63 protein-coding genes and 2 other annotated features (1 of these 65 cut by a window edge) are annotated in these 57,466 nt (G+C 37.3%); of the genes, 48 read left to right on the top strand and 15 right to left on the bottom strand.

The features are described from left to right. Window positions 1-175 precede the first annotated feature (175 nt). Window positions 176-433 (bottom strand): hypothetical protein, encoded by a 258-nt coding sequence (locus tag ACIQ7T_RS09930; RefSeq protein ID WP_370077167.1) that lies wholly within the window; start codon window positions 431-433, stop codon window positions 176-178. A 107-nt stretch (window positions 434-540) separates the two neighbouring features. Between ACIQ7T_RS09930 and ACIQ7T_RS09935 the strand changes: the two genes are divergently transcribed. Continuing rightward, a complete protein-coding gene (locus ACIQ7T_RS09935) occupies window positions 541-1,332 on the top strand; it encodes a DUF2268 domain-containing putative Zn-dependent protease (RefSeq protein ID WP_402870029.1) in 792 nt (263 codons plus the stop codon). Window positions 1,333-1,590: 258 nt separating this feature from the next. Here the strand turns inward: ACIQ7T_RS09935 and ACIQ7T_RS09940 are convergent, their stop codons facing one another. The 3 genes from ACIQ7T_RS09940 to ACIQ7T_RS09950 form a co-directional block, all read right to left on the bottom strand. Then, window positions 1,591-2,913, bottom strand: a complete 1,323-nt coding sequence (locus ACIQ7T_RS09940) for a CitMHS family transporter (protein ID WP_370077163.1) — start codon at window positions 2,911-2,913, stop codon at window positions 1,591-1,593. A 105-nt stretch (window positions 2,914-3,018) separates the two neighbouring features. After that, entirely contained in the window at window positions 3,019-3,732 is a 714-nt protein-coding gene (locus ACIQ7T_RS09945) for a response regulator (protein WP_402870032.1), read from the bottom strand. Further along, a complete protein-coding gene (locus ACIQ7T_RS09950) occupies window positions 3,701-5,287 on the bottom strand; it encodes an ATP-binding protein (protein ID WP_402870035.1) in 1,587 nt (528 codons plus the stop codon). Before ACIQ7T_RS09950 ends, ACIQ7T_RS09945 begins: the two co-directional genes overlap by 32 nt. Before the next feature lie 691 nt (window positions 5,288-5,978). On the opposite strand from ACIQ7T_RS09950, the gene ACIQ7T_RS09955 reads away from it, so the two are divergent. Both ACIQ7T_RS09955 and ACIQ7T_RS09960 read left to right on the top strand, forming a co-directional pair. Further along, a complete protein-coding gene (locus tag ACIQ7T_RS09955; protein ID WP_370077157.1) occupies window positions 5,979-6,491 on the top strand; it encodes a DNA-deoxyinosine glycosylase in 513 nt (170 codons plus the stop codon). A 281-nt stretch (window positions 6,492-6,772) separates the two neighbouring features. Continuing rightward, window positions 6,773-7,183 (top strand): hypothetical protein, encoded by a 411-nt coding sequence (locus tag ACIQ7T_RS09960; RefSeq protein WP_402870038.1) that lies wholly within the window; start codon window positions 6,773-6,775, stop codon window positions 7,181-7,183. A gap of 235 nt (window positions 7,184-7,418) precedes the next feature. Here ACIQ7T_RS09960 and ACIQ7T_RS09965 read toward each other — a convergent pair whose 3' ends face one another. Continuing rightward, complete coding sequence (locus ACIQ7T_RS09965) at window positions 7,419-7,910, bottom strand: SRPBCC family protein (protein WP_402870041.1); 492 nt, start codon at window positions 7,908-7,910, stop codon at window positions 7,419-7,421. 133 nt (window positions 7,911-8,043) lie between these two features. On the opposite strand from ACIQ7T_RS09965, the gene ACIQ7T_RS09970 reads away from it, so the two are divergent. Then, window positions 8,044-8,403 carry a YybH family protein gene (locus tag ACIQ7T_RS09970; RefSeq protein ID WP_370077153.1) on the top strand — a complete coding sequence of 120 codons (360 nt, stop codon included), beginning with the start codon at window positions 8,044-8,046 and terminating at the stop codon, window positions 8,401-8,403. Here ACIQ7T_RS09970 and ACIQ7T_RS09975 read toward each other — a convergent pair. Then, window positions 8,400-9,194 carry a sulfite exporter TauE/SafE family protein gene (locus ACIQ7T_RS09975; protein ID WP_402870045.1) on the bottom strand — a complete coding sequence of 265 codons (795 nt, stop codon included), beginning with the start codon at window positions 9,192-9,194 and terminating at the stop codon, window positions 8,400-8,402. The two genes, ACIQ7T_RS09970 and ACIQ7T_RS09975, sit on opposite strands and share 4 nt — an antisense overlap. 437 nt (window positions 9,195-9,631) lie before the next feature. Between ACIQ7T_RS09975 and ACIQ7T_RS09980 the strand changes: the two genes are divergently transcribed. The 11 genes from ACIQ7T_RS09980 to ACIQ7T_RS10030 all read left to right on the top strand — a co-directional run bounded on the left by ACIQ7T_RS09980 (window position 9,632) and on the right by ACIQ7T_RS10030 (window position 18,319). Beyond that, a complete protein-coding gene (locus tag ACIQ7T_RS09980; RefSeq protein WP_402870048.1) occupies window positions 9,632-10,126 on the top strand; it encodes a DinB family protein in 495 nt (164 codons plus the stop codon). After that, complete coding sequence (locus tag ACIQ7T_RS09985; RefSeq protein WP_370077143.1) at window positions 10,108-10,938, top strand: helix-turn-helix domain-containing protein; 831 nt, start codon at window positions 10,108-10,110, stop codon at window positions 10,936-10,938. The genes ACIQ7T_RS09980 and ACIQ7T_RS09985 overlap by 19 nt, the downstream gene beginning before the upstream one ends. Window positions 10,939-11,159: 221 nt before the next feature. Continuing rightward, entirely contained in the window at window positions 11,160-12,143 is a 984-nt protein-coding gene (locus tag ACIQ7T_RS09990; protein ID WP_370077142.1) for an ABC transporter substrate-binding protein, read from the top strand. An 89-nt stretch (window positions 12,144-12,232) separates the two neighbouring features. Further along, window positions 12,233-13,240, top strand: coding sequence for a FecCD family ABC transporter permease (locus tag ACIQ7T_RS09995; protein ID WP_370077140.1), 1,008 nt, complete (start codon window positions 12,233-12,235; stop codon window positions 13,238-13,240). Then, the gene (locus ACIQ7T_RS10000; RefSeq protein WP_370077138.1) at window positions 13,233-14,264 is read left to right on the top strand and encodes a FecCD family ABC transporter permease; all 1,032 of its coding nucleotides are present in this window, start codon (window positions 13,233-13,235) and stop codon (window positions 14,262-14,264) included. The genes ACIQ7T_RS09995 and ACIQ7T_RS10000 overlap by 8 nt, the downstream gene beginning before the upstream one ends. Before the next feature lie 29 nt (window positions 14,265-14,293). Further along, window positions 14,294-15,076 (top strand): ABC transporter ATP-binding protein, encoded by a 783-nt coding sequence (locus ACIQ7T_RS10005; RefSeq protein WP_370077353.1) that lies wholly within the window; start codon window positions 14,294-14,296, stop codon window positions 15,074-15,076. After that, on the top strand, window positions 15,073-15,852 hold the full coding sequence (locus ACIQ7T_RS10010; protein ID WP_370077136.1) for an alpha/beta hydrolase: 780 nt from the start codon (window positions 15,073-15,075) through the stop codon (window positions 15,850-15,852). Before ACIQ7T_RS10005 ends, ACIQ7T_RS10010 begins: the two co-directional genes overlap by 4 nt. Window positions 15,853-15,946: 94 nt before the next feature. Further along, window positions 15,947-16,423 (top strand): GNAT family N-acetyltransferase, encoded by a 477-nt coding sequence (locus ACIQ7T_RS10015; protein ID WP_370077134.1) that lies wholly within the window; start codon window positions 15,947-15,949, stop codon window positions 16,421-16,423. Window positions 16,424-16,435: 12 nt separating this feature from the next. After that, entirely contained in the window at window positions 16,436-17,080 is a 645-nt protein-coding gene (locus ACIQ7T_RS10020; RefSeq protein ID WP_370077132.1) for a hypothetical protein, read from the top strand. 92 nt (window positions 17,081-17,172) lie between these two features. Further along, window positions 17,173-17,655 (top strand): hypothetical protein, encoded by a 483-nt coding sequence (locus tag ACIQ7T_RS10025; protein WP_370077130.1) that lies wholly within the window; start codon window positions 17,173-17,175, stop codon window positions 17,653-17,655. A gap of 151 nt (window positions 17,656-17,806) precedes the next feature. Continuing rightward, window positions 17,807-18,319: a YfiT family bacillithiol transferase gene (locus ACIQ7T_RS10030; RefSeq protein ID WP_370077128.1), complete on the top strand. Its 513-nt coding sequence runs from the start codon at window positions 17,807-17,809 to the stop codon at window positions 18,317-18,319. A gap of 147 nt (window positions 18,320-18,466) precedes the next feature. Here the strand turns inward: ACIQ7T_RS10030 and ACIQ7T_RS10035 are convergent, their stop codons facing one another. Next, window positions 18,467-19,078, bottom strand: coding sequence for an exosporium glycoprotein BclB-related protein (locus ACIQ7T_RS10035; protein ID WP_370077126.1), 612 nt, complete (start codon window positions 19,076-19,078; stop codon window positions 18,467-18,469). A 254-nt stretch (window positions 19,079-19,332) separates the two neighbouring features. After that, window positions 19,333-20,592, bottom strand: a complete 1,260-nt coding sequence (locus ACIQ7T_RS10040; RefSeq protein ID WP_370077124.1) for a hypothetical protein — start codon at window positions 20,590-20,592, stop codon at window positions 19,333-19,335. A gap of 550 nt (window positions 20,593-21,142) precedes the next feature. Between ACIQ7T_RS10040 and ACIQ7T_RS10045 the strand changes: the two genes are divergently transcribed. The 4 genes from ACIQ7T_RS10045 to ACIQ7T_RS10060 all read left to right on the top strand — a co-directional run bounded on the left by ACIQ7T_RS10045 (window position 21,143) and on the right by ACIQ7T_RS10060 (window position 23,605). Continuing rightward, the gene (locus ACIQ7T_RS10045; RefSeq protein ID WP_370077122.1) at window positions 21,143-21,781 is read left to right on the top strand and encodes a BMQ_0737 family morphogenetic spore coat protein; all 639 of its coding nucleotides are present in this window, start codon (window positions 21,143-21,145) and stop codon (window positions 21,779-21,781) included. 141 nt (window positions 21,782-21,922) lie between these two features. Further along, window positions 21,923-22,498 (top strand): hypothetical protein, encoded by a 576-nt coding sequence (locus tag ACIQ7T_RS10050; RefSeq protein ID WP_370077120.1) that lies wholly within the window; start codon window positions 21,923-21,925, stop codon window positions 22,496-22,498. Next, entirely contained in the window at window positions 22,491-22,787 is a 297-nt protein-coding gene (locus tag ACIQ7T_RS10055; protein ID WP_370077118.1) for a hypothetical protein, read from the top strand. Before ACIQ7T_RS10050 ends, ACIQ7T_RS10055 begins: the two co-directional genes overlap by 8 nt. A gap of 14 nt (window positions 22,788-22,801) precedes the next feature. Continuing rightward, entirely contained in the window at window positions 22,802-23,605 is an 804-nt protein-coding gene (locus ACIQ7T_RS10060) for a hypothetical protein (RefSeq protein WP_402870060.1), read from the top strand. A gap of 66 nt (window positions 23,606-23,671) precedes the next feature. On the opposite strand, the gene ACIQ7T_RS10065 is transcribed toward ACIQ7T_RS10060, so the two are convergent. Continuing rightward, entirely contained in the window at window positions 23,672-24,001 is a 330-nt protein-coding gene (locus ACIQ7T_RS10065; RefSeq protein WP_370077115.1) for a hypothetical protein, read from the bottom strand. A 322-nt stretch (window positions 24,002-24,323) separates the two neighbouring features. Between ACIQ7T_RS10065 and ACIQ7T_RS10070 the strand changes: the two genes are divergently transcribed. Next, the gene (locus tag ACIQ7T_RS10070) at window positions 24,324-25,385 is read left to right on the top strand and encodes a hypothetical protein (protein WP_402870062.1); all 1,062 of its coding nucleotides are present in this window, start codon (window positions 24,324-24,326) and stop codon (window positions 25,383-25,385) included. A gap of 605 nt (window positions 25,386-25,990) precedes the next feature. Here ACIQ7T_RS10070 and ACIQ7T_RS10075 read toward each other — a convergent pair. Next, a complete protein-coding gene (locus ACIQ7T_RS10075; RefSeq protein ID WP_370077111.1) occupies window positions 25,991-26,533 on the bottom strand; it encodes an isoprenylcysteine carboxyl methyltransferase family protein in 543 nt (180 codons plus the stop codon). 1 nt (window position 26,534) lies between these two features. Continuing rightward, entirely contained in the window at window positions 26,535-27,617 is a 1,083-nt protein-coding gene (locus ACIQ7T_RS10080; RefSeq protein WP_402870065.1) for a type III polyketide synthase, read from the bottom strand. 368 nt (window positions 27,618-27,985) lie between these two features. Between ACIQ7T_RS10080 and rsgA the strand changes: the two genes are divergently transcribed. From rsgA to metG, 4 genes are all read left to right on the top strand, one after another. Continuing rightward, on the top strand, window positions 27,986-29,062 hold the full coding sequence (rsgA, locus tag ACIQ7T_RS10085; protein ID WP_402870068.1) for a ribosome small subunit-dependent GTPase A: 1,077 nt from the start codon (window positions 27,986-27,988) through the stop codon (window positions 29,060-29,062). Window positions 29,063-29,116: 54 nt separating this feature from the next. Continuing rightward, window positions 29,117-29,542, top strand: a complete 426-nt coding sequence (gene fosB / locus ACIQ7T_RS10090; protein WP_370077106.1) for a metallothiol transferase FosB — start codon at window positions 29,117-29,119, stop codon at window positions 29,540-29,542. A 39-nt stretch (window positions 29,543-29,581) separates the two neighbouring features. Beyond that, window positions 29,582-30,229, top strand: coding sequence for an NIF family HAD-type phosphatase (locus ACIQ7T_RS10095; RefSeq protein ID WP_370077104.1), 648 nt, complete (start codon window positions 29,582-29,584; stop codon window positions 30,227-30,229). A 124-nt stretch (window positions 30,230-30,353) separates the two neighbouring features. Beyond that, window positions 30,354-30,620, top strand: a binding site (T-box leader). A gap of 222 nt (window positions 30,621-30,842) precedes the next feature. Further along, window positions 30,843-32,477, top strand: coding sequence for a methionine--tRNA ligase (metG, locus tag ACIQ7T_RS10100; protein ID WP_370077102.1), 1,635 nt, complete (start codon window positions 30,843-30,845; stop codon window positions 32,475-32,477). A gap of 49 nt (window positions 32,478-32,526) precedes the next feature. Here metG and ACIQ7T_RS10105 read toward each other — a convergent pair whose 3' ends face one another. Further along, window positions 32,527-34,098 (bottom strand): 2-isopropylmalate synthase, encoded by a 1,572-nt coding sequence (locus ACIQ7T_RS10105; RefSeq protein WP_402870073.1) that lies wholly within the window; start codon window positions 34,096-34,098, stop codon window positions 32,527-32,529. Between the two features lie 122 nt (window positions 34,099-34,220). Beyond that, window positions 34,221-34,458 (bottom strand) — a binding site (T-box leader). A 266-nt stretch (window positions 34,459-34,724) separates the two neighbouring features. Here ACIQ7T_RS10105 and ACIQ7T_RS10110 point away from each other — a divergent pair. After that, window positions 34,725-35,492: an HAD-IIB family hydrolase gene (locus ACIQ7T_RS10110; protein ID WP_370077098.1), complete on the top strand. Its 768-nt coding sequence runs from the start codon at window positions 34,725-34,727 to the stop codon at window positions 35,490-35,492. A gap of 140 nt (window positions 35,493-35,632) precedes the next feature. Continuing rightward, window positions 35,633-35,872 carry a hypothetical protein gene (locus ACIQ7T_RS10115; RefSeq protein WP_370077096.1) on the top strand — a complete coding sequence of 80 codons (240 nt, stop codon included), beginning with the start codon at window positions 35,633-35,635 and terminating at the stop codon, window positions 35,870-35,872. A gap of 369 nt (window positions 35,873-36,241) precedes the next feature. On the opposite strand, the gene ACIQ7T_RS10120 is transcribed toward ACIQ7T_RS10115, so the two are convergent. Next, entirely contained in the window at window positions 36,242-37,936 is a 1,695-nt protein-coding gene (locus ACIQ7T_RS10120; protein WP_402870077.1) for a methyl-accepting chemotaxis protein, read from the bottom strand. A 309-nt stretch (window positions 37,937-38,245) separates the two neighbouring features. Here ACIQ7T_RS10120 and ACIQ7T_RS10125 point away from each other — a divergent pair, with 309 nt between their 5' ends. The 5 genes from ACIQ7T_RS10125 to ACIQ7T_RS10145 all read left to right on the top strand — a co-directional run bounded on the left by ACIQ7T_RS10125 (window position 38,246) and on the right by ACIQ7T_RS10145 (window position 41,636). Continuing rightward, on the top strand, window positions 38,246-38,740 hold the full coding sequence (locus ACIQ7T_RS10125; protein WP_370077092.1) for a DUF1648 domain-containing protein: 495 nt from the start codon (window positions 38,246-38,248) through the stop codon (window positions 38,738-38,740). Between the two features lie 124 nt (window positions 38,741-38,864). Beyond that, the gene (locus ACIQ7T_RS10130; protein WP_370077090.1) at window positions 38,865-39,521 is read left to right on the top strand and encodes a YdeI/OmpD-associated family protein; all 657 of its coding nucleotides are present in this window, start codon (window positions 38,865-38,867) and stop codon (window positions 39,519-39,521) included. A gap of 218 nt (window positions 39,522-39,739) precedes the next feature. Further along, window positions 39,740-40,177, top strand: coding sequence for a DUF1801 domain-containing protein (locus tag ACIQ7T_RS10135; RefSeq protein ID WP_370077088.1), 438 nt, complete (start codon window positions 39,740-39,742; stop codon window positions 40,175-40,177). Next, window positions 40,174-40,551 (top strand): VOC family protein, encoded by a 378-nt coding sequence (locus tag ACIQ7T_RS10140; protein WP_370077086.1) that lies wholly within the window; start codon window positions 40,174-40,176, stop codon window positions 40,549-40,551. Before ACIQ7T_RS10135 ends, ACIQ7T_RS10140 begins: the two co-directional genes overlap by 4 nt. Before the next feature lie 104 nt (window positions 40,552-40,655). After that, window positions 40,656-41,636, top strand: a complete 981-nt coding sequence (locus tag ACIQ7T_RS10145) for a GNAT family N-acetyltransferase (RefSeq protein WP_370077084.1) — start codon at window positions 40,656-40,658, stop codon at window positions 41,634-41,636. A gap of 52 nt (window positions 41,637-41,688) precedes the next feature. Here the strand turns inward: ACIQ7T_RS10145 and ACIQ7T_RS10150 are convergent, their stop codons facing one another. Further along, on the bottom strand, window positions 41,689-42,126 hold the full coding sequence (locus ACIQ7T_RS10150; RefSeq protein WP_370077083.1) for an Rrf2 family transcriptional regulator: 438 nt from the start codon (window positions 42,124-42,126) through the stop codon (window positions 41,689-41,691). Window positions 42,127-42,316: 190 nt separating this feature from the next. Here ACIQ7T_RS10150 and hmpA point away from each other — a divergent pair, with 190 nt between their 5' ends. After that, a complete protein-coding gene (gene hmpA / locus ACIQ7T_RS10155; RefSeq protein ID WP_370077082.1) occupies window positions 42,317-43,483 on the top strand; it encodes an NO-inducible flavohemoprotein in 1,167 nt (388 codons plus the stop codon). A gap of 67 nt (window positions 43,484-43,550) precedes the next feature. On the opposite strand, the gene ACIQ7T_RS10160 is transcribed toward hmpA, so the two are convergent. Next, window positions 43,551-44,384, bottom strand: a complete 834-nt coding sequence (locus tag ACIQ7T_RS10160; protein ID WP_402870083.1) for a MetQ/NlpA family ABC transporter substrate-binding protein — start codon at window positions 44,382-44,384, stop codon at window positions 43,551-43,553. Window positions 44,385-44,934: 550 nt separating this feature from the next. Between ACIQ7T_RS10160 and ACIQ7T_RS10165 the strand changes: the two genes are divergently transcribed. The 16 genes from ACIQ7T_RS10165 to ACIQ7T_RS10240 form a co-directional block, all read left to right on the top strand. Next, on the top strand, window positions 44,935-46,404 hold the full coding sequence (locus ACIQ7T_RS10165) for a 4-hydroxyphenylacetate 3-hydroxylase family protein (RefSeq protein ID WP_370077078.1): 1,470 nt from the start codon (window positions 44,935-44,937) through the stop codon (window positions 46,402-46,404). Then, window positions 46,367-47,782, top strand: coding sequence for a 4-hydroxyphenylacetate 3-hydroxylase N-terminal domain-containing protein (locus ACIQ7T_RS10170; protein ID WP_370077076.1), 1,416 nt, complete (start codon window positions 46,367-46,369; stop codon window positions 47,780-47,782). Before ACIQ7T_RS10165 ends, ACIQ7T_RS10170 begins: the two co-directional genes overlap by 38 nt. A 16-nt stretch (window positions 47,783-47,798) precedes the next feature. Continuing rightward, window positions 47,799-48,842 carry an LLM class flavin-dependent oxidoreductase gene (locus ACIQ7T_RS10175; protein ID WP_402870088.1) on the top strand — a complete coding sequence of 348 codons (1,044 nt, stop codon included), beginning with the start codon at window positions 47,799-47,801 and terminating at the stop codon, window positions 48,840-48,842. Window positions 48,843-48,858: 16 nt separating this feature from the next. Then, window positions 48,859-49,911, top strand: coding sequence for an LLM class flavin-dependent oxidoreductase (locus tag ACIQ7T_RS10180; protein WP_249074810.1), 1,053 nt, complete (start codon window positions 48,859-48,861; stop codon window positions 49,909-49,911). A gap of 396 nt (window positions 49,912-50,307) precedes the next feature. Continuing rightward, window positions 50,308-51,369, top strand: a complete 1,062-nt coding sequence (locus tag ACIQ7T_RS10185) for a YeeE/YedE thiosulfate transporter family protein (RefSeq protein ID WP_370077072.1) — start codon at window positions 50,308-50,310, stop codon at window positions 51,367-51,369. Between the two features lie 17 nt (window positions 51,370-51,386). After that, window positions 51,387-51,611: a sulfurtransferase TusA family protein gene (locus ACIQ7T_RS10190; RefSeq protein WP_132361421.1), complete on the top strand. Its 225-nt coding sequence runs from the start codon at window positions 51,387-51,389 to the stop codon at window positions 51,609-51,611. A 280-nt stretch (window positions 51,612-51,891) separates the two neighbouring features. Next, window positions 51,892-52,152, top strand: a complete 261-nt coding sequence (locus ACIQ7T_RS10195) for a metal-sensitive transcriptional regulator (RefSeq protein ID WP_249074807.1) — start codon at window positions 51,892-51,894, stop codon at window positions 52,150-52,152. Window positions 52,153-52,194: 42 nt separating this feature from the next. Continuing rightward, a complete protein-coding gene (locus ACIQ7T_RS10200; protein WP_370077069.1) occupies window positions 52,195-52,536 on the top strand; it encodes a rhodanese-like domain-containing protein in 342 nt (113 codons plus the stop codon). 12 nt (window positions 52,537-52,548) lie between these two features. Further along, window positions 52,549-52,845 carry a rhodanese-like domain-containing protein gene (locus ACIQ7T_RS10205; RefSeq protein ID WP_370077067.1) on the top strand — a complete coding sequence of 99 codons (297 nt, stop codon included), beginning with the start codon at window positions 52,549-52,551 and terminating at the stop codon, window positions 52,843-52,845. A gap of 66 nt (window positions 52,846-52,911) precedes the next feature. Further along, window positions 52,912-53,466 (top strand): sulfurtransferase TusA family protein, encoded by a 555-nt coding sequence (locus ACIQ7T_RS10210; protein ID WP_370077065.1) that lies wholly within the window; start codon window positions 52,912-52,914, stop codon window positions 53,464-53,466. 12 nt (window positions 53,467-53,478) lie between these two features. Next, complete coding sequence (locus ACIQ7T_RS10215; protein ID WP_370077063.1) at window positions 53,479-53,874, top strand: DsrE/DsrF/DrsH-like family protein; 396 nt, start codon at window positions 53,479-53,481, stop codon at window positions 53,872-53,874. A gap of 82 nt (window positions 53,875-53,956) precedes the next feature. Then, on the top strand, window positions 53,957-55,084 hold the full coding sequence (locus tag ACIQ7T_RS10220; RefSeq protein WP_402870097.1) for an MBL fold metallo-hydrolase: 1,128 nt from the start codon (window positions 53,957-53,959) through the stop codon (window positions 55,082-55,084). 149 nt (window positions 55,085-55,233) lie between these two features. After that, window positions 55,234-55,461, top strand: a complete 228-nt coding sequence (locus ACIQ7T_RS10225; protein WP_402870236.1) for a sulfurtransferase TusA family protein — start codon at window positions 55,234-55,236, stop codon at window positions 55,459-55,461. A gap of 86 nt (window positions 55,462-55,547) precedes the next feature. Beyond that, on the top strand, window positions 55,548-56,324 hold the full coding sequence (locus ACIQ7T_RS10230; protein ID WP_402870100.1) for a sulfite exporter TauE/SafE family protein: 777 nt from the start codon (window positions 55,548-55,550) through the stop codon (window positions 56,322-56,324). A gap of 13 nt (window positions 56,325-56,337) precedes the next feature. Next, window positions 56,338-57,042 carry a DsbA family oxidoreductase gene (locus tag ACIQ7T_RS10235; RefSeq protein ID WP_402870103.1) on the top strand — a complete coding sequence of 235 codons (705 nt, stop codon included), beginning with the start codon at window positions 56,338-56,340 and terminating at the stop codon, window positions 57,040-57,042. A 225-nt stretch (window positions 57,043-57,267) separates the two neighbouring features. Beyond that, window positions 57,268-57,466, top strand: the 5' end (the start) of a protein-coding gene (locus ACIQ7T_RS10240; protein WP_370077057.1) for a c-type cytochrome. It continues 752 nt past the right edge of the window; only the first 199 of its 951 coding nucleotides appear in the window; it begins with the start codon at window positions 57,268-57,270; the stop codon falls past the right edge of the window.

Raw genomic sequence — 57,466 nt, forward strand, 5'->3', positions numbered from 1 at the left:
TTTATTCCGCTCCGACATCTTTTTTCTCATTATAAACAAAAGTACCCTATAGGATAGACTTTTTTCAAAGTGTCTATCTTATAGGGTACAGTTTAACATGAAATGGCTTGTTTTTTTCCCCGATGACAGTAAGTCTTTCATCGCGCAGCGGATAGTATAATTAGTCATTTCAATATTACCAAAATAGTAGTGGTGCTAGGGCAATTCCGGCAACTGCTCCAAGTGCGATACCAACTCCAAAACCGGCTCCTGGTCCTCCCCAACCCCAATAACCTAAACCATAACCGCCAAATCGTCTATCAGGTTGAATCCATACCTGTCTTCTATCCACCCTAGTTATTTCTCCGTAATGTACTCTGCCACCTCGTTCTTCAATTCTTACACGTTTACCATGATATTGACAACAAAGATTATAAGTATTAGCTGGATTCACAAACTATCCCTCCTTTCGACTTCCTTATAAGCTAATATATGCGGTTGCAATCATTATCACTAGCCGATTGTCTACTTCAGACATAAGCTATAGTAAGGGGGGAATGTATGTCTGTAATACCAACAGATGAGTGGCTCAATCAATTAATAGCTAGTCAAAGGCTTAATCTCAGTAAAAACTTTGAAGACTTACAACGTTCTATTCTTTGCGATCGTTTAGTAGGGATTTTTATTGGTGGATCTCCAGATGAAATACAATTTGAACTACAGCAACAGGGGCTTTTTAAATCACATGAAAAAATAGACATTAACAAGTTAAAAAAACAAAACGTTTGGGAAGTAGTACAGAAGGAATTTAACTATTTAAAGGAGAAATGGAACGGTCCAACAATACCAATCTATATCTTTCCGATCACGCAGGAGCAAACGATTACTAATAAAAACGGTGTAGCCTATCCAAATGCTATGTTTTTATATATTGGAGAGCTTGAAAAGCAGGAGCTTAAAGCGTTATTTGCACATGAGTATAATCATGTTTGTCGTCTGCAATATTTAGATAAATCTCTAGATGAAGTGACTCTGTTAGATTCTTTAATTTTAGAGGGATTAGCAGAATGTGCAGTGGAGGAGATTTACGGTGATAAATGGTTAGCGCCATGGTTGAGGTCCTACTCATTAGATAAAATGCTAGAAATTTGGAAGGAACATTTTTTACATCAAATCAATATTCAGGGTTTAAACAATCATGCTGAATTTTTATATGGTGGAAAGCTTCCTCAATGGATAGGGTATTGTATTGGTTATGAAATTGTAAGGACGTATAAAAAAAATCATTCATCCAATAACCTGCATGTAAAAAGCTCAAAGGAAATACTTGATGGCTCTGATTTTCCATTATAATCAATACCTAAGTAAAAGGAGAAGTGGAGACTGGGCGACTCCTTGGGGTCAGATCAAGATCACAGATCGCAGCGTCACGGATGAAACCCTAGAGCACAGCGGATGTGTTCTGTGCGAAAGCAACAACAACAACAAAAGCGGCTCATCGGACGCCCCAGGAAAGCGCCCAGCCAGAACGGAAATCGACCCTACGCTATGAGGATAGAAAAATAACCAGTTGCCGATTAATACTCGACAACTGGTATTCTAGTTAATTTATTAGATAGCAATAATTCCTAGTGCTACAGCAATGAAAAGTAAAGTAATGCTCAATCCCCACATCCAGAAGAAAGAGTACTTTAAGTGTTTCCCCATTTCTAAGCCTGATAAGCCTAAAGCTAACCAAACAGCAGGGGCAAGTGGCGATACAAATGTACCTACAATATTACCAATAATCATTGCATAGGCAGTTGAAAGAGAATCAATATCGAAAGATAAGCCAATCTGTTCAACTACAGGGAATAAAGCGAAGTAATATGCATCTGTACTTAGTAATAAATCAAATGGTACCCCTAATACCCCGATAATGATATGTAAATAAGATGATAGGGCTGATGGTAGAATGTTTACAGCGTTGTTGGCAATTGCAGTTAACATCCCAGTACCATTAAGGATACCTAAAAATAATCCAGCAGCAATGATGATAGATGCCATCGTTAAGGCATTCGGAGCATGTGCTCGTACACGTTCCATCTGTTCTTTAGGAGAACGATAGTTGATTGGTAAGGCGATGGCCACCCCAATTAAAAAGGCTAATCCTGCTGGTAAAATACCTGCAACTAAAATGCCGATAACAAGAACAGTAACAATTGCATTAATCCACAATAGTTTTGGTCGTTGTAAGCTTGTGTCTACTTCTGATGAAACAACACCTTGTGTAATAACATGATCATCATTTGTGAAGTCAAGGGTACCATATTGTTTTAGAATACGGCGCTTTTCTCTAAAACCAAGGAACACTGCTAAAGCTATCATTAACACGACACCAATGATTTGAATAGTGATTAAAGGATACCAAAGTTCAGTTACATCCGTCTCTAAAACTGAAGCAACACGACCTAATGGACCACCCCAAGGAATCATATTAATAACTGCTGCAGCTCCCCCAACTAGTAACAGCAATAGATATGGATTCATGCGTAAACGTAAATATAAAGGCAATAATGCTGGGATAGTAATTAAAAATGTTGAAGCACCAGAACCATCTAGCTGCGCTACTACAGCAATGATCACTGTTATTACTGCAACGACAATAATATTTCCTTTTGAAAGCGCAATCATTTTATTGATCAATGGTTCGAATAATCCTACATCCTGCATAATACCAAAGAAAATAATAGCAAAGATAAACATAACAGCTACGTTCATCACAGAGCTTAATCCAGAACTAAAGAATTCTCCTAATTCATCAAAATTAAAGCCAGCTATAAATGCTGCTACGATAGGTGGTATTACCATTGCTACAAGTGGTGATACACGACCACTAATAAGTAGAGCAACAATAATAATAATTGTTAAAAATCCAATTATACTTAAACTCAAAAATATTTCCTCCCTTTGTGATCAATCATTCTGATTATTTAAAAAATATCATAGTGCCAAAGGGAGGAAAACAATATAGTCATATGTTAAATAAAGAATATAATATTAGTTTTGTTCATAAGTTCCATGATATACATATTTCCGTTCAGGTCTTCCGACGGTGCCGTAAATCAATTTTGTCTGTAAAAACTGTTCGCCAACTAAGTATTCTAAATAACGGCGGGCTGTTGAACGACTTGAACCGATGAGTTCGCTTAATTGTGAGGCTGTAAGCTCCTGGGTTTTGAGATCTTCGAAAATGCTTTTAACAATCTGTAATGTGTGCAAATCAATGCCTTTTACAAACGTTTCTTCATCTATTATTTTATTGGTGGATTCCCTATAAAATAATGAATCAAGATCCTTTTGAGTGACATTTTTGCTATTTTGAAATAAATGATGTTCCTGTAAATATTTCTGAAATGCTCTTTGAAGTCGTTGCTCTTCAAAGGGTTTTATTAAGTAATCTGAAATCCCTAAGTCCAATATATCCTTTATTAAACTTATTTCAGTTGCTGCTGAGATTACGATAATTTTTATAGATGGATAGAGGTGGCGAATATGGCTTACTAATGAGCTACCTTCAACATCAGGAATATACAAATCTGTTAATATAATTTCTGGTAAACTAGAGGTCGTCTTTAGCTTTTCAATCGTTTCTTTTCCTGTGCGTAAATTTTCAATAACGATAAATCCTTTTATATTATGAACATAATCTGCATGAATTTTTGCTACTCTAAAGTCATCTTCAATAATCCATACACTTTTTGATATTGTCATTCTCAATGTCTCCTTTAGGAACTATTATTAAAAAACATGCTCCTGATAAATCACCTGAATCCAATAAAATTTCCCCATTTATCTCCTGAAGGGCTTTCTTGCTTATAGCTAGCCCATGTCCGCGATCTAACCCTTCTTTAGTAGATACCCCTTTTGTAAAAATTTTATCGTACATATTGTTATCAATACCTGGTCCATTGTCTTGAATCTCAAATAAGTAATGATTTTTATAATTGTTAATTGATAGTTGAATCACTTTATCTGAGGATTCCCAGCTTTTTAAAGTTTCAATAGCGTTTTGAAGTACATTACCAAGAGCTGTTAGAATAGCGTTTTCTTGCTGCTTAGATAATTCGATAGATGAAGAAATTTCGTTTAGCTCGAGTTTGATGCCTAGTTCTGCGGCTTCTGCAATTTTCCCCTGAATTAATGCAAGTAGAAGAGGGGTTGTTACATTGCTATTTAAAAAAGCTTGATTTTTAAGTTGTATATTTCGTTCTTCTTTAATAAATTCAATGGCTTCGTTGTAATGCTTATGAACAAGTAAACCTAAAATGATATGAAGCTTATTAGCAAATTCATGAGTATATGCCCGTTGAACATTTGCATACTGCTTCATCTGTTTTAATTCATCGATGATTTTTTGAATATCTACTTTCTTTCTAAAGGTGTATAGTGAGCCAATTTTCCTTTTCTTTTCAACTAAAGGCGTTTTATTTAAAATGATAATATGCTCATCAAGTGGTAGCTCTAGATTATGAATGTTTTTCTCTGCAACAATTTTAGGCGTAAAAATATGTTCAATTTTTGCACCCATCCAATCTGATAGAGATTTATTGTGAGCTGAATCTAGCATTTCATAAGCACTTTTATTGATGGTCGTAATTTGATTAAAGTGATCGACAGCTATTATACCCTCGGCTGTTGTTTCTAAAATGACCTTGTTTTGTTGATATAACTTAGCAATTTGAATAGGTTCCATATTAAACAATAACTTTTTAATATAAATGGAAATAGCTATTGCACCCAATATGCCTATTATAAGAATAAATACGGTGTATTTGATCCATTTGTGAATATAGCTTTCGATGATTGTATCGATATTTTCTGTTAAAAAACCGACAGATACAACACCAATAATTTTATTGTCTAATATGATGGGGGCTTTACCTCGAATAGATTCGCCTAATGACCCTATAGTTTTAGAAATATAAGCTTGTCTATCTAGCAATGCAGCATCATTATCTCCACCAACCATTTTTTCTCCAATTTTATCTTTTATAGGATGTGAATAACGAATTCCTTCAGAATTACCAACGACAATATATGCTGCGCCAGTTTCTTTTCTTAAAGGCTCGACGATTGGTTGGATGATTTCACTTGGATTTTCTTTATCAAATGCGGTAATGATTTCTTCCATAGATGCGAGGGTTTTTGCAATATTTAATGCTTCCTCTCCCATCTGTTTTTCTGTCGTATCCCGAATATGTTCTTGCAAAAGATACATAAACATACCACATATTAAAAGAATCAAAATACTTATTAAAAAAATCATTTTAACTGTAAGAGATTGGAACCAACTTCTCATATTTCACCTCTATGTAGTTTGATACTCGGAATTAATTTTTCTTCGTATAGGCACTTTTAAAAAATAAGTGACAAAATAAGTGACAGTATGCTAACAAAAACATCTCAAAAAGAGTGCATTTGAATTAGTCTATCATAAATATCCAACAAATAGAGAAAGGCCCTCAAGCTTGATTTATTTTAAGATAGTGGAGAAACCATCACTAAAAGATGTGGATGACATTTGTTATAAGTGGCTTTGAAAGTTGATTGGAGTGGAGGCTGGGCGACTCCTTGGGGATTAGCGATAAAGGAACGAAGGCTAAAACCATCACATCCTGTGGTAACGCCTTCGTGACCAACATCGGTGCTGCTGCCGCTACGTTAGCACTACGCTTTCGCGCAAAAAACATCTGTTGGCCCGAGACCCTGGAGCGAGCAACGCGAGTGAAGCGGCTCATCGGACGCCCCCAGGAAGCTTTGCTCTGTGCGAAAGCGAAGCGACAGCAACAACAAATGTTTTCTGTAGCGAAAGCAAAGCGTCAGCTACAAAGCGCCCAGCCGGAACGGAAATCAACCCCACTGTATAGTGATGAACCTTGATTTTTGATATTTGATACATGCCCTTCAATGACATTGACACAAATTTTCCGCTACAATTTAAGGAAGGAGTGATTGTAATGTCGAATGAACTTAAAAATGTATTACGACCAGTTATTGATTTATCAACGAAGGTGTTAATCGTCGGCTCAATGCCAGGAAAGCAATCATTAGAGAAACAACAATATTATGGTAACCAACGCAATCACTTTTGGCCGATTATTGGGGAAATATTAGAGATGGATGTACCTCAGGATTATGGACAAAGATTAAAATGGCTAAAGGACCATCATATTGGTCTCTGGGATACAATAGAATCGTGTGAGCGTAAAGGAAGCTTAGATGCGGCCATTCGTAATGAAAAACCGAATGATTTTAAAACGCTTTTTGAACACTATCCAAATATTGAGTTAGTGCTTTTCAATGGCGCAAAGTCATTCGAAGTTTTTAAAAAGCATATTGGCCTTGAGGTTTTAGATGGTCGAGCATATCAGAAAATGCCTTCTACTAGCCCAATACCAGGCAAAAATATTAAATCTTTTGAAGAAAAGCTTGAAGATTGGCGAGTGATGAACGCGTATTTGCCTAGATAATTACATTACAAAAAATCCCCTCCGATTAGTGTTATTTGACGGAGAGGATTATAAGTACTATTGAATAGGACATTACTGCCGAGTGTTTAGTAAGTTCCTGCGGGGCTTTAATAGAATTTAAAATGATATTTTTCAGCTAAGGTACGATTTTTTTCTTAGAAAACATACCTGGTAAATACGAATACGGTTTAGAACGACTAAATACAAAGCCAATGGGCACTTTGCTCAACGGTTATTAGCCCTTTTACATATATTGAATTATGTAAAGGGAGGGGTTTATCATGTACAATCCATATGAAGAAATTATGCCACTGCCAGAACCCGGTTTCGAACCATCATTTGGACTTCCTGGTTTTAGACCGCCACCATCATTTGGACCACCCGGTTTTGGACCACCACCATCATTTGGACCACCTAGTTTTGGACCACCACCAGCAGGTCAAATGCCTCTTGGACCACCGCCTAGCTTTGTGCCATCACTTCCACCTTTTGGAGTAGGTACAAGTGGTATTCAATCATGCTTATTCAGGAATACGTATATATGGATGTTAAATGGAACAGGCTTTTGGTTCTTCCTAACTGCTGTAGGAAGAGAGTTTATTGCAGGGTTCCGTTGGAGTAGTAGAAGTGGTTGGCGCTTCCAAACTATTGCAAGAAGAAATATTCGCTCGTATGAATGTTCGAGATGGTAATTAGGCGTATTAAGTAGCCATGTTAAACTTTGTTCCTCTATTACTAATCCCCAAGAAGTCGTCTAATCGGAACGAAGACAAACTATATTACTTAGCATGTATCTTCTAGTATGTTATTCCGAAAGCGAATAAAACGTAAATCACCTAAACGTCTGCATTGACCATTTTATTTTTCAACAAGAATAAAACTCCTAAAGCATGTGTCTCTGCTCTAGGAGTTTTATTCGTGATATGTTTAAATCTCCTCTACAGCATCCACAAGTTGTTTATACTCTGCAAACCATTTTTGCCATTCTTCCATTGGAAATTTCTCATGTACAGTTCCGTTTAATAAGTCCGAAAACAGGTTTAAGCATATATGCCAGCCGGCTAAATCTTTAGGCGTATGGTCAGTTAGCCCACCAATCGTTTCAAGTAATACTAATATAGAGCCATTGTCAGTGGGGGAGAGTTCAAATCTTACTGTATCTTTGCCCCAATCAAATTCGAGTACTTCCTTCTCGGCATAGTCTGTAATCGCTATTTCCTTATAAGCATTTGTTTCATCATTCATATTAAAATGGATTTTGCCATTCTTTCGAAGATCAATGATTTCTAAATTATTCATCCATTTTTGAAGCTTTTCATTCTCCGTTAATACGGCCCAAACAGCATCAGCTGAATGTGACAGCGGACGGTTGAATTTTACGACATAGTTATTTTGTTGTTTTTGAATAGTAGCGAGCATAAAGATCCTCCTTATTTACTTTACCTCATCATAAACTGTTTGAAATAGTCTTGTCACACCTTCTGCTATTTCATTCTTTTTTGTTTCTAAGTAGTAGAATTCCGGTTAATATTAGTAAAAAGGGGGAATTACCATGCCGTATCAACAAGCTTTAGAGAGTTATATTGCAGCGACAAACTCCCATGATTTTAATAACGTAAAGGAAATTTTGCATCCGCAAGCAGTGTATTGGTTTTCGGATAAAACATGCATAACCTTAGAAGAAATAGGTGCTTATTTTAATAATGCTTGGAATTTGATAAAGGAAGAGATATATTCAGCTACTAATGTCCAGTGGCTTACGGTTGATGAACAATCAGCTACCTGCATTTATACATACCACTATGAGGGCTATCATAACGGAAAATTTGTATCAGGTAGCGGAAGGGCAACGAATATTTTTACTGTCCTAAACAATGAATGGAAGTTAATTCATGAACATTTAAGTAGTTAAATGATTTTTATTGCTACTTGAATAAGTAGTAATGTAATGATGATTATTAGTAGTATTTTAGCTGCTTTTATCGGAATTTTCGGTAGAATTAAAAGTCCGAGTTGGGAGCCGATAATGGAGCCTATTGCCATCGCTATTGCATATTGCCATTGAATAAAGCCAGTTTGGTAAAATACTAAAAATGCCCCTGTACAGCTCCCGAATATAAGTACACGTGTGAGCTGCACAGCCTTTATGTAGGAGTAATGATAGCGTAAAAAATGCAGTATGCTGAAGGTTGAAGAGCCGGGTCCAAAGCCGCCATCATAAACTGCAATTAAAAATGGCTGCCATAATTTATTACTGTGTTTAGTGTTATTTTCTTCTGAGCTAATAGTCCATTCTTTATTTTTCAACGTTATAAATAGGGCGAAAATAAGTAGCATGCATGCAATAATATTCATTGTTTTTTCTGAGATGGATACTGTTAGGAGTGCTCCACACACGCCTCCGGCAATTGCTACAGCAACATATTTCATAATAGCTGCTAGACGAAGCTCTTTATGATAAAGAAGATAAAAGATGCTCGACAACGCTGCAATGCCCGATGAAAATTTATTCGTAGCAATGCCTGTTTGAATAGGTATACCAACAAGCATCATAGCAGGGATCGTAATTAGCCCAGCTCCTCCAGCAAGTGTACCGATAAAAGCAGCAATAACTCCGATACCGACGAGCGTCAGTGAAAGCTTTGTATAAAAAAGTCCTATTGCAATGGCAACGGTCACAATGAAAATAAAAAATTTTTTCATAAGCGGCTCCTTTAATGTTGTTAGTTAAAGGGTAATGGTAAACAATTTATAAATCTAATATATTATTTTTCGTTTTGTATAAATGATATTTATACAAAGTACAACTGATTTTTTCTTTTTAAATACAGTCTTCTTAAAGCTTCAACCTCTCCTAATTTATTATGCTTACGTTCATCTGCATAGCCCCTTTGAAATTGAAATATAAATAGTTATTATTGTAAGTAATGGAAGTCATTATTGAGCGAAGGGGATGGTAGCAATGAAACAGAATATATATCAATGGGGAGACTCACAAAATCCAACTTTCATCTTTTTACATGGATTAAAGGCTCTCCAATGCATGAGGTTTATATGAATAGAGTTCGTAACAAACAGTGGGAATTAAGTTGGTCGAAGCTACAGATTGTCTACTAAATTGAAGCGAAGGAGCTAAAGACGTGTATCACGATAAACATCATATAATTTCGCATTATGAAAGATCTATCGTGTTTGTGGAAAGCTTAGCAAACATAACAGAAGAACAATGGCGTACTCCTATAGAATCTGGAAAATGGACGGTTGCAGAGGTCATTGGCCATCTTACTCCGTGGGATGAATTTGTGGTAAAACAACGTCTACCGTTTCTTTTTACAGAAGAAAGCTTACCAAAAGGACCGGCTGTAGAAGAGATGAATGCTAGTGCGGCAAGGAATAGTCGTGCACAAAGTAAAGAAGAAACGATAGCCGATTTTATCACTCAGAGACAGCAACTAATTGACGCACTTTATCAAATAGTGGTTAAGCAATGGCAGCAGCCTTTTACAATAGGTGCGTCAGAATTAACACTTTCCGGTTATTTTGCTAGTTTAGTAGATCATGATTTGCATCATTTTTCTCAAGTACAAAAAGTTTTAAAGAATATAGAGGGTATAAAGTGGATATCAAGCATTTAATCGATTATTATGCACATGCGTCTGTAAGTTTTACAGATGTTTTTACAAATAAAATGGAGCCGGGCCAAATAGATATTGGTCGAACAACAGCTCCTGGGAAGTGTGGCTTGGTTGTGCCGCTGGCGGGTAGCGCTATATTTAGCTTTAACGGTATCCCTTATGCAATGGAGCCGGGTATGGTCGTACACGCAGGGCCACAAATGCCAATCGAAATTAAAGTTACTAGCGATCAGGAATGGGAGTATGCAGTTGTACATTATCATATTCCTCCCGAAGAAATACCTCAATATCCATTATCAGCTCAGCATTTTTTAATCAATACAGGCTATCATACAAAAATTATTGACTATGTACAGCAGCTAATAGAAAGCCAAGCAATGCCAGGTAATATGTCAATATTCAAAGCAAAGATTCTATTTATGAATCTTTTGGAAGCCATTCTTATGTCGGCAAAAGTGAAGGTTCTTGATACGGCAAGTGAGCAGATGGAGCAAGCTTTACAGTATATACATGAGAATTATGCTAAACAACTTTCTGTTTCGAAAATTGCTGAAGAATTTGGCGTGGAGCGTCGTAGGTTTGCCTATTTGTTTGAACAGCATACTGGGATGAATCCTAGCATTTACTTAACGGAATATCGTATACGACGGTCGAAGGAGTTACTGAAATATGACAATTCGCCAGTAGCGGAAATAGCTGAATGTGTAGGTTATGTAGATTGCTTTTATTTTAGTCGAGTATTTAAAAAATGTACGGGAATGTCCCCGACAGCTTATCGGAAATTAATGATGGAGGAAGCTAAATACGTATAAAAAGTTGTTTCTTGAAAAAAGAAGCAGCTTTTTTGTTGTTTCAAATCGGCAAAAGTCCATGTGATTCATGAAATTGTCCATTCACAACAGGTTTTCTCTTTGTTAGGATAGTATCCGTAAATGATAATGAATATCAATTAAATTAATAAAGTCTATTGACTTATAAATGAAAATGATTATCATTATCAATATAATTAAGTTCGTTAGGAGAGAATAAATCTATGAATAAATATTTTAAAATGTGCGCACCCGCTTTATTAGCTCTATCCTTGGCTGCATGTGGTACGGATAAAGCGGAAGAGTCTAATACATCTACAAATAATACGGCAGAAACTAGTGCAACAGAAACACAAACAAATCAGGCGAAAACACAGACGATTACATACTTAGGCGAAAAATATGAACTTCCTGCAGAAGTGAAAAACATTGTAGCTGCAAGTTTAGAATCTATGGAAGATGCGGCAATGCTCGGTATTAAGCCTGTTGGTGTACTTGATATCGGTGGAAAAATTCCTTCCTATCTTGCTTCTGAATTAGAAGGTGCTGAGCTTGTTGGAAATAAAATGACACCGAATACTGAAGCCATTCTTAAACTTGATCCAGATGTTATTTTAGGTTCCTCAAAATACCCTGAGGAAATGGCTGAAAAGCTTAAAAAAATTCAAACGATGATTCCATATTCACATGTCTCTACAAATTGGAAGGAGAATCTAACATTACTTGCCCAGCTTACAGGTAAAGAAGATGAGGCGAAAAAAATCATCGCTGATTATGAAGCGAAGGTTGCTGATTCCCAAGTGAAATCTAAAGAGCAATTAGCGGACAAGCAAGTTCTAGTTATTCGGGTACGTGGTGGCATAATGTATATCTATCCAGCAGGCGTTTACTTAAACCCTGTTTTATATGAAGATTTAGGGGCTCCGGTACCAGAGGTTTTAAAAACAGCAAAGGCACAGGCCGAACTATCGCTTGAAACATTAGCAGAGGTAAATCCTGATGCTATTTTCCTTCAATTCGAGGAATCAGAAAATGCTGACGCACCAAAAGCGTTAGAAGAGCTACAAAAAAATCCGATTTTCGCAAGCTTAAAGGCATCACAAAATAAACAGGTTTTCGTGAATGCAATTGAACCGTTAGCACAAGGTGGTACTGCATGGTCTAAGGTGAAATTCTTAGATATCGCAGCTGAAAAATTACTTAAATAGTTTAGACAGGCTGGTAGTAGATTTGGTGGCATCACCAGGCTATTACCAGCCTTTTAAAGGCATAATTGATATAGAAAAAGGTGTGGAAATTGAAAAAAACAAACATGGTGGCATTTTCAATAGTAGCAGCTTCTCCATTCCTAATTGCGGTTGTGGCATTAGTATCTGTTATGTATGGCACAAAAGACATTAGCGCAATTACGGTGTGGCAGTCGATTACTGCATTTGACCCTTCAAATGTGGATCACCAAATTATTCGAACAGGACGCATCCCTAGAATTGCCGCAGTGTTACTAGTTGGAGCATTTTTAGCAGTAGCTGGGGCAGTGATGCAAGGTATTACACGAAATTATTTAGCGTCCCCATCATTAATGGGAGTTAATGATGGTTCAGCATTTGTGATTACGTTAGCAATAGTATTTTTCCCAGGGCTTCCTAATTACCAAATGATTCTACTTTCAATGCTTGGTTCAGCATTAGGGGCAGGGATTGTCTTTGGTTTTGGCTCTTTAATTCGAAATGGTTTATCACCAGTAAGGCTGGCCATTATTGGAACGGTCATTGGTACGTTTTTAAGCAGTATTGCTACAGCCATTGCGATGTATTTCCAAGTATCACAAACGGTAAGTGTTTGGTATAACACAAAGGTACATATGGTGGATATGGATATGCTCATGTTAGCTGTTCCATTTGGATTAATTGGTTTAGTTCTTGCACTGTTATCAGCTAAGGCTATTACAATAACTTCACTAGGAGAAGATATCGCTATTGGACTTGGACAAAAAACAAAAGCAGTGAAAATTATTAGTATGCTTGCTGTAGTTTGTTTAACAGGTACAGCAGTTGCACTTGTAGGAAAGATAGCCTTTGTAGGGTTAGTCATTCCTCATATTACACGTTTCCTTGTTGGAGTCGATTATCGCTTTATCATTCCTTGTGCAGCTGTAGTAGGTGCGTTTTTCTTAGCGCTCTGTGATGTACTCAGTCGCTTTGTTAATTATCCATTCGAAACTCCAATCGGCGTATTAACGGCCTTGGTTGGTGTCCCATTCTTCCTATACTTAGTTCGTAAACACGGAGGTGAACAACGTGCGTAAAAAAACCTCAAGTGTATTTGTTATGACTGTTTCCATACTCGTGTTATTTATTTTAGGTGCCAGCTATCTCCATATGACAAATGGTGTCTTTGATATGTCGGTGATGGATGTTTTAAAAACATTGCTGCGCATTGAACCAAATCCAAAATTCGATCTTGTCATTTTTGAATTCCGTTTACCACGTATTGTTATTGCAGCATTAGTAGGTGTTGGCCTAGGGATGGCAGGTGTTGTGCTACAAGGCATTACGCGTAATGGACTAGCAGATCCTGGGATTTTAGGGATCAATGCTGGGGCTGGTGCAGCGGTGGTCATATTTATGTTTTTCTTTCAATTACGTCTCACATCCGCTGATTATAGTAGCTGGTTATCGATTTTGATGATGCCGATTTTTGGATTCGTCGGTGGTGCGATGGCAGCTATGTTGATTTTCTCATTTGCCCGAAAAAATGGTCATTTAGATATGCAACGGCTAATTTTAACGGGGATTGCGATTAATAGTGGCTTTGGGGCATTGTCACTGTTTTTATCATTGAAAATGAATGCTCAAGATTATGAAGCTGCCGCTGTTTGGATGGCAGGCTCTATTTATAATGCAAACTGGATCTTTGTTGTGACAATGTTACCGTGGCTTATTTTATTAGGCTTTTATGTTTATCGGAAATCGTATTTGCTCGATTATTTTCAATTAGAAGAGGATAGTATTACTAGCTTAGGAATAGCGGTAGAAAAAGAGAAAATGAAGCTGTTATTGGCAAGCGTCGGCTTAGTAAGTGCCTGTGTATCAGTATCAGGTAGTATCGGTTTTATTGGATTAATGGCACCACATATTGCTAAACAGCTTGTTGGTATACAAAATCGTTATGTCATGCCAGTAAGTGCGTTGATAGGCGCGGGATTGCTTATATTAGCTGATTTTATAGGAAAAACAGTATTTGCGCCGTCTGAGCTGGCAGTTGGTATTGTCGTCTCGATTATTGGGATTCCGTACTTCTTATATTTACTAGTGAAATCGAAGGCATAGGAGGAAAAAGTGTGCAAACTGCATTTAGAATGGAAAATTTATCTTCTGGCTATGAGCAGATTCGTGTGTTTGAAGACTTGAATTTAACAATAGAAGAAGGAAAGGTTACGACCATTATTGGTCCCAATGGATGTGGGAAATCTACACTATTAAAAACAATTGGTCGTATATTAAAGAAGCAACAGGGCACGGTTTATTTACAGGATCAAAACATGCAAAATTTATCGACGAAGGAAATTGCGAAAAAGCTAGCTATCTTGTCTCAGACTCCTGTTGCGCCAGGTCAGTTAAAGGTTGAAGAGCTCATTGCTTATGGTCGTTATCCACATCGAAATAACGTTAATCGCTTAACAAACAAGGATGAGGAAATGATTGAATGGGCCTTAAATGTGACAAATACAATGGAGTACCGAAATCGAGAGCTTGCTCAGCTTTCTGGAGGTCAACGCCAGCGTGTATGGCTTGCAATGGCCTTAGCGCAAGAAACAAGTATTTTGTTATTAGACGAACCGACAACATATTTAGATATGGCACATCAGTTAGAAGTGTTAGAAATTGTGAAAAATTTAAACGAGCAGCATCATTGTACGATCGTTATGGTATTGCACGATATTAATCACGCGGCACGATATTCCGATCGTTTAATTGCAATGCGACAGGGGGCTGTAATGAAAACCGGAACACCTGAGGAAATTTTATGTGCAGATGTTATGCGGAACGTCTTCAATATTAATGCACGTATTATGGAAGATCCAGTTACGAAAACACCAGTATGCTATGGATATGATGTTATGAAGGAGACCAACAAATGATTGAGGAGAAAATCGTGAAAGCACTTGATTATATGACGCAGCAAATTGTATCGAAGTTTACGGATTATACGTATACGGTAAATATTTATGTACCGAACGGAGAAGTACCAGAAGGAGGCTTTCCAGTCTTATACGTATTAGATGGCTCGTCTTATTTTCATCTTGTAAAGGAAGCGGTTCGCCTACAAAGTCGTAATGCACCTAAAACAGGAGTTTTACCAGCCGTTGTCGTTGGCATTGGGCATGGCGCAGACATGCATGAACGACGATTTTATGATTTTACAGGACAAGCCGAAACGTATACTTATCCTGCTAGGTTTAAAGGTAAGGGCCATGAGAAACATGGAGGTGCAGAGAACTTTAGTAGATTTTTAGAGGAGGAATTAAAGCCAAATATTCAGGCTCAATTCCCTGTAAATATGCAACATGAAGCACTATTTGGACATTCATTAGCGGGTTACTTTGTACTTTGGCAATTATTCCATCATCAAGCAAGTTTCCAACGCTATATAGCGATTAGTCCTTCTATTTGGTGGAATGAGCATGAACTAGTAGGTTATGCGTCAACATTTTTAAAAGAGCGTCCATTTGCTTATGAAAAACTATTCATCGGTGTGGGAGAACTGGAAACCTTTATGGTTGATGATGCACAACAAATCGCGAGTAAATTGCAGAATATCATGGATATCTCCTTCTATGAAGCGTTGGAGGAAAATCATGCTTCAATCGTTCCAACTGTTATGAGTAGAGCAATACGTTTTGTGAACAAAAAATAAAGAGTGGTGACCGCATTATCTTAAGGTAATGCGGTTTATTTATGATTAAAAATTCATTATAATGTATTTTTAACCATGAAAGGAGTGTTGACAGATGAACATTATTTTAGCACAAGTAGAGGATGCTTCAGTAATTCATAACGTTATGCTACAAGCCTTTAAAGAGTATGAACATGCAACACCACCATCAAGTGCATTAAATGAAACGATTGAATCGATTGAACAGGCGATGATGAAGAAAGGAGAGCATGCCTTCATCGGTTATATCGATGAACAACCAGTTGCAATGGTAAGATTTACACTTAGTGCCCAAGGAATTTATTTTTTTAGATTATCTGTAATTCCAGAAAAGCAAGGACAAGGATTGGCTACAGCATTAATTGCTGAGCTTGAACAATTCGCGCGCACGAAAGGAAAAAGGATTAGTGAATGTAAAGTGCGTATGAGTGTACCAAGAAATATTGAGTTATATCGCTCATTAGGTTATATTGTCACAAAAGAGAGCAAGGAAGAAAATCGTAACGGTTTCTCTCTTTCTGTGGCGACAATGGAGAAACAGCTTACGAATTAGGGGGGACTGCTCTTGAGGAAAAAGCTTGGCTGTTTACATGCACATCATTCAAATATTGAGTATATAGAACAGGCATTTCAAAACATTGAGAACGTAGAACTAGTCCATTTTGTGGATCCAGGTCTTATACTTCAAGTATCGAAAGGGGCAGACAGGTTAGTTTTTAAGGTGAAAGAGCAACTCAAATGGATGGAAAGTTGTGATATGGATGCCATTTTAATAACGTGCACGAATTATATTGCATTGTTAGAGAAAGAACAGCTGGAACTTTCTATTCCAATTATTAAAATAGATGAGCCGTTCTTTGAAACAGTATGTGAAGAAAAACAGCCTCAAATGATTCTTTTTACAAATCCAGAAACCGTAGAAGGTACGATGAACAGACTTCAGCAATACGCTGAGCAACATGAAAAAACAGTAGATGTAGTAGCAAAAGTTATCGACAATACGTTTGAACTGATTATGCAGGGAAAAAAGGAAGCGTATAATAACGCTATTAGACAAACTCTTCATCATCTAGCGGAGGAGCAACGGCAAATTTTAGTTGCACAACTTTCAATGGTTGAGGCTGCACGGCGATTCGAAAAAGAGTCAACGTTAACGATTACTCATCCGTTAAAGTCGTTAGCTAAATTTGTGATGAAGTCTATAGAATAATAGTTCGTACCAAATTTTCTGAATACTCTGTAACGATTTGTGTGAAAAATTCGTTTCATAGGAAATAGCCATAACTTATAGGGAGTGTAGTAATGAGGCGATGGGTACTTATGGTAACCGTGTTGTTATTGTTGGCAGGCTGTACAATGAGCGAGAAAGCGATTGCTCTGCCAAATGATTTACCTGATTTTGTGCAAGAAAGTGACTTTAAATCAATTGATTGGTACCAAAAGGCAGCTGAATTTGGAGAGAGAGGTATTATTGGTAATGCAAATAAATCGGGTGTTATCGGTGCCGATATGCCGAGTTTAAACACTCAAAAATGGATGTGGCATATTTGGGGAATTGAAGAAGGTCAAGATACCAAGTTAACAATTGTCGGGTATCATAAAGATTCTAAAACAGTGCATCCTATTTTAGTAGATGGTTGGACTATAGGGCTTGGAGGACCTGCTAATGGTGCAGATGCTCATGCACCTTCGAATGTGACAATCCCGAAGCCTGGAGAATGGGCAATTTTACTGTATACGAATGGGAGCTACTTTGATACGTTAATTTATGATATTACTGAATAAAAAGTTAATATTCCACATAATGTGACCCTCGTTTTGTAAGCAGAAATTCTTACAAAATGAGGGTTTTACTTAAAAAAATTAAGGTGAATAGCGTGAAAAATATAAAATTGGTAATATGAAAAGTAAGAAAATAGAAATGGAGGATAGTTAAATGACCGATTTACGATATCCAATTGGACAATTTCAATTTCCGGAAGTAGTGACAGTGCAGCAAGTAAAGGATTGGATAGAGGATATTCGTCTATTACCGACACAACTAGCAGAGGCACTTAGCGGAGCAAGTGAACAAGCCTTAACAAAATCCTATCGAGAAAATGGTTGGACTGTTACGCAGCTTGTCCACCATATTGCAGATAGTCATATGAATAGCTACATCCGTTTTAAGCTAGCTTTAACAGAGGATACTCCGACAATTAAACCTTATAACGAAGTGGAATGGGCACAGCTTCCGGATTCGGAAATGCCTGTTTCGACATCTTATAAAATGATTGAGGGCTTACATGCACGCTGGGTTTATTTGCTGACAAGCTTAACAGTAGAGCAATTACAACGAGCATTTCATCATCCTGATTCAGGATTAATGACGCTTGAAAAAGCTGTAGCACTATATGCTTGGCATGGAAAGCATCATCTAGCACATATACAGATTGCTTTGGCGAAATAACAACTATATTTTTAGAGCGAAAAATAGGCGATTTCCTGATCTTGAAGAAAATCGCCTACTTTTGAAATTGTTTTCAAGTAATTATCGTATGTTACACGGATAATGATACTGTATGGTAGCTTTAATCTAACTTACGAACATAAATTTTTATACAATATTAATTCCTGCACTTGCGTTACCAGTAACAGTAGCAACAATCCCTGAGGAAGTAATGGAGAACACCATTAGTAATCGATCACCAGCAGCTACTGGCACTGGTGTAACGTTTCTAGTACCAAATGTAATAGTACCTACTGCTATTGTTGAGAGAGCTGGTGCTAAATCAACAAATGCATCTGTAGGGCTGAAAACATTACTTCCCGCAACCGCGCGGTAAATTTGTGCTCTGACTGTTGCTGTTCCTGTAAGGGTTACAGCAACTGTTGCAGACAATGATGCAGAAATAGATGTAATAGTACCAGCACGTGGAACTGAAAAGGCTTCTGTTCCTGTAGCAGCTGTTAAGTCTATATTTGTACCAGTAAGAGTTACCCCTGGAATAGACGTACCGAATCCTACCATACTTACTGTACCGATCGCGCCACCAAGAACTGATGTTAAAATAACAGGAACTGTTCCTGATGCGAATGGGATGATCGAGCCTGTTGCTGGTGGAGTAGTAATACATGCAGCTTCTATAGCTTCAAAAGGACCGAGTGCAGTACACTCATTTTTATTTGCGCAGCCGCCGCACGTTGAATTCATACAATTCATACACATTTTTACACCCCCTTTCTTCATTATTCTATTCAGCTAAGATTATAGGGTTAGGGCAATTAACTCTATTGCAATTTTTATATGCGGAAATATTGGGGCTTCTTTAGAGGTGATTTTTGTCGATGGCAAGTATTCGTTAATTAATTTGACATTCTACTAAAATGTTAGTTGAACAGAAAAAAGTCCAATATGTATTTTCATACGTATTGGACGGATTTATCGTAAAATCTCCATAGACTGTACACCACAACTTTAAACTAACTCCATTTTCGAAAGAAATTGAAAAACAAAGAACCCTTATTTTTTTTCTGGCTTTCTTCAGGTGATTCTTCTTTTAGCTCGGGTTGCTTGTTTACTTCTTCAATTTGTGCTTGGGTTTCTACCCCTGATGAAGGTTCGAAAAATTCACATTCATTACTTTTTAAACTAGGGGATTTATTTGTGTCCTCTTGCTCGTTAACCACTTTAACTGCTTCCAGAATGACAGGCTCATTAACAGTTTCCGCCACTTCTAGAATGACAGGCTCATTAACAGTTTCCGCCACTTCTAGAATGACAGGCTCATTAACAGATTCAGCTACTTCCAGAATGACAGGCTCATTAACAGATTCAGCTACTTCCAGAATGACAGGCTTATTAATAGTTTCAGCTACTTCAAGGATGTCAGGCTCATTAACAGTTTCAACTGCATTATGATTGCCAGGCTTATTTGTTATTTCTGAGTTCATTTCATCTACAGTGACAGCAGTATTTTTTTTTCTGTAATTGTCAGGAGTTGAGGCATTGTCGGATGGTAAGGCAGATTCATTCATATTAACTGGAATTTCCTGCGTGCTTGTAGCGTGTTTAAAATGGAAGGTGGATTCGGTTGTGGTATTTCTATATAAGCCATTATATATTTGGCTTGGATGAGTATTTATTGATTGAAAGTATTGTTGATTAAAATGGCGTTCCTCGGGTACATCTCTTTGATTCCCGTTGCGAGTAGAAGGTATGCTATTGTTACCATCTAATTGCGCATTTGTAGCTTTACCTGCCAGACTTTGTAACATTTTATAAGATGGCTGTTTTGATGTAATCCCCGATTGATTTGTTGTCTGTGTAATGATTGGGTCCCTTTGTACACCGTTAGCAATAAATTTAGATGTGTTTTCCGTTTTAGGTATAGTGGTTAAAGCTTCAGTATTTTCAATCGTGAGTAATTTGTTTAAAACCATTAGTATTTCTCGGTTCCTGCCCTCAATCGTTTGATTCAGAGACTCAATTTGTGCCGATAGAAACTTTACCTGCTCCTCATAGCCTCGGATTTGTGAATTTTCTTGCTTATCACCCATTGTTTCAGTAAGCTCTTCTAAAAATGCCATTTGTGTTTTAATCTCATCAAAATCCATTTTCATAAATAGGGAATCTTCAATTGAAGTTCCCATTCTTAATGAAGTTAACGTATCCTTGTAGGCTTCTATCCTTTGCTTCAATTTTTCAATTTCTTGAGTGGAGTACAATTTTGAATCTTCCATTGCATTTCACCCCTTTCTGTCCATTAATATTTTATTAAAAATAGTTACTTTCTGTTACAAATATACCAATCCTTTTGAATATTTTAGTTCCTTCATTAGAAGAGGAGATGTAAGTAAAAATGATACATACTGTTACTGAAGAATTTTAACTTCTTTTAGCAAATGCCTTTTGTACCGAAGCGTAGCGACAGGTACAGAAGTCTCACGCTTCTATAGGTGGAGAGATGAATGCGTATTTAAGCTACTTTTCGGTGGGTATCCAAACACCCACTGAAATAGAGAAACGCAGTCTAAGACGCCACGGCCTGTGGCATTACTGAAATGACCTACATCGTGTCGGCCCTCTACTGCTACGCTTTCGCACAGAAAACATCTGCAGGCTAAGTGCAAAGCCGATTCCGGACGCATTGTTTGCCTGCGCGACAGCGGCAACTATGCCGAGGCATCATTGATTAAAAATCAAAACAAATTATTCATTAGCCCATACACTTATAGCTAGAAAACATATGATACAAACGAAAGATAAAAAATTTATGGAGGTGTCAAAAGGATGCTAGAGAATATGCCATCCCAGGCGCAAGAACTAATTTGTATCAACGTCGATAAGGTATTTGACTGGATTGTAAAGGAAATGTCTTTTGATTTTTCCCCTACTGGACCAATTACTTTTCCAGGAGTAACGCCAACGACTGATTTAACAGGTGCGGTAGTTACATGTAAGGTAGTTCCATCAACAACTAATCCTATTGTGATCTTGAACCGTGAGAATCGCCAATTCACAATTGATGGTGCAACTGTATGTCTTCAAAATTTAACTATTCAAAAGAATTTTATTCTTACGATAGTTGTTTGTTTACCGAACGGCACTATGTTCACAAGCAATACTATTCCACTTTCTCGTTGCGAACAAGTTACATTATGTGCGCCGCAAGGGACAGATGTAGAAATTTTATTCACAGATTTAGATTGTTTCGTGTGTACAACTGGAACATTAACAGCTGGAGCAGGTACAATTACGTTTTCTGCATTAACTATTACTGTATCTGTTTGCCAAAGTATTCAATCTACATTCCCAGTTACTGTGGAATTCTTAGCAACTTTCTGCGAGCCAAGAGCAGAATTACCGTTCGCATGTCCGGGTGTAGTTCGCCCAGCGCAATGCCCTGCTGTATTCCCGTCTGTCGGTTAATGGTACTAACACATAGAAGAAAATCATATTGTAAAGAGAGGATAATCCTCTCTTTTTTTTTATGGAAGGACGTAACAGCCATAAAAAGAAGTTTGAATTTGCTTTGGTTAATTCAATATTATTAGCAAAGGGGTACTGATTATGCTTACTCGCATCGATCGTGTAGAAGAAAAAATAAATGAACTAAAAAAACAAACGGATTTTTATGTTCATGAAATTAAAAAAACGGTTGAGAAGCTTTTTATTCCGGATAGTGTCAACATCATAAGTTATTTCACATCCTCGTTCAATATTTCTTATAATCCTGATGAGGAGAGCTTATGCTTGGGCTCTTATCATATTCGCAATATAGGTAATCAGCCTATAACAAATCCGTATCTATGTATAAAACTGCCTGAAGAATCTCCATTCTCATTCTCAGGAAGGTATGTCTATGAACATTTCGCACCAAATTTAAAAGGAAACAGTAGCTGGGAGCGAATCAATGATCAATCAAGCAAGGAGGAATTCTGGCTTAGACCTATAGGAAAAACAACGCTGGAGCCAAACGAAACACTATCATTCCCTAACTTTCAAATCAAATGGGGTCATAATTTTTCTTATTCAGGAAGTATCATGGGTTTTACATATTGTGATCAGCTAAAAGATGGTGTCGTTGTCTTAAATCCTATTAATCTCAATGGAATTAGTCATACACAGGAGGATGAAAATGAGTGAGTCTGAAAATATAAATCAAAAAATAGATAGTGTTGTCCATCAACTAATAAAGGAACAGCTTACGAATCTATCTAACTATAGTAATACGAAAAATAACAGCTTTGCTTATCTCGAGAAAGGAACTTTGAATCTACTTCTTGCTTATTTAATGTCAGGAGAAAAGAGCAAAGCTGAAGAAATTAGTGATGAGGGAATAGAAATTAAGATTATTAAGCAGCTTGATGAGATGTTAGAGGATAGTAAGGAGCAATTTGAAGAAGTGATTAGTTTACTTAGAAAAATGTCGTGATAGGTGGTGCAAGTGTGGATAATGATATTGTTAAAAACAATGATCCTGTTCAGCTGCAGCAAATGATCATTTTTTTAAGAGCCGAATTAGCGAAATATAAAAATGAAGTTAAAAGGCTCAGAGATAGTGATTATTATTCACTAGTACTGAGATTAGAGCGAGAAAATGTTCAATTAACAGATCAGAAAAAGGAGCTTTCGATGGAGCTTTTAAAGCAGAAGAGAGACCATGAAAGAAAGATAAAAACTTACTACGACGATATACAAGCAAGAGAAATCCAGAAGAAAAAACAACTTTCGGCGATAGAGAGTTTATTAAAAGAATTAGAAGAACTGCGTGCGGAAAATAAATTAATAAAGGAATCTTTAAAATTCACTAAAGAAGAATTGCTTTCTATGAATTCAGATGCTAATGATAGGTCAATTCTGGAAGGCCTTGAAAATAAGTTGAATGTTTTTACAAAGGATATAAGCCAACAAATGAAGATTATGATTGAAGCCGTTGAAAAATCTCAATTAGAACAAGCCGATTTAGACATTCTTAATAAGCATTTAGTCTTAGAAATAGAGGGGAAAAGTACTGAAATAGAAAAATTATCGGAAGAATTAGCGGATGTAAAAAAACATAGCTTTTCTTTAGATCGAAAAACAATGATGAATCCAGAGTTCCTTGCACATTTGGATGCTCAAGTAAATAAGGTATTGGCTCAATCAATGGATTTTGAAAAGCAGTTGAATTATAAATTACGTTTGCTTGATGACTTGGAACACAAATTAAACGAGCTAACTATGGAAATAAATGCTGATGAAACTATATAAAGTATTATGGAAGGCTGTTTCAAAAGTAAGGTGAAACAGCCATTTTTTTTTTATGTTATGAGGCGATTAACGTGGAATAAAAGAAGATTTTGGCTGGTCTGTAACATTTAGGACAAGTAATGGCACAAGGTGAAAATTCATTTCTTCAGTTAAAAATTTTTCTCCAAAAGTTGTAAGTCTGGCTTTAGATAGGTCAACAGAGTGAACTCTTTCATCGTAATATGTATCATCATCCCCAAACCAATAAATAGTAACATCAGCAATATATGTTCTATCATGCATATACTCAATAAGATCTGCCCACATGTCTAAATTTAAATTATAATCTGTATGAACAGGTATATTTCCATTTTTGATTTCATTTAAGATATTAAGTATTATTTCTTTGTTTTCCAATTAACAACACCACCTTCCGAAATACTTTATGAATTCCAGTCTATAGTATATATAAAACCTCCAAAGCGTCGTTTGGTAACATTTCATAAAAGGCTGTTATTCAATAATATGGCCCGATTGTTGAACAACAAGTTAAACAACACTCTTCAACTAAACTGCGTCGTTAGTTCAAAAAAAATAAAATGAAGGTTGTTTTTTTTCCCCTCTTAAACACTTTAATTATATGAGAGCGAAAAATCGTTGATAACATGGTTCGTGGATAACCTTAATCAACGACATCCACTAGTCTCACATCTCAAATAACTTTTAGGAGGAAATAATAATGGCTTCATGTTCTCAATCTGATTTAACTGCTGTGACAATCCCAAATGTTGTACCATCTTTAAAGTTATACGGTAAAGCAAGTAATAATCAACGTTTTTTCTTGTCTGATAATCCAGAGACTATTAGTAGCTCTGTTCCATTTACTAATGGTTATGCAACGCTTTGGGCAGATACTGCACCTGGATTATTGAGTGTAACTTATCGGATGTTTGTTTGGCATCTAAATAACACGGGTGCGACTATCAAGTTCGGTGTTACCATTGGTAATGGTTCAAGTGGCAGTACTTATAAAGTCTCTGGTGTTAAAGACTGTATCGATACTATTACCGGCTTTGTAGCTCATGGGAAATGTGCCGCAAAAGCTTTACTCGGGAATACATTAACTCCTAGTTCTCCGGTTGATAGTTCCATTGTAGCGGGGAAAGTTGGATTAGTTAAAGAATGGAAAGTACCAAATGGTTATTTGGTAGGTGGAATTATTGAGTTTACTTTATCGTCTAGTTCTGCAATGTCTTATAAAGTCAGAACAGTAGCTGCTAAAAGTACTACTGCCGATCTTCGTAGTAATCAAAATGCAGTTGTGTCACCAGTTGGGACTCATCCGCGTGGTTCTTGGAACTTTTCCAATATCGACGGCTTTGGTACTTCAGGTGGCTCTGCTGCTCTATATACTGTCGGAGACGGCAATAAAAGTTTCTCCATAAATAATGGCGATAATGACAACTTAATGACTAAAGACACTAGCTATTCGCCTGGTGATGCTGTAGCAACTAATAAGGGGCATTATGGTGTTATTTACAAGGCGAATATCACTTTCAAAAACCCAACTCAAGCCGATAAGACATTAAAGGTATATTTGACAGGTCGTGGAGGTCCATACGGCGGTGCTGTACGTTGGAACAACGGTACAACTCAAGGTATTCCTACACTGTCTTCCAATACCCAAGGTGTTCGGATTGCTACATTTACTGTACCTAAAGGAACTAGTGTTACACATCCAGTCTATACTTCTACAGCTGGCTCGCTTAACACCCCAGCGGCGATACTGATTACAGAGTAATTAAATATATTAAAGAATTTCTCGTAAAATAAAGGAACCCTGTAGCTTATCGCAAATTCTCCGATGAGCTACAGGGTTCTCTACAGATCATAATATAATAGTCATTCAGAAACATCTTGGAACGTTAAACCAGGGAAAACGGTATAACTGCTTAATTAGGTATCACTAATTATTTGAGCTTTATCTATAAGGATAAAACCTGAAAGAATCTCTCCCCATCCACACATTAAGATACTTCCCTTCGTTCTAAAGATTTTTCCTTAGAATATTTAACCTATCAAATCTTAACAATGTATTGCTTTATTTCATATATGTAATTTTTTACTTATTCAACTAAGCTGCTCCGTTAGTTTAAGTACATTTCTTCACAATATCCATAGTGATATTAACATAAATATACAATAAAAAAACCATCTCTCAACTAAGGAATCTCTAGAGGGGAGATGATTTTAATCAATCTTTTCTATAAAACTGCAAGTATAGGAATGAACAGGACGACATCATATAGATGGATGTCGTCTTAAAAGAGTCATTAAAATGTGCAACATTCTAATAAATTAACTAAGATAACAACTTAAATGAATTAGTTATTGACTTTTAATAAATTAGGATTCCGAAATCTTCTTTTGAAATACATGATTATAATTTGTAGCATCTCGCAAAGCTTTTTCCTCAATTGGAATGCGCACAGACAGCATTGTTACATTTAAGAGTGTAAAGCAAAATGCTGTGAAATATGCTTGAAACATTAATGGCAGTAGAATAATTTCTAAGCAAACTACAGCGTAATTTGGATGACGCATAAATGTGTAAGGACCTTTCCGTACAACTTTTGCATCCGGCAATATGAGTATTTTTGTGTTCCAAAAAGACCCTAATGAACGGATACACCAAATGCGTAATATTTGAACGGCAATAAATAATAAGAATAATAACGGAAATAGAGGCGATAAACTTTTATGATTAGTAACTACTTCAATAATTAAAAATAGGAAGAAACCGGTGTGCAAAGAAACCATATATGGATAATGAGAAGAACCAACTTCATATGCCCCTTGTGAAAGCATCCATCTTTCATTGCGTTTTGCAATGAAAACTTCTGTCAATCTTTGTAGAATGACGAGGATCAAAATAATGTAAATAATCATGCTACTCCCTCCATTTAAGTAATACAGCTTCAGCACAGAAGCCAGGGCCGAGAGCGACTAGTAAACCAGTATCCTCTACTTGTCCTTCGTGTAACATAAATTGCTCCAATACATATAGCACCGTAGGAGATGACATATTTCCATGAAATTTCAATATTTCCCGAGAAATATCGGTTTTTTTGGAAGCTAGATACAGAGTGTCTTCATAAGCTTTTAACACTTTTTTACCGCCAGGATGTGCAATGAAATGGTTAAGCTGTTCACTGTATAGTTCGTGTTCCAATAAAAATTGCTCAATGAATGGGCCGAGCCAATTGGTGATTATGGCAGGAATACTTTTCTGAAAAACGACATGGAGTCCATTGTTTTTAATATTCCAGCCCATAACATTTTCTGAATCGGGCATCCATTTAGAGCCAGTCCCTATAATAGCAGGTATTGGTTTTTTTACTGCGATATTCACTTCATCTCCACAGACGAGTATACATGCGGCTCCATCTGCAAAAAGAGAGGCACCGATTAAATTGCTTTTTGAAAAATCATTTGGCTGAAAGGTTAGACTACAAAGCTCAACACAAACGACAAGAACTTTTGCTTCTGGATGGGCACGACAAAAATCATAGGCTCTACTAACACCGGCCGCACCACCAGCGCAGCCAAGTCCCCAAAGTGGAATACGCTTAAGCCTGTCTGAAAAAGGAAGTTGATTCATAACCCGTGCATCAATACTCGGTGTGGAAATACCAGTGCTACTCACAAAAATAATGGCATCGATATCTTTAGGAGAAATCGGTGAATGTAAAAACGCTTCATTTTGTAAACAGGCTTGAATGACATCAACGCTATATTGTGTAGCTAGTTCAATATATAAATCGTTGCGTTCTTCAAAGGAATGATCAGTACGATGCCATTCAGGCGGTACACAAAAATGGCGTGTTGCAATACCACCATTCTCAAAAACTTTTAAGTAGCGTTCTAATTTAGGGATTTTTGCATGGAAAAGTTCCTTTGTTAGCTCCTCGGCATTTGTCTGTTGTAATGTGTACGGTGGTTGGTATGTACTGATAGAAATGATTTTTGACAATTCAACATCTCCTTCATAAATAGTGGACTGGTTTATTGTATGCAAGAGGGGAGGGGATACATGCTTGTTAGAATTTAATTGACAATTTAAGAATATTTTGCTACATTGAGAACAACTAAATTGGAAGTAGGTGATGTGACATGATGAATAGATCCGTTTTTAACGAACTGCAATTCGGTTTGTTCAGTTTCACACGCCTAAAATATATAAATTGACCACGTAGTGTATTTAATTCACAATTGTGGTGATTTGTATATTCTCTTAAATGTGCCTGTGAACCTTGTAACTGCCGAATTGCGCAGAGACAAGGTTTTTTTGTTTATTATCAATTGATTACAAAGGATATTCACATTTAGGAGGAAAACAAATTGAATTTAACAACTTTAGGATTTTCAACATATTTTGAAGAGCAAATGACTGGATTTAAACAGGAGGCTAAGCTGACGAATTGTGTGCCGGCTAGGGTTACTTTAGAGCATAAGCATTCCTATCGTGTGCTGGCAGAAGAAGGAGAGTGGCTGGCCACGATTGCTGGACATTACGCGTATACATCATTAGCACGTGAAGATTTCCCTGCGGTAGGGGATTGGGTGCTAGTGGAGAAAATGCCGGGTGAGGAAAAGGCGATTATTCATAAATTGTTTACACGAAAATCAGTTTTTTCCCGCAAGGCCGCGGGGCTGGAAATACAAGAGCAGATTGTAGCGTCGAACGTTGATATCGTACTTCTAGTTATGAGCTTAAATGCTGATTTTAATATTCGTCGTTTAGAACGTTATTTAGTAGCTGCGTGGGATTCAGGTGCGAAGCCGGTCGTTGTATTGACGAAGGCCGATCTCTGTGAAGATGTTTCTAGTAAAATACGTGAGGTTGAGTCTGTAGCGTTTGGTGTGGATGTTTTTGTGACTAGTGCTTTGTCAGGCGAGGGCTTAGAAGATATTCGTGCGCTATTTACGGAAGGTGTGACGGGAGCATTGCTTGGTTCTTCTGGCGCAGGGAAATCCACTTTGACAAATGCTCTTAGTGGTGAGGAGCTTATGAAAGTTTCGGATATTCGTGAAGATGATGCGAAGGGGCGCCATACAACAACACATCGTGAGTTAGTTCTATTGTCAGGTGGCGGTTGTTTAATTGATACACCTGGAATGCGGGAGCTACAGTTATGGGATCAAAGTGACAGCTTATCCTCTAGTTTTCGGGATATTGAAGAACTTTCTGCAGCCTGTCGTTATAGAGATTGCACACATCAGAAGGAGCCACATTGTGCTGTACAGCAAGCAATTACTGTTGGCGAGCTTGAACAATCGCGTCTCCAAAGTTACTTTAAATTGCAAAGAGAGCTTGCTTTTATCGAACGCAAAACAAATGCTCAAGCAAGACTAAATGAGCAACGCAAATCGAAGCAAATTGCGAAAGGCTTAAAGAAAGGCAAAAAATCAAATTAAACTTGATATAAGAGTGAGCGATTTATCGGTGATTTCATAGTTGGGGGTACACGCATGAAAATCCAGAATATTAATCATTTATTATTTTCAGTTTCAAATTTAGAGGAATCCATCGCATTTTATGAAAAGGTTTTTAACGCAAAATTATTAGTGAAGGGTAGAACTACAGCCTATTTAGATGCAAATGGGCTGTGGCTTGCCCTGAATGTAGAAAAGGATATCCCACGCAATGACATACATCAATCCTATACACATATAGCGTTTTCTATCCAGGAGGACGATTTTGACAAAATGTATGAAAAGCTAGTCCATTATAATGTCAACATTTTGGAAGGCAGACGAAGAGATGTACGAGATAAAAAATCGATTTACTTCACGGATCTAGATGGTCATAAATTCGAATTTCATACAGGGACTTTACAGGACCGATTGGACTACTATAAGAAGGAAAAAATGCATATGGAGTTTTTTGATGTCTAATGATTGGGAAAATGAAATAATAGTAGAAGGGGTGATTTTATGAAAAAAGCTATTATTTTTGATATGGATGGTACTTTATTTCAAACAAATCTAATATTAGAGCCAGCACTGTCGGCAACGTTCGATGTGCTACGTGCAAAGGGCTTGTGGCAGGGAGAAACACCAATAGAGAAATACCGTGAAATTATGGGGGTTCCATTACCTGTTGTCTGGGCAACGTTATGTCCTATGCACACGCTAGAGACACGTGAAGAAAGCAACGCATTATTCCATGTTAAGCTTATTGAACAAATACGTAATCGCCAGGGCGCATTGTATCCAAATGCAGAGCAAACACTTGCTACGTTGGCAGAAAACTATAATTTATTCATTGCCAGTAATGGGCAAACAGAGTATTTGCAAGCAATAGTAGAAACCTATCAATTACAACGTTTTATCAAAGATACATATAGTATTCAGTCCATTTCGAGCGGTCATAAATCTGATTTAGTGAAAAAGGTCATCGAGGAAAATGCCATTGAACGCGGAGCAGTTGTAGGAGATCGTTCTTCTGATATTCAGGCAGCTCATGACAATCAGTTACTCTCTGTTGGTGTACGTTTCGACTTTGCGCAGGACACAGAATTACAGAAAGCAGACATAGTCATCGATGATTTAAATGAGCTACTTGATTTAAAGCTAGGATAAAATTTTATCGACTACATTCTCTGATTTATCACCCAACTTTTTTGTCTTATCGCGAATTTTCAGATATTTATCGACGTGCATTGCAATTTAAAAGAAGAAAGAGTAAAATGGGTGGAAATCTATAGTAAAAGCATTGATAAGGAAAAGTAAATTGGAGAAACATTATATAGAGAGCCTCTGTTGGTGGAAATGAGGTAAATGATCCCTTTTGAAAATGACCTTTGAGCTTCGTACCGAAAGCAAGTTTGCGAGTAGATTACGACGAGATGGGCACTCGTTATAACAGCGGCAGTATCTCTCATTGAAATTTGAAATGAGACGCACTGATGGAGGCAAATAGTGTGAGCTATTTGTAAATATAGGTGGTAACACGGGTATACTCGTCCTAATCAATTTTTGATTAGGGCGTTTTTTTTATCTTCATTCAGGGCTTACCTGAATAAAGATAAAGCCTCCGGCGGATGTCATGGATTTTAAAAGGAAGAATTGTGCTAGCACAATTCAAAATCCAGACGCATTGTTTATCTGCGCGAAAGCGAAGCGTCAGCGGCAATTACGCCGAGGCGTAATTGATATACACTTTTTTACAGATTTTAGAGGGGAGCAACTTAGGATGACAATTGTTATTGGAGGCGCGTGGCCATATGCAAATGGTTCTTTGCATTTAGGGCATGTTGCCGCATTATTACCAGGTGATATTTTGGCTAGATATTACCGACAAAAGGGCGAGAAGGTTTTATATGTTTCGGGAAGTGACTGTAATGGCACGCCGATTTCTATTCGGGCTGCACAGGAAAACACGACAACGGAAGCAATTGCTAATCATTATCACGAGGAATTTACAAGATGCTTCAATGATTTAGGATTTACTTATGATTTGTATACGCGAACAGATGCGCAGCACCATCATGAATCTGTTCAAACGATTTTTTTACAGCTACTAGCGAACAATTTTTTATACAAAAAGAAAATTGAACAAGCCTATTGTGAAACGGACAAGCAGTTTCTGCCTGATCGATTTGTAGAGGGGATTTGTCCAAACTGTGGTGCGAAGGCGCGTGGTGATCAATGTGATAATTGCTCAACCATTTTAGACCCGCTCGATTTAATTGATAAGCGCTGTAAAATTTGTGGGAATGAGCCAATTATCAGGGAGACAGAACATTTTTATTTTGCTTTTAGTCAGTTTCAAGGGAGGTTGGAGACTTATTTAGCGGAGGCAAAGGCGGAAAAACGCTGGCGAGACAATGCTTTAGGTTTAACAGAACGTTACTTGGCAGAAGGGGTCCCTGACCGCGCTGTAACGAGGGATTTGCCAAATGGTATCGATGTGCCCGTACCAGGTTTTGAAGGCAAAAAAATATATGTGTGGATTGAAGCAGTAGCAGGTTACTTAACAGCGAGTTTTGAATGGGCGAAGCAACATCAAATAGCGATTGAAGATTTGTGGAATGAAGAAACGATATCGTATTATGTGCATGGTAAAGATAATATCCCGTTCCATACAGTTATATGGCCAGCCATTCTTATGGGGATAGGGGCAAAGGCCTTACCTACACATATTGTATCGAACGAATATTTAACATTAGAAAAACGAAAATTATCGACGAGCCAAAACTGGGCGGTATGGGTGCCGTATATTTTGAGTCGATACGATGCAGATTCCATTCGATATTTTTTAACAATGAATGCGCCAGAAAATCGCGATACGGATTTCTCTTGGCGAGAATTTATTTATAGTCATAATGGCGAATTACTTGGTGCTTATGGTAATTTTGTCAATCGAACATTGAAGTTTTTAGAAAAATCGTTTGATCGTCAAGTACCTCAAGTCGAAATAGATGCCACTATTCGAGAACAAACCATTCAGCTATTTAATGATGTTGGTATTCATATAGAAGCGGGTCATTTTAAACAAGCTTTAGAGGTTATTTTTGAATACATTCGTGCGGCTAATCGTTATTTTGACGAGCAGCAGCCATGGTTACAGGTGAAAGAGAATGTTGATGCTGGAAATCGAACACTGGCAACGTGTGTTTATATCATTGCTAACCTTGGACAACTGTTACATCCATTTTTACCGTTTTCAGCTGAGAAGGTGAGGGGTATGTTGGGAATCAAAGAAGTGAAGTGGCATGAACAAGTGGACTTACCGACAAGCATTAGTGAAGTGACACCATTGTTTGAACGTCTTGATGTTGAATTAATTGAAGAGGAATATCGAAAGTTAGTAGATGGCAGTCGATAGAGAAAATGAAAGCAGTATGACTCAATAGTGTCATACTGCTTTCAACTATTTAATTCATAACAGGCGTTAATTTAGCAACAACGATACTATTGATCGCATTAATATAAGCTAGCGCACTCGCTTTTAAAATATCTGTATCTGCAGCTTTTGCGATATATTTTTCACCTTCATGCTCGATTGTAATTTTTACTTTTCCAAGCGCTTCTTTACCACGAGAAACGCTATTGATATTATATTCTACAAGTTTCACATCCATGTTTGTAATTTCTGCGATGGCTGAATATAGGGCATCAATTGGACCTGAGCCAACTGCACTTGCTTTAAATACTTCGCCACCTTTACATACTTTCACGCTTGCTGAAGGGAAGCTTGCGTTGCTGACGACTTGTAGATCACCGAAGTCGAAGAATTGATCACTGTAATGAGTGGCATTGGCATTGTTTGCGTCATGTTTTTCATAATAGCTTTCAACAATAACATATAAATCGTGATCGTAAACTTCTTTCTTTGCATCTGCTAACTTCAAGAAACCTTCGAATATTCCTTCGAATTCCTCCGCTGAAAGATTTGAAAAGCCCAGTTTTTCAAGGGCATTTTTCACCGCGTGACGCCCAGAGCGAGCTGTTAGGACTAACTCCATATCGTCTAGACCTACATCTTCTGGATGGACAATTTCATAGGCATCACGAGATTTAAGAAGGCCATCTTGATGAATACCAGATGAATGGGCAAAAGCATTATCCCCAGTAATCGCTTTGTTTACTTGTACGTCTAAGCCCATAAAGCTTGAAACGAGACGAGACGTATTCATAATTTCTCTTGTGTTAATACGGGTCTCAGCATTGTAAACAGAGCCGCGTGTTTTCAACGCCATAACGACTTCTTCTAATGCTGCATTTCCTGCGCGTTCACCAATGCCGTTAATCGTACATTCTACTTTATCTGCGCCGTTTTTAATCGCAGCAAGCGTGTTAGCAGTTGCCATACCAAGATCATTGTGGCAATGAACACTTAACAAAACGCTATCGTCTAAGTTTTTCATACGATCATTTAGTTTATAAATCATCGCTCCAAACTCTTCTGGTTCTGCAAAGCCTACTGTGTCAGGTACATTAATCATTGTTGCGCCAGCCTTCATCACAGCTTCAATGGTCTTCCAAAGATACTCAAAATCAGAGCGAGATGCGTCTTCTGTTGAATATTGGACTTGTGGTAGAAGAGTTTTCGCATATTTTACTGCATCAACGCCAATTTGTAGAATTTGATCCTTGGATTTGCTAAATTTTTTCTCAACATGAATATCAGAAGTACCAAGCACCATATGAATCATCGGATTTTCAGCGTATTTTACAGCGTTATAAACAGCATCAATATCTGCCTGTACAGCACGTGCTAAAGCAGTAATCATAATGTCATTTGTATGACCAACTTTTTGTGCGACAGCTTTAACTGCATCAAAATCTCCTTGTGATGAAGCCGGGAAACCAGCCTCGATAATATCGACGCCTAATTTTTTGAGTTGCTGTGCAATCTCTACTTTTTCGTATAAATTCAGTTTTGCACCAGGCACTTGCTCGCCGTCACGTAAAGTTGTATCAAACACCCAAATTTTTCTTCCCATTTTCAAACACTCCTTTTGTAGTAGTTGTCATTATATTGATAGTCTCTGCCTTGCACAATAGAGACGAAATCCACACCTAGGCCAATAAAATAAAAACAAAAAAACCCGCCTCTATATAAAAATATAGAGACGAGTCTATGCTCGCGGTACCACTCTAATTGACTTTCTCATGACAGAAAAAGTCCCCTTATCGACAGCCATCACTGTCTATCCCGTTAACGGAGGAAACCGACGTCCCTTACTTAAAGTTCAGGGAGTGGCTCATGGACGAGTTCAAAATGTGTGCCTATCGGTTTGCACCAACCACCGACTCTCTACAAGTACACTTGCATTTCTACTATTTCCAATCTTGGCCTACAATAATGTGTTGTTGAAAGCAATGATACTTGGGTATTTTTAATTTGTCAATAAAATTCTAAAAATTATATTTTTTCTGTCTTATGTTGAGGCAATGATCAATCGTTTGATAATGATAAAAAAGTACTCTTAATTTTGTCTCATCGGAGTGCCCACTCGGAACGGGAATCAACTCCATGTTATGGGGATAATCATTATTTTTCACAATCAATGTAAATATTTATGAGATAATAAGGAGGTAATTAACAGTTTAGAAAGAAGGCGTGACTATGAAATTTGTATTTGATTTAGACGGTACGATTTGTTTTAAGGGCCAACCATTAAGTGAGGGAATTACTAATGCTCTAGAAGCTTGCATCGAAAACGGGCATGAAATCATTTTTGCATCAGCTCGTCCGATTCGTGATTTACTACCAGTATTACCTGAAACAATGCGAAAATTTTCAATGGTTGGGGGAAATGGTGCATTTGTTGCACGGAACGGAGAAATTATTGAAGTAACAGCATTTGAAGCAATAATTGTAGAAGAGATTCAAAATATTATTTCAGCATTTCGATTGCCGTATTTAATAGACGGTGATTGGGATTATGCATATACAGGAAGTGAGGTACATCCAATTTATCAAAATTTAGATCCGCTAAAGCTTGCGAAAAACGTGTCATTGCAGGATTTGAAGGCTATAGTGAAAGTTGTATTATTTCCTGGAGAGCAACGCAAAGAAATCGTAGGTGAGCTAAAAAAACTACCAATCTCGTTATATGAACATACATCCGAAAATATTGTAGATATGAGCCCGAACGGCATAGATAAATGGAGTGGCCTGACGAAGCTAGGTATCGCTGAAGGTGAATTTGTCGCGTTTGGTAATGATGCGAATGATGCGTCCATGTTTGCAAAGGCGAAAGAAAGCGTTTGTGTAGGTGAACATAAAGTACGTGAGATTGCATCTTTACAAGTATCAAGTGAGGAGACGGCAATAATTAAGATGTTAAGTGTGCTAAATGAAAAGTACAAAGAAGAGGCTTTAACTGATTAGATTCCTGTGCTACTTGTATTGGGAATCCTTCATAGATCGAAGACTCCAGTACACATACAATGAATGTCATCGATAGATACCATCTATGGATAATCAGAGTCCGTTCTCATATAGGAAGATGTTAAAAAGGAGAAGGTAATATGGTAGATCCTAACACAATTTTGTTCCTTTGGCAGCTCTCGTTTTTCATTTCTGGTGTCACGTTAATAGTAGGTATTTTTAAAAAGTCTTGGGTTTTTATGCTGATTAGTACAATTTCATTTTTGCCTATAGCATTTTATTTTTTAGGAGCAGAAAATACTTTTAAATATATTGGACTCACACCATTTGTTCTTTTCATAGTAGCTATACTATTTTGGTTTTTAAAAAGAAAAGGATAAATATATTTGTTTTATGAGCTGACTTTGCACTCATAGAATCAATGGTTTTCTGTATTTTACCAGGTAGATACTTTGAAAACAGCTCATACGTTTAACTATAGTCGTGGTGCTTCGAGGCATAATATTGTTAAAATGCATGCAATGTATTCAAGTTATTGGAGTGGAGGTTAGGCGACTCCTTGGGGATCAGCAATAGAGGAACGAAGGCGTTATCACGTCCTGTGATAACGCCTTCGTGACCAACATCGTGTTGGCCCGAGACCCTGCAGCGAAGCGGCTCATCGGACGCCCCCAGGAAAGCGCCTAGTCGGAACGGAAATCAACCCCACGTTTTGATAATTAGCTATTATAGAAACTTTACCAAATTCCTTAATCCACCTTAAAACGCGAAACCTGTGTTTGTAATTCCTCGGCCATGTTTGATAGTGTGGCAGCAGAAGCGGCAACTTCTTCAATAGTCGCTAGTTGTTCCTCAGAAGCAGAAGCTACATTTTGTAGATTTGAAGAAGACATCTGTGCGATTGTTGCAATTTCATCGAAGGATGCGTAAATTTGCTCAGCACTCGATGACATTTCTTCTGAAACTGTTGTTGCTTCTTGAATTTGGTGGGATACTTGTTCGATCAGTTCAACGATTTTTGAGAAGCCTTCCTCAGCTACTTTTACAACTTGCATACCGACTTTTACCTCTTGTGTACCAGTATCCATAACAGTTACGGCACGGTTTGTATCCTGTTGTATATCTGAAATCAGACTTGCAATTTGTTCAGCAGATTGCTTAGATTGCTCCGCTAACTTCTTTACTTCATCCGCAACTACTGCAAAACCGCGACCATGATCCCCTGCACGCGCTGCCTCAATTGCAGCATTCAATGCTAGTAAATTTGTTTGCTCAGCGATGTCTGTGATGAGACTAATAATATTTCCGATTTCAATGGAATGATTTCCTAAATTTTTCACGACGCTAGCCGATTCTAAAACCGCTAAATTAATTGTGTCCATCTGTGTAATAACACGGTGTAGCGATTCATTTCCGTTATTAGCTTCAGTATTTGTTTCTATAGCAAGCTCTGAAACGGCAGCTGTCGTCGCAGCCAATTGTTGAATGCCTTTTGTCATAGTTTTCATAGCTGCTGAACTTTCAGTAGCATTTTTTCCTTGGGCCTCGGAGCCACTTGCAACTTCTTGTATAGAGGAAGTAATTTGTTCTGTCGCTTGGATTGTTTGTTCAGCGCTTGCAGTTAATTCAGCAGCAGAACCACTTACTTGCACGGTGTTATGACGTACATTTGTAATAAGATCCTTTAAATTTGTTGCCATTTGATTAAAGGCAAGTGCTAAATCACCTACCTCATCACGATTTTTAATGTGAATTTGCTCAGCTGTTAAATCGCCATCAGCGATTTTTTTCGCAGCTTTTGCCATACCTTTGATAGGGCGGGAGATAAGGCTTCCCATGACCATAGCAATTATCAGACTAATGACGACGGCAAAAACGCCAAGAATAATCATTTGGAATTTAATGGATTGTATTTCTTTTGATGTAGCAGCTATTTGCCCTTTTATATATTCATCTTGGTAGTTAGCAAGGTTAGCCACACGGTTATCGAATTGTTTAATAAGTAGGCGGCCTTGTGTACTATCAAGCTTTTCGTATTGCTCTGTTTCTCCAGCAGCCTTTAATGAAAACATTCGATCTGCGAACTGTTGGACATCTTGCTCGCTTTTATTGATTGCCTCTAATAACTCAATAGATTTTTGAGAATCGAACGAAGCCTTTAATTCATCATATTTCTTTTTAAATTCTTCACGTGAAGCCGTATTACTTTGAAAATTTTGCTCGTTACCAAGTAATAGATAACCTCTGATATTTATAATTTCTTGTTTAGCAATTGTGCGTAGCTCTTGAATACTAATAGATTTAGTTGTTTGTTCTTCGAGTAACACACGATATGTTTTGTTTACTGCATTAAGCTGTTTAAAATTTAATCCGATTGTTCCAACTAATACTAAAATAACAATAAAAAAACCGAGTACTAACTTCTTGTAGATAGTAAATCGCATAGTTGTTGTTTCCTTTCTCAGTAATTTAGTAGAAATGTTACAAAAAAGTGAAATATGTATATACCATTTATATCAGATTATACGAATTTTACAAAGTATTGTGATTATTTTTACAATATGTAAAAGGGGTAATAAGGTAATTAGTCGCGGGTAGAATGATAAAAAAGTTGAATGATTCGCTTTTTTACAGTAAGTAAAGGCGGATAGTTACCTGTGAATCTCGAAAATTATGACAATTTGCATAAATTTGAAACTAATTGAACTGTAGTAACGTAAAATGAATAAAGGAACAAGTAAGGATGTGGGAAGATGTATAGGCCAATTTTGAAATTGCCGAAAACAAGATATGAAAAAATTTGGGATTTCATCGGTGGCGGGTTATTTGTACTGTCCATTCTTTATATTATTGTAATGTGGGGCCAACTACCCGAAAAGATTCCAGGTCATTTTAATGGTGCAGGAGAAGTTAATCGGTGGGGTTCGAAAATAGAGTTACTCATCCTTCCGTTTATCGGAATATTGCTGTGGATATTACTAGGGCTCCTTGAAAAAATTCCACATATTCATAATTACCCAGCACGCTTAAATGAAAGTAATGTAGAGGCATTTTATTTAAATAGCCGAAAAATATTGAATGAAATAAAAAACCTTTGTCTAATTATATTTACAGCTATATCATTCCAAATGGTACGTATTGCACTTGGAGAGGCAGAGAGTCTTGGTTGGTGGTTTCTACCAGCGGTGTTAATTGTAATGGCCATTCCGATTATTAGAGGGATAGTTACGGCTACAAAAATTAAATAGCTTATCTCAATCTTAAACGCTCGAGAATATTCGAGCGTTTTTTTGTACGAAAATGGCACTAAATCAGCTATACTATCAAAACTAAGAGAAAATTGTATTGATAATTAGAAGAGGTGTCAAAACTATGCAAAAGAAATTTAAAATTAAGGATGGACTATCCATTGCCATTCATAATCAACCAGAGGAGATGCAATTAGAGGGAATAGCTCAAACAGGGAACGCACCTCATGATCGAATAATTGCCTTTGTGTTTACTATTGATGAAATGGTAACGTATTTACAAAATGTACTAAAGTTAAACACTCTTACGGAACAAGGTTATTTATTTTTTGTTTATCCGAAAAAAGGTAATAAGAAGTATGATCAGTTTATCCACCGCGATGAAATCTTCCCAGCAATTCAAGTGGACGAGGAAAAATACATTGTTGGCAGTGATTATAAATTTGCAAGTCTTATGTCATTAGATGAGACATTTTCTATAGTAAGTATAAAGAGAGATGGCAAGGGACGCGGCAAGAAGAAGACAGCGAGTAGTCAGTGCGTTAGTGACTATGAAGGTATGATTCCTCAATTGCGTGATTCACTTGCGGAAAATCCGGATGATTTAATATTTTATGATGGATTAACACCGGGTTATCAAAAGGACTGGGCCCGATATATCTATAGTGCAAAAAAGGAAGAGACGCAAGTAGCACGTTTAGAGGAGATGCGCGAAATTATTAGATTAGGCTACAAAACAAAGGAATTATACCGAAAAGCAAAGGCGGAGGGTAAAGCATAAATTACATAGAGGCTTTATTGATTCCTTTAAATGATGCTATATTCATTGTAATTGGCAATCCTATGATTAGCCTAGTTTGTGAAATAAGACAGCAATTAGGATTTATTATGTAGCGGAGCGATTAAATATTTAGTCGGAGCGGAAATCAATTCTATGTTATGGAATGAGTTTTCTAATTAATAAAAACACACACTACTATGTTGAAAAGAGGGCAGAGAATGAAGAACTCATATATTGAGCAAGTGGATGAAAAATGGCGGGAGAGTTTTGCCAAACTTGTGGATGTGGTAGAAAGCAATTTACCAGAGGGTTTTGAAGAAAGCATGTATTATGACATGGTAAGCTATGTTGTTCCACTAACTACTTATCCGAAGGGCTATCATGTCACGCCGAATACTCCCTTGCCCTTTATAAGTCTTGCTGCACAGAAACGCCATATTGCAGTTTATCATATGGGCATTTATGCAGATCAAGCGTTACTCTCGTGGTTCCAAGAGGAGTATGCGAAACGAGTACCGACGAAACTTAATATGGGGAAAAGCTGTATTCGTTTTACAAGCACTAAAAATATTCCGTATGAATTAATAGGTGAGCTTGTTGCGAAAATGACACCAGCACAATGGATTACAAAATATGAAGGGGAGTTAAATAAATGAAAAGTGCCACTACATTTTTAATGTTTCAGGGACAAGCCAATGAAGCTATTCAGCAATATCAACAATGGTTTTCAGAATTACAGGTGGAAAGCTTAACTTACATGGAAAACTCACAACAGATTGCGATGGCTGTTCTTCATTTAAAAGGTTTAAAAATGATGGTGAATGATAGTGTAATACAGCATAACTTTACATTTACACCGTCAACTTCTATTTTTATGGAATGTGAGTCTGAAGAAGAAATCGACAGTCTAGTTGCTCAAATTATAGAGGGTGGACAAGCTTTAATGCCACTTAATAATTATGGATTTTCTAAGAAATTCGCCTGGATTCAGGATCGTTTTGGTGTATCCTGGCAACTAACGTATAATTGATTTTCAGAAGAAATATATATAAATAAATGGATGAAATAACTTCATTATGTTAGTAGAGGATGTTACACAGTCCGTTGTTAATCATGTTAAAAGGAGAATAGCATATGGTAGTAACTTTAGTGAGACACGATATAAAATATGCTGAAGCGATGCATGCACTGTCTTCTATGCCACAGGTTCGAGATGCATTAGGGTTACCTGCTGGCAAAGTGGAAGATACGATTAATTTTATTAAACGTGAATGTGTGGACGAAGAAGCTGGAAAGACAGTCCCTCGTGTTGTCTTAGATGAGGAAGGGCAACTGATTGGTGTGACGGCGTTAATGTTTATTGATCACAATAAAAAGAGTTGTCATATTGGCTCATGGCTGGGCCATGAGTTTTGGGGAAAGGGCTATAATCTTCAAGCAAAAGTTGCAATCTTAGATATTGCATTCTTTGAGTTAGGGCTAAAGCGTGTTTTTGCAGGAGCTAGAAAGGTCAATATACGCTCACAAAAGGCACAGGAAAAGTTGTCTTTTATTCGATTAGGAGTTGAGAATGATTTTCCGCAAGAGCATTCATGGCTAGAGATTAAAGAAAAGCAGCCGTGTGTTTTAAATGTTTTTGAGCGCGAAGATTTTGTTCAATATCGTACAACCTTAAAGAAAGTGGAAGGTGTAAGGGAAGACTATTTGCCACAATTATTATTAGCTGATGAAAGTGAAGTCGCTGTTCGAGAATATTTAAATGACGGTGAATTATACGAGATTAAATGTGGTGAGCAGTTAGCGGGCGTAGCGTTACTTCTTGAACAGTCTGATTCAACAGTTGAGTTGAAAAATATAGCGATTGTACCGAAGTATGAAGGTAAAGGACTTGGGAAAGAAGCACTGCGACAAATAACAACCATTTGTCAATCACAAGGATATCAAACGATAATAGTTGGTACTGCAAATTCTAGTATTGATAATATTGCCTTCTATCAAAAAGCAGGTTTTCGTATGGAAGCCATTGAAAAAGATTTTTTCAGTAATTACCCAGAGCCAATCTATGAAAATGGCATTCGTGCACTAGATATGATTTTCTTTTCAAAGGCATTGTAAAATATTTTAGACATAAAGAAATACCCGTCCAACTTGAGTTGTGCGGGTATTTTTAATCGCCAAGCAACAGTGCCATCAACTTTTCTTTTGAATGTAAAAAGTCATCTAGAGTATAGCGATCTAAGACGGTTAAATAGGCCTGTAATGCTTCGTATAATACGCCTTTTAGCTGGCATTCCGGAGCAATTTTACATAGATTATTTTCTTTGTCAAAGCATTCGACAAGATGAAAATCCTCTTCTGTATGACGTACTATTTCACCAATTGTAATGGTCTTTGGATCAATTGCTAGGCGAATTCCTCCGCCACGCCCTCGAATCGTTTCAATATAGCCCAATAATCCAAGTTGGTGTGTCACCTTCATTAAATGGTTTTTCGATATATTATAAGCATCTGAAATTTCTTGGATAGTTGATAATTGGCCATCTTCCTTCGCACCCAAATATATGAGTGTTCGGAGGGAATAATCTGTGTATAAAGTTAAGCGCATAAGAACACCCTACTTTCTATAGTTCAAAATAATTATAGCATTTTTACCTTGAAGTATTATAAATTCAATACTTTTTTAAAGATGTATTTAAAATACATTAATTATGTCCATTTTGTTAAAGATGTATTTCATATATTGCTTTTAAAAAGTGAGAGCGTTATATTGTAATCACGAAAGGGTGGTAAGCGATATGTTAAAACAAGAAACAGTACAAATTATTAAAGCAACAGTTCCTGTATTAGAAGTTCACGGAGTGGAAATTACTAAAACATTTTATAAAAATTTGTTCCAAGCTCATCCAGAATTATTAAATATTTTTAACCATACAAATCAAGAAAAAGGTCGTCAGCAAACAGCATTAGCAAACACAGTTTATGCTGCGGCAGTTCATATTGAAAATTTAGAAGCTATTTTACCAGCGGTGATGTTAATTGCTCATAAACACCGTAGTCTAGGAATTTTACCTGAGCATTATCCAATAGTAGGAGAAAACTTACTAAAAGCGATTAAAGAAGTGCTTGGTGATGCAGCAACAGATGATATCATTAATGCATGGGCTGAAGCATATGGCGTCATTGCAGATATCTTCATTCAAGTAGAAGAAGAGCTATATCAAAAAGCTGAGGGTAATGGCGGATGGCGCTTATTTAAACCGTTGAAAGTAGCGAAAAAAGTAGTAGAAAGTGATCTTGTTACATCTATCTACTTTGAAAATGAAGATGGTTCCCCTCTACCAGCTTATGAGCCAGGTCAATATATCAGTATTCGTGTGAAAGTACCAGGTGAAGAGTATTTAATGAACCGTCAATATACACTTTCACAAGCAAGTACAGAAGACGGCTATCGTATTTCTGTAAAACGTGAAAGCGATCATACGCCAAATGGTAAAGTATCTAACTTTATTCACGACGTATTAGAAGTCGGAGATTTAGTGGATGTAAGTGCTCCAGCAGGACTATTTGTTTTAGAAGAAACTTCTGCTCCAATTACATTTGTAAGCGGTGGTATCGGGGTAACACCATTAAACAGTATGCTGCAATCACTAAAAGATGATGCGGCAAATGAAGTGAGCTTTATTCAATGTGCGCGCAATGAAAAAGTTGTAGCATTTAGCGATGACATTCAAAAGAAAGTAAATGTGCTTCCAAATGCAACATATACAGCGTTATATTCGGATGAAGATAAGAAAATAACAAAAGAATTTTTAGCTGAAAAAGTAGCCAACAATGCAGATGTTTACGTATGTGGACCTGCTGGCTTTATGGAAGCGGTCATTAAAAATTTACATGAGATTGGCGTGAAAGACGAAAAAATTCATTATGAATTCTTTGGTCCAGCCATGCAATTAGTAAAATAAAATTTTCAAAATTATAGGTGACGTGCTTTTATTTAAAAGCACGTCATCTTTTTAATTTCATAAAGAATTAGTTTTTAAAATAATCTGGTCGATGAAATCCTTCGTAGTCTTTATTGGATTCAATAAATTTCTGAAAATCTGCAGAATGATATGCTTCAATTAAATCCTTTACAAATTTTTTATCTTTATCCTCAGTGCGAACTGCTAATAGGTTTTGGTATTCGAAAGTTGGGTTCTCTAATGCTAAGTTCGATGATAGTTTTCTTCCAGATGACAAAATAAAGTTACCATTTACAAGTGCAAAATCTACGTCAGACAGTGAACGTGGCAATTGTGCTTGCTCCATTTCGACGAAATCAATAGTGTATACATATTTAGTGATATCTTGTTTACTCACTGTAGTGGGTGAATAACCTTCTTTTAGTTCAATCCATCCAAGATCGTCTAAGATTCGTAGAGCACGTGCAATATTAGCTGGATCATTAGGAATTGCTACTGTATATTCTTTATTTTTTTCTAAACTGTCGATAGAATCAAAACGATCTGAACAGACCCCCATTGGTGCAGTAGGAACTTTAAGTATTTCTGTCAAATCTAAATGCTTCTCTTTTTTAAAGTTTTCCAAATAGGCTGTGTGTTGAAAAATATTAGCATCAATTGAGCCATCACCTAAAGCGATATTAGGCTGGATAATATTACTGAATTCAATTGTTTCAATTGTGTATCCTTTTTCTTTTAGTATCGGTGCAATGCCAAGTTGAAATTGGTCGCTGTATGGACCGGGTGTAAAACCTATTTTAATTGTTTTATTTGATGTATCTTGTGCAGTCCCGTTTGAATTACAAGCTGCTAACACTGATATCAATAGCATAGTACTTAAAAGGAAAAGAAATTGTTTCATTTTTTTTATCCTCCATTATCTAAAAAAGTAATATTGACACTGACTACTAGATATAAGCAATAAAAAAACGCGTAAACGACAATTGTTTACACGCCTCCGGTGATTCCGGTCAGTAATTATTTTAATACCAATTGGATTAGTAGGATTATAGCAAACGCTTTTTTATAAATCAATAAGTTTTTAACTTCTTTCAGTAAGTGTTTTGGTAGCGAAAGCGAAGAGACAGGTAACAGAAGTCTCCCACTTCTATAGGTGGTGAGATGAATGCGGCGGACGCAATTTAGCCGCGGTAAATTGATCAATTAATTTTAAAAGTATACTTGACTTATTGGTTTTGTTTGGTTTAATATGTAAATTAATTTATATAATGTGGCGACTGAAAAAATCGGAGCTTTAGTTTTAGAACTAAAAGCTCCGATTTTGTTTTTTGCCTAAAAAAATATTCATAGTGACCATAAAAATGGAGCTCTCATTGATGTCTTAAGCGAAGATTTGCGAAGGAGATTTGGTGGGAGTTTTTTGTGTTCATGAAAAGGAGTTGGAGAAATAAATGTCTTTTAGTGGAAGTTTGAAAGATGGAAGAAGTGTGTGGCTGGACGGAGTAAAAGTGGACGTAACAACTCATCCTGCCTTTACGGGAACATTAGAAACTATCACAAATTTAATAGCACTTCTAGATGATGAGAAGAATCAAAGCATTGCAGGCTTTAAAAGTCCGAAAAGTAATCGATTTGTTCATAGTGCATTTTATATTCCACGTAGCTATGAGGATTTAATAAAGCGTAAAAAAGCATTTGCTCTATGGTCGAATAAAACCTATGGAGTGATGAGTCGTTTATCAGATTATGCTAATTCTCTAATTACCGGATACTATTTGGATCGTCATCAGTTTGCGCAATATGATGTTGAATTTGTTGAAAAAATAACGAAATATTATGAGTTAGCTAGAGATGAACGGCGAATTGTGACTACTGCAATTTTGGATCCTCAAATTGATCGTTCGAAACTAGCAGAAGAGCAAGGTGAAGATGCATTATTACGTATTATACGGGAGACCGAGGAGGGGGTAGTTGTACGAGGGGCTAAAATGATTGCAACTGGTGCTCCGTATGCACATGATGTCATTGTTACCTCTCCGCAAAAATTATCATCAAATCAAATAGCACAAGCAAATATGTTTATTGTGCCATTAAACTTACCTGGACTACAAATTGTTTGTCGAGAATCATTTGCTTCAAATAAAGAACATCATAAATTAAGTTCAAGATTCGATGAAATGGACGCTGTTTTATTATTTGACGATGTTTTAATTCCGTGGGATAGGGTGCTTATTAAAGGTTCACCTGAGGGCGTGTTGAAAGCTCATCAGCATCAGCAAATCGATGCGCTAGCACAGCATCAAACGGTGGTTCGTTTACTATCAAAATTAGAATTTATTGCTGGAGTTACAACAGCAATAGCTCAATCAATTGGTGCAGATTACTTTCTACATGTTCAAGAAAAAATAGGGGAGCTTTATACACAAATTGATAGTATTGAAGCTTTATTAATTTCATCTGAAAAAGAAGGGCATCTAAATGAGCAGAAAGTTTATTTACCTAATATTACGCCACTCCAAACAGCAAGAAATTTAGGTACCCATTTCTATGGCCGTGCTCTAGATATTTTAAAGCAGATTGGAGCAGGAGGCTTTATTCAATTATCGTCATCTCCGATCCCAGAAAATCATGAGCTATACCCGTTATTTTCTAAATACTATAAAGGGGCAAAGGTGGATGCACAAACAAAAGAAAAGTTATTTAGAATTGGGTGGGAGCTTATTGGTAGTCAACTCGGCTCACGTCATGATTTATACGAACGGTTTTATACAGGGGATCCAATTCGCGTTTATGCATTGCAGTATGAAACTTATGATAAGTCCTATTTGAAAAATAAGCTAAATCATTTTTTGAGTAATTTGATTGAAGGGGAGGTAAACGAAGATGAATACGCCGATTCCGTATTTGCAGAGGTTGAATAATGGGCGAACAGTTTGGTTAGATGGGGAGATTGTTAATAATTTAGAAAACCATAACGCCTTTAAAGGGACTGTTCAAACAATACAGCATTTATTAAATTTACAAACAGTGGAGCCGACAAAATCGATTTTAACGTATGAAACGGAAAAAGGTACAAATGCCCATTTATCTTTTTTAGTTCCAACATCAATCAATGATTTGAAAAGGAAAAGTTTAGCTTATAAATGCTGGGTAGATGAAACATTTGGCGTAATGAGCCGTTTATCCGAATATTCTCGTTCGCAGTTAGTAGGTTGGTATGCAAGTAGACAACAATTAGATGTTTTGACACCGGGCATTGCAACAAAGCTTGAAAAACTATACGAAGAGTCGCGTGATTTAGATTTATTATCAACGGTAGCTGCACATGACCCGCAAAAAAACCGTTCAAAATCTGCTGAAGAGATAGAGCACGGGAAATTACGTGTAGTTACTAAAAATGAAGAAGGCATTTTTGTGAGTGGTGCCAAAACAATTGCTACAGCAGCACCATATGTAGATGAACTGCTCATAACCTCTTATCATAAGCGAGGGTTAGAGGAAGCACTAATGGCAAATGTATTTTATGTTCCAACCTCAGCTCAAGGGCTACATATGGTATGTCGAGAATCGTTTGCTTCAACTGATACAAACAACCATCCTTTAAGCTCTCGTTTTGATGAAATGGATGCTGTCTTAATTTTTGATAATGTTCTAATCCCTTGGGAAAGGGTGTTGGTAGCAGAAGATCCTGAATTAGCTTGGAAGTTACGAATAGAAACGGCATCATCCTTGTTAAGTCAGCATCAAACGGTTGTACGCCTGATTAGTAAATTAGAATCGGTCGTCTCAATTGGCAACGAACTAGCGGAAACAGCTGGAGCGACGGAGTTTTTACATGTAAAAGAGAAGTTGAGTGAGTTAATCATACAGTTAGAAACTATAAAGGGCTTATTAAATGCGGCTGAATATGAAGCTATCGAACACAATGGAATTTATCTACCTAAACAACGATTTTTAACGACTGCCCGAAATTTAGGTACACGTTATTATCCACGTGCTTTGGAAATATTACAGCAAATTGGAGCAAGCGGATTACTGCAAGTGCCGTCTACTATTGAAGAAATCAATGGGCCAATAGGCGACAAGATACAGTCGTATTATGGAGGTACACATACAAGTGCATTTGCAAGAACCAAATTTATTAAACTAGCTTGGGATTTAATAGGTAGTCAACTTGGAGCGCGTCACGAATTATATGAACGTTTTTATTCAGGTGATCCTGTTCGTACCTTTGCAGCGCAATATCAAAATTACAGTGAAAAGGATCGATTGTTAAAGCTAGTGGAAGAATTTAATTAGGTAAGGAGAGAGAACTATGAAACCACATTTTTATTGGTTTGCTCCTACAAATGGAGACGGAAGGTATTTAGGGTTAAAGCAACCTGAAAGAGAGCCGACCTTTGAGTATTTAGTAGATGTAGCTCAAACGGCAGAAAAAGCAGGATTTGAAGGGATTTTGATTCCAACAGGTATTCCTTATTTAGATTCTTGGCTTGTAGGGTCTGCGATCATTCATCAGACAAAGCATATAAAACCGTTAATTGCATTTAGACCCGGCTTTGTTTCACCGACAGTTGCATCTAAAATGGCAGCAACTTTAGATCAATTTTCGAAGGGGAGAGTGTTGGTCAATGTTGTAACGGGCGGTTCAGAAAAAGAGCTAGCACAAGACGGTGACTATTTATCACACCAACAACGCTATGAACGTACAGATGAATTTTTAACTGTAGTGAAAGAAACATGGCGAGGAGAATCGTTTCATCATGATGGCGAGTTTTTTAATGTAACTGAAGGAAAGTTGATTCCTACTCTCTATCAAGAAAAAGGTATTCCTATTTATTTTGGAGGTTCTTCCGATGTGGCTAAGGAAATAGCTGCTAAAGCTGCAGATGTTTATTTGCAATGGGGGGAGCCAATTGCGAGCATTCAGGAACAAATTCAAGATGTTGAAAGACGAGCTAAAAAGTATAATCGTCAATTAGAGTACGGTATTCGAATTCATATAGTTGTACGGGATACAGAACAAGAGGCTTGGGATGCTGCTTATAACATTATTAGTAAAATTGAAAACCCTGTACAATCGAATCTTAATCGATATTATGAAACGGTAGATTCAGTGGCTCAAAAAAGAATGAATGTCCTTACTGCTGAAAACGAGCGATTTGATCAATACAGTTGGGCAGGTATCGGGAAAATTCGAAAAGGTGCAGGAACCGCCATTGTTGGTACACCGGAGCAAGTAAAAGCAGGGTTGCAAGCGTATATTGATATCGGCGTAAGGCACTTTATTTTATCAGGCTTCCCTCATAAAGAGGAAGCGGAAATTTTCGGAGAAAAGGTATTGCCATTATTTGAGTAAATGGAGTGATCATTGAATGGAATTTGTTATTTGGGGCTCAAATTTAGCAGGTGGATTTTTACGTTCTAGGATAGAGCAAAATACAGAAGGAAGCTTTGAGTACAATAAAACATTGATAAAATTGGCTGAAAAGTTAGATATAAATGCTGTTTTATTTCCAATTCGATATATGGGTAATATTGGTGGTAATGATAGTGCTGAAGAAGGGCAGCTGGATGCCCTAACGATTGCGGCAGCGTTATTTGCTGAAACGAAAAATATTCACTTTATAGCAGCTGTTTTGCCTGGGTTCATCCATCCAGCAACTTTAGCTAAAATAGGTTCAACAATAGACGTCATTTCAAATGGGAGATTTCATATTAATTTAGTGAGTGGTTGGTTTAAAAAAGAGCAAGAAACCTTTGGTATTGAGTGGATCAACCATGAAGATCGGTATCGACGTTCAACAGAGTATTTAGAGGTATTGAAAGGTCTTTGGTCACAAGACAACTTTAGCTATGAGGGCGATTTCTATACAATAAAAAATGCTACGCTTACACCAAAACCAATTCAAAAGCCATATCCTTCAATTTATCAAGGTGGTAATTCAGAAGACGCTCAAGTTATGGCAGGCGTGCACAGTGATGTTTATTTTATGAACGGAGCTCCGATTGTAGAGTTGCAAAAACAGATTGAAAATGTAACTGAGATTGCGAAAAGAAAGGGGCGGACGATAAAATTTGCTGTTAATGCATTTGTGATTGCCCGTAAAACTTCTGAAGAAGCGTTCCGAGAATTTCAATCTATTATTGACCATGCAGATGAAGAAGCAATCCTGCAGTTCCAGAATCGCAAAGAAACGTTAGGGATGTGGAAAAATGCCACTCAGTTAAGTGATTTTGTAGCTAATAATGAAGGTTTTCGTACAGGGTTAATCGGTAGTTATGATGAAGTAATTGCTAAATTACAAGAATTAAGTAGCATCGGTATTGAAAAGGTACTAATTACATTTAAAGAACCGTTAAAGGAATTACCGGAATTTCATAAACATGTTAGCACAAAACTAAATCACAGTATTTTTAACCATTAAAACATTGTAATTCTATAGGTTAAATAAAAAATAGGGGGTGTTATAAAGTATGTTTTTATTTGTGCAGAGCGTACAATTCCTTTGAAATCATACTGCGAAAAAAACGAAAACAATCTATAAGAAACCTTTACAAAGAAATCAAAAATTCACATGAGATTGGCATGAAAGACGAAAAAATTCATTATGAATTCTTTGGTCCAGCCATGCAATTAACAAAATAAATGAACCCTTGTTATAAGAAGCAGTTATTTGCACTTGTAGCAAGGGTTTTTGAGTGCGTAGGTTTGAAAGAGTTATTAGATTTTTCATTTTTTTTAAAAAAGTGATTGAATTCGTAGTAAAACAGGTGGTAATATACCTTATAAGAATACTTGGATATCGAAAGGGGAATTATGGATGGTCCAAATGGTTATTACAGGACTTATTTGTGGAGCTTTACTAGGATTTGTAATGCAGCGTGGTCGTTTTTGCTTGACTGGCGGCTTCCGCGATATGTATTTGACAAAAGATAATCGTATGTTTTACGCATTACTGATTGCGATAGCAATTCAAAGTGTTGGTGTATATACCTTAATTAGTTTAAAGGTATTTGAATTCAGTGCTGGTTCTTTACCAATAGTAGCTGTTATTGTTGGTTCATTTATTTTTGGGATTGGCATTATTTTCGCTGGTGGTTGTGCAACAGGGACTTGGTATCGTGCTGGAGAAGGTTTAATTGGCAGTTGGATTGCATTAGCTGGGTATATGCTTGTAGCAGCAATGATGAAATCAGGTGTATTGCTGCCATTAGATAAGGCTATTAAAGAAACGAGCATTGAAAGTAATTCTATTGCCGAGACAATTGGCGTAAACAACTGGTTGATTATTACGATTTTTGTAGTAGTTGTTGCATTGATCATTTACCGTGAGCTCAAGAAGCCACGATTGAAAATCCCAGGGTTAAAGCCGAAAAAAACGGGATTAGCACATATTTTATTTGAAAAACGTTGGCATCCATTTATAACTGCAACAATTATTGGCGTAATTGCAACTTTAGCGTGGCCATTAAGTGTTGCTACTGGTCGCATAGGTGGGTTAGGTGTTACAACACCTTCTGCTAATATTTTGCAATTTTTAGTGACAGGACAAATTAGCTTCATCAACTGGGGTGTTTTCCTTGTACTAGGAATTTTCTTAGGATCATTATTCGCAGCAAAAATGAGTGGCGAATTTAGATTCCGTATTCCAGATACAAAAACAGCGATAAACAGCTTATGTGGTGGACTTATGATGGGGTTCGGCGCAGGTTTAGCAGGAGGTTGCTCAATTGGTAATGGATTGGTGATGACAGCGATGATGACTTGGCAAGGTTGGATTTCATTAGGGTTTATGATTTTAGGTACATGGACAGCATCTTACTTTGTATTCGTTCGACCAAGTAAAAAGGCTAAGCAAGCTGCGCGAGTAATAACAGCATAAAAAAGGAGTGTATTCATTTGAAAAAAACATTAGAAGTAATGGGGATGGTTTGTCCATTTCCTTTAGTAGAAGCAAAAGAAGCTATAAAAGATTTACATTCAGGCGATGAATTAGAAGTGCAATTTGATTGTACACAAGGTACAGAATCTATTCCTCGTTGGGCTGCTGAAGAAGGGCACGAGGTAACGGAGTATGAACAAGTTGGCGAAGCTGCTTGGACAATTACTATTAAAAAGAAATAAGCCTTCATAGCAATGTGCTATAAATTCTATTTAAGCGAGAAATTCGATGATGCATCGTCGGATTTCTCGCTTTTTTTAACTTATTTCAGCGGTGTTTACACCCGCTGAAATAGAGGAACTCAGTCTATTGACGAGATAAAACGTTGCTACAAGAGGGAAATGACATTGTAACGATGATTAAGAAAAATTCGAGCTTTCATGTTGACATTATACCTAATGGGGTATATTATGAATCACGTAAGCAAGTTCAATCGATCGTTTTGAAGGGAGGCGTGATAGTATGGCTTACGGTACAAAAACAGCTAATCGAGTGAAGCGAATAGAAGGTCAATTGCGTGGTGTTTTACGCATGATGGAGGAAGAAAAAAACTGTAAAGATGTGATTACACAGCTATCTGCCGTGCGTTCTGCGGTTGATCGGACTATTGGAGTAATTGTTAGTGAAAATTTATTGGAATGTGTTACGACTGCTGAAGGGGATGCGGAAAAAGTGAATACAGCCATCCAAGAAGCGATGGATTTAGTTGTGAAAAGCAGATAAATTTATATACCCTGAATAGTATGCAGGAGGAGGTGGTGTTACTTGGGAACATGGATTTTACTTGCTGTTGTTATTGCATTTTTCGTTTGGCGAATGAAGCCAACGAAAGGGGTGCAGTCAATTTCGGCGGCGCAATTGAAAAATATTTTGAATGATAAGGATAAAGTTTTTATCGATGTGCGTACACCGGCTGAATATAAGGGGCGAAATATCCCGCAATTTAAAAATATTCCACTTGGTTCGAGTTTTGATAAATTACCGAAAGATAAAGAGGTAGTGGTCATTTGTCAAAGTGGGATGCGTAGTAGTCAGGCGTGTAAGCAATTAAAAAAACAAGGATTTGAGCGTGTCACAAATGTCCGTGGTGGCATGAGTGCGTATTAGGAGGAAAATAGCATGAAGGAAGTTTCAACAAAAGAAGTACAACAAGCTTTAGAGCAAGGTCAGGCAATAAATTTAATCGACGTACGTGAAGTAGATGAAGTTGAGGCAGGTCACATACCGGGCATTATTCATATCCCACTTGGCTTACTTGAATTTCGTCTGCATGAGCTAAATAAAAATGAACCATATGTTATGGTCTGTCGATCAGGTGGTCGTAGTGGAAGTGCTACTCAGTTTTTAGAAAGCCAAGGTTTCAACGTATCCAATATGGTTGGTGGTATGCTCGCTTGGAATGGTGAAGTAAAGTAAAACCTGTAACGCTTGCTATATTTTTTTAGTAAAAATAATACCCTTGTAGGTATATAGGAGGAAGTTATGAGTATTAAGGCAGATTTTCAGCTGGATGCCAAGGGGCTTTCTTGTCCTATGCCAATTGTTAAAACGAAAAAGGCAATGGCTGATTTAGTAGATGGTCAAATTTTAGAAGTCTCAGCGACAGACAAGGGTTCGAAGGCGGATATTGCTGCATGGGCTGAATCTGTAGGTCATCAATATATTGGGACAGTGGAAGAAGAGAGTGTGCTTAAACATTACATTCGTAAATGTTCAGATGACACAATGGATGAGAGAACATTTGAACAGACAATTGAGTTAGAAGAGGTTATGGAAAGAGAAGGTCTTATTCTCGATGTTCGAGAGAAGGCGGAGTTTGCTTTTGGGCATATTGAGGGAGCAAAGTCTATTCCGATGGGGGAACTAGAAGCTCGTCTTTCTGAGCTTGATAAAGAACAAGAGATTTATGTCGTATGTCGAACAGGGAAGCGTAGTGATTTAGCTGCTCAAAAGCTTACAGCACATGGCTTTACAAAGGTATTTAACGTTCTACCAGGGATGACTTCCTGGACGGGAAATTTAACAAAAAATATTTAGGAGGAATTTATTATGTCAAATAAAGTAGCGATAATTGCAAGTAACGGTGGTCTTTTCGATGCGTATAAGGTGTTCAATATTGCGACGGCAGCGGCTGCTACAGAGAAAGAAGTAGCCATCTTCTTTACATTCGAAGGTTTAAATTTAATTCATAAACAAGGAATGCACGCATTACCTATGCCTGCGGGAGCGGAGCATTTTGCAGAAGGGTTTGCTAAAGCTAATGTACCAGCAATTCCGCAATTGGTGGAAATGGCACAAGAATTAGGTGTGAAGATGATCGCGTGTCAAATGACTATGGATGTAATGGGTTTAACGACAGCAGATTTTATTGAAGGTATCGAGGTTGGGGGAGCTGTGACATTCTTAGAGTTTGCAAAAGATGCAGCACCGTCATTAACATTCTAATTAATTTGTAACTATACAGGCGGAGAGGACAGTCCTTTCCGCTAAAAAAATCAATAAAACAATACCTAAGGGGGTAACTGAAGTGTCAGTTCTAAAATGGAGCGCAGCACAAGTAGCGAAAAAAGTAATTAATAATGAAGAATTATTTATTTTAGATGTTCGAAATGCGGATGCATTCGAAGATTGGAAAATTGATGGACATAAATTTGAATACCTTAATATTCCGTATTTTGAGCTATTAGACGGCGTCGAGGATATTTTACCGAAGATTCCAGCTGATATGGATGTGTTAGTCGTTTGTGCGAAAGAAGGGTCATCTCTGATGGTAGCCGAGATGTTATCAGAAGCGGGACGCACGGTGGCTTATTTAGAAGGTGGAATGAAAACGTGGAGTGAATATTTAGAACCGATTAAAGTTGGAGATTTAACAGATGGTGGTGAGCTTTATCAATTTGTACGTTTAGGGAAGGGTTGCCTTTCTTATATGGTCATCTCTGAGGGAGAAGCTGCGATTATCGATGCTGTGCGTTTTACTGACACATTCACAAGCTTTGCGGAAGAGAAAAACGTAAAAATTAAATATGTGTTCGATACACATTTGCATGCTGATCATATTTCTGGTGGACGACATATAGCAGCTACTACTGGTGCGGCGTATTATTTACCACCAAAAGATGCAGAAGAGGTTGTGTTTGACTATACACCTTTACTGGATGGAACAACTGTACAAGTTGGCGCCTCTAAAATTGATGTAGGAGCGATTTATTCTCCTGGTCATACAATTGGTTCAACGTCATTTGTTGTGGACAACAAGTATTTATTAACTGGAGATATTTTATTTATTGATTCAATTGGACGCCCTGATTTAGCGGGTCTTGCAGAAGATTGGGTTGGTGATTTACGCGAAACACTTTACAAACGATACAGAGAATTATCGGATGATTTAATTGTTTTACCGGCTCATTTTATGATTATTGATGAACTAAATGAAGATGGAACTGTAGCAAAACATCTTGGGCAATTATTTGCCGAAAATCACGGCTTAAATATTAAAGATGAAGCAGAATTCCGAAGCGTGGTAACAAAGCATTTGCCTCCACAGCCAAATGCATATCAAGAAATTCGTCAAGTAAATATGGGTAAGATTACCCCGACGCAGGATGAGCAAACAGAGATGGAAATTGGTCCGAATCGCTGCGCAGTTCGATAGTCCGTTAAGTGAAATGCAATGAGTACGCATGCATGGTTATAGCATGTAAATACCGCGAAGCGAAGGCGCTCATCCTTCGTAAAGTCGTGAAAAAACAAACAGAACCGGCAAAATCGCTTACAACCTTTGCCGTTCCAAAGGAGAAAAATATGAAATCAAACTTACAACTAGATGCAAAAGGTCTATCTTGTCCAATGCCTATAGTGAAAACAAAAAAAGCGATAGATACATTAGCTTCAGGGGAAGTTTTAGAGGTTCAAGTAACAGATAAAGGAGCGCTAGCGGACATCCCTGCTTGGGTAAAAGCCGGTGGTCATACAATTTTAGATAAAACTGAAGACGCTGGTGTCATTACATTCTTTATTCAGAAAGCTTAAGACTGGAGGGGGTTGTCTATTGGAAAGTAGAACACCCCTCCTTTTGTTATTGGTTCTTAGTGAAGTAACCAGAAAGAAGGAAGAGTATGGATTTAGCATGGATTATTACAATATTTTTGATTGGCTTTGTCGGTTCGTTTGTATCAGGAATGCTAGGAATTGGCGGAGCAATTATTAAATATCCAATGTTATTATATATCCCACCTTTACTTGGCTTTGCAGCATTTTCAGCACACGAGGTGTCAGGGATTAGTGCAGTAGAAGTGTTGTTTGCTTCTATGGCAGGAGTATGGGCATATCGAAAAGGTGGTTATTTAAATAAATCACTGATTATATATATGGGTGGTGCCGTATTAGTAGGGAGTTTCGTTGGTAGTTATGGTTCTAAATTTTTATCTGAAGTGGGAGTTAACATCGTTTATGGTGTATTGGCGTTGATTGCCGCGGTGATGATGTTTATTCCTAAGAAGCAAATTGACGACAAGCCTTTAGATGAGGTAACGTTCAATAAACCGATAGCAGCCGTTTTAGCGTTTATTGTTGGTATTGGATCGGGGATTGTCGGGGCAGCTGGTGGTTTCTTGTTAGTACCGATAATGCTAGTAGTATTAGGTATACCCACACGTATGACAATCGCTACAAGCCTTGCGATTACCTTGATATCCTCAATAGGTGGAACGATTGGAAAATTGATGACGGGACAAGTTAATTACTATCCTGCAGTCATTATGATTATAGCTAGCCTAGTAGCTGCTCCATTAGGTGCAAGGGCAGGGAAAAATTTAAATACGAAAATTTTGCAGGCTATTTTAGCAGTACTTATATTGGCAACTGCTATCAAAATTTGGATGAATATATTATAGGAGGCAGTTGTAAATGAAAATTGAGGTTTTTTCCGATTTTACATGTCCGTTCTGCTATATTGGCAAACGAGAATTGGAGCGTGCTATTGACTTAGCAGGTTATTCAGGGCAGGTAGAAATTGAATACAAAGCATATCAAATTGGACCAGATACGCCTAAGAAAGATGCACCAACTTTATATGAGGGTATGACTGCGAAATTTGACTCCACGATAGAAGAAGTAAAGGAAATAACTAAGGGTATAGCAATACGGGCCGAAGAGGTTGGCTTGCATTACAATTTTGAGGATATGAAAACAGCTCATACTGAAAAAGCCCATCGATTGGCAAAATGGACAAGAGATTTTGGTAAAGAGTCGGTTTATACGGAAGAACTTATGAGTGGTTATTTTTTGGAAGGAAAAGACTTAAACGATGATAGGTTCTTGTTAAAAGTCATTGAAAATTTAGACTTAGATGTTGAAATGGCAAAGGGCGTACTAGCATCAAAAGACTTCAGTGAAGTTTTAGATAGAGATCGATATGATGCCCAACAGCTAGGTATACAAAGTGTTCCGTTCTTTGTTTTTGAAAATCGTTACGGTATTAAAGGTGCAGAGCCAACTGAGGTTTTCGTACGTACTTTACATCAAGCGGCGGAGATAGCGGGTATTCAGCCGGTTTTAAAGATGGTAGGTGATGGTGAAGCTATTTGTGCTGATGGTGAATGTAAATTATAAGAATACGCTAAAATGCTGGGTGCAATGCTGTGCTCGGCATTTTTGTATTAGGAAATAATTCATACTGTATGAGGTATTAAGTCTTGTTTAATGTGTTATAGAACAAAAGAATTTGTAATTATATCCTCTAAATGGTTCTATTTACGTGAAATGTGAGAAAAATCACATCGAAAAACATATCATTTTGCTAAAATATAGGTGATTATACAAAGGGGGGTATTGTAGATGAAACCTATAGTAGCAGGGGTTGCGGGGACAGTGCTGTTAGTAGGTACACTTTTTGTGGGGGCGGTCATTAGCGACAAAATTTTAGGGGATGCTAAAGGAGAAAGTAAAGAAGTTGCTGTACAAACAAAAATACCAACGACAGCAGCTGCTCAGTCAGTTGTCTATGCGCCGCCAAGTATTGAAGAAGTACCAGATG

It is taken from the genome of Lysinibacillus sp. NPDC096212, from assembly GCF_044763105.1.
GTDB lineage: Bacteria > Bacillota > Bacilli > Bacillales_A > Planococcaceae > Lysinibacillus.

Bases quoted from the DNA above. Each gene is read 5' to 3' on its own strand.
- ACIQ7T_RS10050 (WP_370077120.1), top strand. From the start codon at position 21,923: ATGCTTACTCGCATCGATCGTGTAGAAGAAAAAATAAATGAACTAAAA.
- ACIQ7T_RS10095 (WP_370077104.1), top strand. From the start codon at position 29,582: ATGAAAAAAGCTATTATTTTTGATATGGATGGTACTTTATTTCAAACA.
- ACIQ7T_RS10205 (WP_370077067.1), top strand. From the start codon at position 52,549: ATGAAGGAAGTTTCAACAAAAGAAGTACAACAAGCTTTAGAGCAAGGT.
- ACIQ7T_RS10030 (WP_370077128.1), top strand. From the start codon at position 17,807: ATGACCGATTTACGATATCCAATTGGACAATTTCAATTTCCGGAAGTA.
- metG (WP_370077102.1), top strand. From the start codon at position 30,843: ATGACAATTGTTATTGGAGGCGCGTGGCCATATGCAAATGGTTCTTTG.
- ACIQ7T_RS10170 (WP_370077076.1), top strand. From the start codon at position 46,367: ATGAATACGCCGATTCCGTATTTGCAGAGGTTGAATAATGGGCGAACA.
- ACIQ7T_RS09975 (WP_402870045.1), bottom strand. From the start codon at position 9,194: ATGAAAAAATTTTTTATTTTCATTGTGACCGTTGCCATTGCAATAGGA.
- ACIQ7T_RS10165 (WP_370077078.1), top strand. From the start codon at position 44,935: ATGTCTTTTAGTGGAAGTTTGAAAGATGGAAGAAGTGTGTGGCTGGAC.
- ACIQ7T_RS09955 (WP_370077157.1), top strand. From the start codon at position 5,979: ATGTCGAATGAACTTAAAAATGTATTACGACCAGTTATTGATTTATCA.
- ACIQ7T_RS10150 (WP_370077083.1), bottom strand. From the start codon at position 42,126: ATGCGCTTAACTTTATACACAGATTATTCCCTCCGAACACTCATATAT.
- ACIQ7T_RS10195 (WP_249074807.1), top strand. From the start codon at position 51,892: ATGGCTTACGGTACAAAAACAGCTAATCGAGTGAAGCGAATAGAAGGT.
- ACIQ7T_RS10005 (WP_370077353.1), top strand. From the start codon at position 14,294: ATGGAAAATTTATCTTCTGGCTATGAGCAGATTCGTGTGTTTGAAGAC.
- ACIQ7T_RS10035 (WP_370077126.1), bottom strand. From the start codon at position 19,078: ATGTGTATGAATTGTATGAATTCAACGTGCGGCGGCTGCGCAAATAAA.
- ACIQ7T_RS10140 (WP_370077086.1), top strand. From the start codon at position 40,174: ATGAAAAGTGCCACTACATTTTTAATGTTTCAGGGACAAGCCAATGAA.
- ACIQ7T_RS10075 (WP_370077111.1), bottom strand. From the start codon at position 26,533: ATGATTATTTACATTATTTTGATCCTCGTCATTCTACAAAGATTGACA.
- ACIQ7T_RS10105 (WP_402870073.1), bottom strand. From the start codon at position 34,098: ATGGGAAGAAAAATTTGGGTGTTTGATACAACTTTACGTGACGGCGAG.
- ACIQ7T_RS09965 (WP_402870041.1), bottom strand. From the start codon at position 7,910: ATGCTCGCTACTATTCAAAAACAACAAAATAACTATGTCGTAAAATTC.
- ACIQ7T_RS09970 (WP_370077153.1), top strand. From the start codon at position 8,044: ATGCCGTATCAACAAGCTTTAGAGAGTTATATTGCAGCGACAAACTCC.
- ACIQ7T_RS10010 (WP_370077136.1), top strand. From the start codon at position 15,073: ATGATTGAGGAGAAAATCGTGAAAGCACTTGATTATATGACGCAGCAA.
- ACIQ7T_RS09990 (WP_370077142.1), top strand. From the start codon at position 11,160: ATGAATAAATATTTTAAAATGTGCGCACCCGCTTTATTAGCTCTATCC.
- ACIQ7T_RS10120 (WP_402870077.1), bottom strand. From the start codon at position 37,936: ATGCGATTTACTATCTACAAGAAGTTAGTACTCGGTTTTTTTATTGTT.
- ACIQ7T_RS10185 (WP_370077072.1), top strand. From the start codon at position 50,308: ATGGTCCAAATGGTTATTACAGGACTTATTTGTGGAGCTTTACTAGGA.
- ACIQ7T_RS10225 (WP_402870236.1), top strand. From the start codon at position 55,234: ATGAAATCAAACTTACAACTAGATGCAAAAGGTCTATCTTGTCCAATG.
- ACIQ7T_RS10180 (WP_249074810.1), top strand. From the start codon at position 48,859: ATGGAATTTGTTATTTGGGGCTCAAATTTAGCAGGTGGATTTTTACGT.
- ACIQ7T_RS10125 (WP_370077092.1), top strand. From the start codon at position 38,246: ATGTATAGGCCAATTTTGAAATTGCCGAAAACAAGATATGAAAAAATT.
- ACIQ7T_RS10025 (WP_370077130.1), top strand. From the start codon at position 17,173: ATGAGGCGATGGGTACTTATGGTAACCGTGTTGTTATTGTTGGCAGGC.
- ACIQ7T_RS10215 (WP_370077063.1), top strand. From the start codon at position 53,479: ATGTCAAATAAAGTAGCGATAATTGCAAGTAACGGTGGTCTTTTCGAT.
- ACIQ7T_RS10115 (WP_370077096.1), top strand. From the start codon at position 35,633: ATGGTAGATCCTAACACAATTTTGTTCCTTTGGCAGCTCTCGTTTTTC.
- ACIQ7T_RS09935 (WP_402870029.1), top strand. From the start codon at position 541: ATGTCTGTAATACCAACAGATGAGTGGCTCAATCAATTAATAGCTAGT.
- ACIQ7T_RS10160 (WP_402870083.1), bottom strand. From the start codon at position 44,384: ATGAAACAATTTCTTTTCCTTTTAAGTACTATGCTATTGATATCAGTG.
- ACIQ7T_RS10110 (WP_370077098.1), top strand. From the start codon at position 34,725: ATGAAATTTGTATTTGATTTAGACGGTACGATTTGTTTTAAGGGCCAA.
- ACIQ7T_RS10130 (WP_370077090.1), top strand. From the start codon at position 38,865: ATGCAAAAGAAATTTAAAATTAAGGATGGACTATCCATTGCCATTCAT.
- ACIQ7T_RS10055 (WP_370077118.1), top strand. From the start codon at position 22,491: ATGAGTGAGTCTGAAAATATAAATCAAAAAATAGATAGTGTTGTCCAT.
- hmpA (WP_370077082.1), top strand. From the start codon at position 42,317: ATGTTAAAACAAGAAACAGTACAAATTATTAAAGCAACAGTTCCTGTA.
- ACIQ7T_RS09945 (WP_402870032.1), bottom strand. From the start codon at position 3,732: ATGACAATATCAAAAAGTGTATGGATTATTGAAGATGACTTTAGAGTA.
- fosB (WP_370077106.1), top strand. From the start codon at position 29,117: ATGAAAATCCAGAATATTAATCATTTATTATTTTCAGTTTCAAATTTA.
- ACIQ7T_RS10135 (WP_370077088.1), top strand. From the start codon at position 39,740: ATGAAGAACTCATATATTGAGCAAGTGGATGAAAAATGGCGGGAGAGT.
- ACIQ7T_RS10175 (WP_402870088.1), top strand. From the start codon at position 47,799: ATGAAACCACATTTTTATTGGTTTGCTCCTACAAATGGAGACGGAAGG.
- ACIQ7T_RS09960 (WP_402870038.1), top strand. From the start codon at position 6,773: ATGTACAATCCATATGAAGAAATTATGCCACTGCCAGAACCCGGTTTC.
- ACIQ7T_RS10210 (WP_370077065.1), top strand. From the start codon at position 52,912: ATGAGTATTAAGGCAGATTTTCAGCTGGATGCCAAGGGGCTTTCTTGT.
- ACIQ7T_RS10015 (WP_370077134.1), top strand. From the start codon at position 15,947: ATGAACATTATTTTAGCACAAGTAGAGGATGCTTCAGTAATTCATAAC.
- ACIQ7T_RS10070 (WP_402870062.1), top strand. From the start codon at position 24,324: ATGGCTTCATGTTCTCAATCTGATTTAACTGCTGTGACAATCCCAAAT.
- ACIQ7T_RS10230 (WP_402870100.1), top strand. From the start codon at position 55,548: ATGGATTTAGCATGGATTATTACAATATTTTTGATTGGCTTTGTCGGT.
- ACIQ7T_RS09950 (WP_402870035.1), bottom strand. From the start codon at position 5,287: ATGATTTTTTTAATAAGTATTTTGATTCTTTTAATATGTGGTATGTTT.
- ACIQ7T_RS10040 (WP_370077124.1), bottom strand. From the start codon at position 20,592: ATGGAAGATTCAAAATTGTACTCCACTCAAGAAATTGAAAAATTGAAG.
- ACIQ7T_RS10145 (WP_370077084.1), top strand. From the start codon at position 40,656: ATGGTAGTAACTTTAGTGAGACACGATATAAAATATGCTGAAGCGATG.
- ACIQ7T_RS10235 (WP_402870103.1), top strand. From the start codon at position 56,338: ATGAAAATTGAGGTTTTTTCCGATTTTACATGTCCGTTCTGCTATATT.
- ACIQ7T_RS10045 (WP_370077122.1), top strand. From the start codon at position 21,143: ATGCTAGAGAATATGCCATCCCAGGCGCAAGAACTAATTTGTATCAAC.